We start from the raw sequence: 44,258 nt of genomic DNA, 5'->3' as shown, positions 1-44,258 counted from the left end.
GTAGGTCCCTACGACACGGCCGCGCCGCCTGCGCTGCGTGCCGGTGTCAGTGCGCTCCGGTACCGGTCAGGGAGCGGACCTCGAGCTCGGCGTACTTCGCCTTGTCGGGCTCTTCCTTGGAGAGGATCGTGCCGAGCCAGCCGAGCAGGAAGCCCAGCGGGATCGAGATCAGGCCCGGGTTCTCCAGCGGGAACCAGTGGAAGTCCACGCCGGGGAACATCGAGGTCTCCTTGCCGGACACCACCGGCGAGAAGAGCACCAGGATCACCGACGAGGCGAGACCGCCGTAGATCGACCACAGGGCGCCCTGGGTGGTGAAGCGCTTCCAGAACAGGCTGTAGAGGATCGTCGGCAGGTTGGCGGAGGCCGCCACCGCGAAGGCGAGGGCGACCAGGCCGGCCACGTTCAGGTCGCGGGCCAGGGCGCCGAGTGCGATGGACACGATGCCGATCAGGACGGTGGCCCAGCGGGCCGCGCGGACCTCTTCCTTCTCGGTGGCCTTGCCCTTGCGGATGACGTTCGCGTAGATGTCGTGGGCGAACGACGAGGACGACGCCAGGGTCAGTCCGGCGACCACGGCCAGGATGGTGGCGAAGGCGACCGCCGAGATGACGGCGAGCAGGATCGCGCCGGCCGCCGAATCGACTCCGCCGATGTGCAGGGCGAGCAGCGGGGCGGCGGTGTTGCCCGCCGGGTTGGACTCCTTGATCTCCTCCGGCGAGATGAGCGCCGCGGCGCCGAAGCCGAGCGCGATCGTCATCAGGTAGAAGGCGCCGATGATGCCGATGGCCCAGTTGACCGACTTACGGGCGGCCTTGGCGGTCGGCACCGTGTAGAAGCGGATCAGGATGTGCGGCAGTCCGGCGGTGCCGAGGACGAGGGCGATGCCGAGCGAGATGAAGTCCAGCTTGGTGGTGTCCGTGACGCCGTACTTGAGGCCCGGCTCGAGGAACGCCTTGCCCGCGCCGCTCTTCTCGGCGGCGGAGCCGAGCAGATCGGAGATGTTGAAGTTGAACTTGAGGAGCACCAGGAAGGTGATCAGGAGGGTGCCGCCGATCAGCAGCACGGCCTTGACCATCTGCACCCAGGTGGTGCCCTTCATTCCGCCGATGGTCACGTACACGATCATCAGTACGCCGACCAGGGCGACGATGCCGATCTTCCCGCTCTCACTGGTGATGCCGAGCAGCAGCGAGACGAGCACGCCCGCGCCCGCCATCTGGGCGAGCAGGTAGAAGATCGAGACGACGATGGTGGAGGCACCGGCGGCGGTGCGCACGGGGCGCTGGCGCATCCGGTAGGCGAGGACGTCGCCCATGGTGAACCGGCCGGAGTTCCTGAGCGGTTCGGCCACCAGGAGCAGGGCCACCAGCCAGGCGACGAGGAAGCCGATCGAGTACAGGAAGCCGTCGTAGCCGAAGAGGGCGATGGCGCCCGCGATGCCGAGGAACGACGCGGCCGACATGTAGTCGCCGGAGATCGCGAGGCCGTTCTGGAATCCGGTGAACTGCCGCCCGCCGGCGTAGAAGTCGGCGGCGCTCTTGGTCTGCCGGCCGGCCCAGACGGTGATGAACAGGGTGGCGATCACGAAGGCCGCGAACAGCGAGATGATCAGCGGCCGGTGTTCGGTGGTCTCGGAGACGGCGAGCGTCTCGGAGGCCGCGAGCAGGACGTGCTGGCTCATGCGCCGGCCTCCATACGGGACTTGATCTCTTCGGCCCTGGGGTCGAGCTTGCTCGCGGCGTGCCGCGAGTAGAACCAGGCGATGAGGAACGTGGTGACGAACTGGGCGATGCCGAACACGAGGGCGACGTTGATGTTGCCGAAGAGCTGGGTGCCCATGAAATCGCCGGCGTAGTTCGAGAGCAGGACGTACAGCAGATACCAGAGGACGAATGCGACGGTCAGCGGGAAGGCGAACGACCGGTGTGCGCGGCGCAGTTCGCCGAACTCCTTGCTCTGCTGCTCCTCGATGAACGCTTCGGCCGACGGCATGACCGGAGTCTTCTCGGGTCCGCCGCCCTGCGACGGTGGTGGTGCATCGGTGGTCACGTCAGTCTCCTCGCGACACGGGGGTAGGTATGCGGGTGTGAATCGGGGGGCCGTACTGTGACGCTGATCACTTGGCCGGATGGCGATGCTAGGCGTACCTCGCGTGATCCAACAGGGGTTACGGCCTGCGTCTCTCCTTGAACGACGGCACGGCGGCCGGCACGATCCGGTTCAACGCACCGGGATTTGACGGGAAGTCGTTGCCGGTCGGGGACGTACGGCGCTAGTTTCAGCCTGCACTCGCACCATGTATCGCCCGGGCACGACCTGTGTTCGGGCGTTTCGTCTTGGCTGAACTGGATGAAGTGGAGACCCCATGACTCATCTGCGCTCCAGACGGCGGCGCCTGCTCGCGCCGCTGGGCCTGGCGCTCGCCGTCTCGGCGGCGACGCTCGGCGCAGTGCCGGGCGCGGCGGCCGCCGCCCCGCAGGAGGCCGCCGCGGAAGGCGACACCCTGTCGTACGTGGTGAACACCAGGACCGGCCATCACACGGTCGAGTCGGTGAAGAAGGCGATCGAGAAGTCGGACGGCAGCAGCGTCGTCGCGGCCTACGAGCGAATAGGCGTCATCGTGGCGCACTCGACGGACCCGGACTTCGCCGAGCGGATACGCGGCGTGCGGGGCGTGCAGACCGCGGGCGCGAGCCGTACGGCGCCGTTCGAGGCGGCCGATACGACCGAGTTGGGCGCCCCGGAGTACGTCGAGGCGCCGAAGGCGAGTGCCAAGGCCTCGAAGACCGACGCGGAGCCGCTCGAGGCGGACCAGTGGGACCTGCGGGCGATCGGCGCCGACAAGGCCGCGAAGATCAACCCGGGCAGCTCGAAGGTCACGGTCGGTGTGATCGACACCGGCGTCGACGACACCCACCCGGACCTCGCGCCGAACTTCTCCGCCTCGCAGTCGGCCAGTTGTGTGGGCGGCAAGGCGGACACCTCGCCGGGCGCCTGGCGCCCGCACAACGCGGAGCACTACCACGGCACGCACGTCGCCGGCGAGATCGCCGCCGCGCGCAACGGCGTGGGTGTGGCGGGAGTGGCCCCGGGCGTGCAGGTCGCGAGCATCAAGGTGGCCGACCCGCAGACCGAGCTGTTCTCCCCGGAGGCGGTCGTCTGTGCCTTCGTGTTCGCCGGTGACAAGGGCATCGACGTCACCAACAACAGCTACTACGTGGACCCGTGGATGTACAACTGCCTCGACGATCCCGACCAGAAGGCGATCGTCGACGCGGTGAACCGTGCGCAGCGCTACGCCACCCGCAAGGGCACGCTGCACGTGTCGTCGGCCGGCAACTCGAACCACGACCTCGCATCGGACGAGATCCTGGACGACTCGAGCCCGAACGACTCCACTCCGGTCGAGCGCACCATCGACCCGAGCGAATGCCTCGACATCCCGACGCAGCTCCCGGGTGTGGTAACGGTCTCCGCGACGGGTCCGACGGACGCCAAGTCGTACTACTCGACGTACGGCAAGGGGATCGTGGACGTCGCGGGTCCCGGCGGTGACGGCAATGTCCCTGCCGACACCCCGTCGAAGAACGGCCGGATCCTGTCGACCATGCCGGACGGCGAGTACGGCTATCTGCAGGGCACTTCGATGGCCGCCCCGCATGTCGCCGCGGTGGCGGCGCTCATCAAGAGCACGCACCCGAAGGCTGGCCCGGCCGCGCTGCAGGCACTGCTCAAGGTGCAGGCGGACAACCCGGGCTGCCCGTCCGAGCCGTACGACCCGGACGGTGACGGCACGGTGGACGCGGTCTGCGAGGGCGGCAAGCGCGTGAACGGCTTCTACGGCTTCGGCATCGTGGACGCCCTGGACGCGGTCCGCAGGTGACGCATCCCGGCAGCTGATGCANCTTCGGCATCGTGGACGCCCTGGACGCGGTCCGCAGGTGACGCATCCCGGCAGCTGATGCAGCGCCACCGAGGCCGCTCGGGTCGCCCCTGGTCGGGGGCGGCCCGAGCGGCCGAGAGTGGGAAATGTCGCGTCTTGGTCCCAGTAGCCCACCGAGGCTTGCTGGACCAGACCATTCCGGTCAAGATCGGTCAATGAGCGTTTCCCGGCCTCCCGTTGTGTCCACCGATCCTCCGAACGAGGTCGCGTTGACGGAGACACTGCGCAGGACCGCCGTGTGGCGTACGGCGATCGTCCTGGTCCTGATCCTGGTGGCCGCGATCCTGCCGATGTTCGGGCCTTCGCTCGCGCTCGAGGGCACCGGGGAGGCGGCCGCGCCGGGGCTCGGCGTGATCACCCTGCTGCGTACGACGATGTTCGCCGCGCTGTGCGTCCTGGTCGGAGAGCAGGCGGCCGCCTCGATGGCCCGCCGGATACGCGGTGCGCCGGACATCGCTCCGCGCAGCTGGGCGATGCCTGCCGCGTGTGCGGGCGCGGCGTCCGCACTGGGGCTCGCGCTGATCGTGGCCAACGGCAATCTGCTGCCCACCGGTCTGGACGACATCACCCTCGGAAGCCTCCACCAGACCACCGACGGGCGTCTCGCCCTGATCGAGATCAACGCATTCATCGCGGCCGCGCTCTGCGCCGGTTCGCAACGACCCGCCTGGGCCCGGCTGCCGCTGGCGGCCGTGGTGGCCGCCGAGGCACTGCGGGCCCATCCGGACGTCGGACCCGAGCACATGCCCCTGGTGGGCAGCGCTCTGACGCTCGTCCATCTGACGTGTGCCGCGATCTGGGCCGGAGGCCTGCTGCAGATCCTGCGCACGATGCGGGTGTGGCGCCCCTGGCCGATCGCCGCGGTCAATCTGCTCACCCGGTACGCGCGCGTGGCGGCCGTCATGTTTGCCGGCATCACCGCGTCGGGCATCTGCTCCACGCTGCGCAAGGTGCCGCTCGACTCGGTGTTCACCACGGCCTACGGGCGGGTGCTCGTCGCCAAGCTGCTCCTGGTGGCCGTGATCGCGGTGCTCGCGCTCGGCGCCCGCATCCGGATGCGCCGGAACACGGACCCGTGGCAGGCGGTGATGCCGGCCCGTGTCGAGGTGGTGCTGCTCGGTGTGGCCGTCGCGGTCTCCGCGCTGCTCACGGCCGTGCCGGCGCCGGTGTGGTGGGACCGTCCGCTCTGGGGCTGACGGCTCCGCGGCCGACGGCCCGGAGCACGCCGTGGGCCAGCAGGGCCTGCGCCGCGATGTAGGTGCTCATCACCCAGAAGTCGGGGCGCGGGAGTTGGGGCCAGTCGGCGATGCCGGTGGCGATGAGCGTGTCCGAGAGCAGGAACAGGGCACCGCCCACGCCCGCGGCGCGGCCGATCCGGGACGCTCGGAACGCCATCGCCGTGAGCAGCAGGCTGTAGCCGGCCACCGGGATCCGCAGCTCGGCGGGCAGCCCGTTCCACAGGGCCGCGACCGCCGCCACCAGGGCCACCGTGTACGCCGCCGCGAGCCACGCTCCACGCGCGCGTGGGGACCCGTACCGCGCGAACAGGAACAGATAGCAGATGTGGCCCGCGGCGAAGGAACCCATGCCGGCGAGGAACGCCGCGTCCGCGTCGAACAGCAGCAGTACGTCGCCGCCCCAGCCGAACAGTAGGGCCACGACGAGGAGTCGGGGTCCTCCTCGTACGGCCATGTGGGCGGCGAGCAGGACGAGCAGCAGGGGCTTGCAGACGACGTGACCCGGCTCCCAGCCCGCGAGGAGCGAGCCGAGGTCTCCCGCGGCCGCGACCGCGAAGGCGACCAGGAGGGCTCGTGCGACGCGGTCCGCGGCTCCCGGACGAACGGCCGGCTCGCCCGACTGCACGGGGGTCATGCCGCGCCCTCGGGGACGCCGTCCTTGCGGGTGGTGTCGGAGGGTTCGGCCGCGGCGGGCGGTGCGGGGGACCAGCCGGGCCCGCGGAAGAGCCGTCCGGCACGCTCGCGCCAGCTCTCGGCCGCCCTCAGGTCACGGGCGATGGACGCGTACTCGTGGGTGGCCACCCGCAGCGGGTTGTAGGTCTCGATGTTCTTCGTGAGGCCGAAGACGCAGGGCGTGGTCTCGGGCACGAAGGAACCGAAGAGCCGGTCCCAGACGATGAGGATGCCGCCGAAGTTCCGGTCCAGATAGCCGCCTTGGGAGGCGTGGTGGACGCGGTGATGGGACGGCGTGTTGAAGAGGAACTCGAAGGGCCGCGGCAGTTTGCCGATGCGCTCGGTGTGGATCCAGAACTGGTAGACGAGGTTGACCGACGAGCAGAAGGCCAGCGCCGCCGGGTGCACGCCGCAGGCGATGAGCGGCAGATAGAACGGCCAGACACTGAGCGAGGTCCAGGGTTGCCGCAGCGCCGTGGAGAGGTTGAACTTGCGGCTCGAATGGTGCACCACATGACAGGCCCACAGGATCCGGATCACATGGTGGCCGCGGTGCGACCAGTAGTAGAAGAAGTCCTGGGCCAGGAGCATCAGGGGGATGGTCCACCACAGCACCGGCACCCGCAGCGGCGTCAGTTCGTAGACCGCCGTGTAGATCGCCACGATGGGGACTTTCCACAGCAGGTCGAAGCCGAGGCTGCCGAGCCCCATGCCGATGCTGGTGGCGGCGTCCTTCGTCTCGTACCCGGCGGAGTCCTCGTCCGGGTGCAGCCGGTAGCTGACGATCTCGATGACCGTGAGCAGGACGAACGCGGGGATGGACCACAGCACGACATCGGGCAGATTCGGCGACATGCGAGCACCGTAAGCGCCCGGGAGCCGTACGAGAAGAGGTTGTTACTGCCAAGTATTACCGGCGGTACAGCCCTGTCCTCTGTAGAGGTCCCCCAATGGCCGGGGCCGGCGTCAGGCTCCGCCGCCGAGGAGGAAGCCGCCGCCCGTCACGATGATCTCGGCGATCACCAGGATGTTGCGGTGGACGCCGTACCGGATCTGCAGGTCCTGGGAGACGAACGCACGGCGGGCGCCCTGCCCCTCGTCGACGGTGCCGCGCGCTTCGGGGTCGCGGGCCAGCATGCCGATCGCCTGGTCGACGATGCCGCGCTGCGCCTCGGTCAGGGCGTTGTACTCGTCGCGGGCCTGTACGGACAGGAGGGGGTCCAGGGTGGGGGCTGCTGCGTTCATGGGGGCGATTCTCTCAGACGGCGGCGGCTCCGGTGCCGAGGTACGAACGGGGCGGCAGTGCCCACCACCCCCGCCCCGTCGGCAGCCGTCGGCCGGGCATGAACGGCCGCCCTGCGAGCGGGCGTTCGGACCGCGATGGCCGGAACCCCACGCTCCGGGGGCCGTTCGGGGGTGACCGCGGCCGGGCGGGGTCGGCACTGTCGGAGGCGGGCCGTATCCTCAGTGACCATGCTCGAAGACCGCCCGACAGCAGCCCCTTGGCCGGCCGCCTACCCCACCGGGTACGCGGTCGTCGACGTGGAGACCACCGGCCTGGCCCGCCACGACCGCATCGTGTCGGCGGCGGTGTATCAACTGGACGCCCGCGGCGAGGTCGAGGACCACTGGTACACCCTGGTCAATCCGCAGCGGGACCCGGGGCCGGTCTGGATACACGGCCTGACGAGCGCCGATCTGGCCGACGCCCCGCTCTTCGGCGAGATCACCGAGGAGTTCTCGGCCCGCCTCGCCGACCGCGTACTCGTCGCGCACAACGCGGTCTTCGACTGGTCCATGATCGCCCGCGAGTACGCGCGCGCGGAGCGCACCGCCCCGGTCCGCCAGCGTCTGTGCACCATCGCCCTGTCCAAGGAGCTCGGACTCCCGCTGCCCAACCACAAGCTGGAGACCCTCGCCGCACACTTCGGGGTCGTGCAGCAGCGCGCCCACCACGCGCTCGACGACGCCCGGGTGCTCGCCGAGGCCTTCCGGCCGAGCCTGCACGCCGCGGCAGGCGACGGTGTGCGGCTGCCGCTTCTGGAGTGCCGCCCGCTCACCGAGTGGAGTTCGAGTCCGGCCGCGCCGCACATCGGTCGGCAGTCCTCGTACGGGAGTTGGCGCCCGTCGAGGAAGCGGCCGGCCTGTCCGTACCCCAACCCCGGACGCTACGAAGCGGACAAACCACTCAAGCAGGGCATGCGGGTGGCGTTCTCGGGTGACACCTCGGTGGAGCGCGAGCTCCTCGAGGACCGGGCCGTCGAGGCCGGCCTGCACGTCGCCACCAGCGTCTCCCGCCTCACCAGCCTGCTGGTGACCAACGACCCGGAAGCCGGCACCTCCAAGACCGTCAAGGCCACGTCGTACGGCACCCCGATCGTGGACGAGGCGGCCTTCGGCCAGCTGCTGCGCGATGTCGCACCCGCGGACCAGGGCGCCCCGGCGGACAAGCAGCCGGCCCGGCCGTCAGACGGGTGATTGTCCGACCGCGCCCCGCATGCCGCCCGCACCGGGCCGCGCGTGCGGCCGACCCTGTGGCGCATGGCACGTTGTGAAGTCTGCGGAAACGACTACGGCATGTCCTTCGAGGTGCACGCGCAGGGCGCGGTGCACGTCTTCGACTGCTTCGCCTGCGCCATCCACCGGATGGCACCGATCTGCGAGCACTGCCGTGTCCAGGTCATCGGCCAGGGAGTGGAGGTGGAGGGGCGCTGGTACTGCGGTGCCCACTGCGCCCGCGCGGAGGGGAAGGTGGGCATCGTCGACAGAGTCTGAGTCCCGCGCGGCCCGCCCCGGCGAGTCGTGCCGGGCACCCCTCCCCGTGAGCACCCCATGGCCGAGTTGTACGGTCATGGGGTGTACCGCTTCCTGTTGTCCCGGCAGTGGGTGATCATCACCCTCGTCGCCCTCGTCCTCATCCCCGTGATGATCGAGCTGGGCTTCTGGCAGCTGCACCGTCACCAGAGCCGCGTCGCACAGAACTCGCTGATCGCGCAGAGCCTCGACGCGAAGCCCCAGCCCGTCGAGCGCCTGACCTCTCCCGGACACACCGTCCCGCGTGCCGACTACTGGCGTCCGGTGACCGCACGCGGCACCTTCGACACCGAGCACGAGGTCGTCGTACGCCGCCGGACCAATGCGGACGACCGGGTCGGCGCCCATGTCCTGACCCCGTTCGTCCTGGACAGCGGCCGAGTGCTGCTCGTCAACCGCGGCTGGGTGGAGGCCGCCAAGGACCAGCAGGCGTACCCGAAGGTCCCGCCGCCCCCGAAGGGCGAGACCACGCTCACCGGCCGGCTCAAGGCCGACGAGACCACCGACGCCAGCGGCATCAAGGACCTGGCCGGTCTGCCGCCCCGTCAGACCATGCTGATCAACAGCGAGCAGGCGGCCGAGGAGCTCGACCGTACGGTCCTCGGCGGGTACGTCGAGCTGATCGCCCCGAAACCGCAGGGTGGTTCGCCCGAACTCGTGCCCGAGCCCGACCACGACTCCATCGGCAACCACATGGCGTACGCCGTGCAGTGGTGGCTGTTCACCGCGGGCGTCCCGGTCGGCTGGGTCATCCTGGTACGCCGCGAGGCGCGCGACCGCAGCGAGCGGCCGGCCGAGGAAGAGCCCGAACCGGCGGCTGCCCCGGCCTGAGCGCGGCCCGTCCCACAGCACGGCAGCCGTCTCACAGGACAACCGGCCTCGCGGCCCGCGGGGCGGACACGGCAGGATGGGACCCATGGATCTTGGACTGAAAGACCGCGTGTACGTCGTCACCGGGGCCACCCGGGGCCTCGGCAACGCGACCGCCCGTGAACTGGTCGCCGACGGAGCCAAGGTGGTCATCAGCGGACGCGACGAACAGCGCGTCGCGGCCGCCGCCGCGGACCTCGGCGAGAGCGCCGTCGGTGTCGCCGCCGACAATGCCGACCCGGATGCCGCCGCCCGCCTCATCGAGACCGCCCGGAGCCGGTTCGGCCGGATCGACGGTGTGCTCATCAGCGTCGGCGGACCGGCGGCCGGCACGGCCGCGGACAACACCGACGAGCAGTGGCAGTCGGCCGTCGACTCGGTGTTCCTCGGCGCGATCCGGGTCGCCCGGGCCGCGGCGGCCGAGCTCGGCGAGGGCGGCGTGATCGGTTTCGTGCTCTCCGGCTCGGTGTACGAACCGATCGCCGGACTGACCATCTCGAACGCGCTGCGCCCCGGACTGGCCGGCTTCGCCAAGTCGCTCTCGGACGAGCTCGGTCCGCGCGGCATCCGCGTGGTCGGCGTACTGCCCGGCCGGATCGACACCGACCGGGTGCGCGAGCTGGACGGCCTCGCCCCCGACCCGGCGGCGAACCGCGCGGCCGCCGAGTCGCGGATCCCGCTGCGCCGTTACGGCACACCCGAGGAGTTCGGGCGTACGGCCGCCTTCCTGCTGTCGCCCGCCGCCTCGTATCTGACCGGGATCATGGTGCCGGTGGACGGCGGCGCGCGGCACGGGTTCTGAGCAGGACCGTGGGTGCCGCCGCCCGGCGCGGCGGCGGCACCGGACCACCGAAGTACCGGCCGCCCGGCATCAGTTGACGCGCTCGGCCCGGTGACGCACCGCGCGCATCCGGACCTCCGCGGGAAGTTCCGCGAGCCCCGCCGAGTCGCGGGCCCTGGCCACCGTCTCGGCTCCGATGTGATGCAGGGTGTCGGCCGGCTCCGCGTGCGCCTCCAGGAGCAGCCGGATGCGGGCCCGCGGCTCGCTGCGCCGGCCGGTCAGCGCGACCCTGGCGCGTGCCACGCCCTCGGCCGCCTCCGCGTCGCTCGCCAGTACGGACTCCATGGCCGGTCCCCGCAGCAGTGCGCCCTCACCGTCGCCGCTGTCGACCAGGACCTCGCGGAGCCGGCGGCGCCTTGCCTGGGCGAGCAGCCACCAGAGCAGCAGGATCACCAGGACCGCGAGGACGGCGAAGACCACGGGCCACCAGAAGCCCTCGTCCCGCCAGCGGGTACGGGCGCCGTCGCTGAGCAGCACAGCGCCCTGCCCGTCGTAGAACCACCAGGACGGCAGGCTCGCGCCGAGGCCGGTGGCGAGCACCGCGCCGCCGAACACGAGCAGCACCAGGCCCGCCAGGGCGAGCAGGATCCTGTTGAGCGGCTTCAGCACGGCTCAGCCCTTCTTTCCCGGGCGGGCGACCGACACCGCGAGGTTCAGACCGTGCGTCAGACCCAGCCGGCCGATGCCCTCGCCCACCGCGGTGTCCAGATCGGTGCGTACGTCGTCCAGTTCGCGGAAGTGCGAGACGGCCCGGACATCGACCTTGCGCCGGGTGACCTTGACCCGTACGGACTGCACTCCGGAGACCTGCATCGCACGGTCGCGCAGCACCAGGGCAGCGGCGTCCCGGTCCAGCCAGGCCCGTAGGCCGGAGTCCGCGCTCGCCATCGGCAGCAGGCCGCGGCGCCCCGGGGTGACGGCCAGGACGATCAGCCACAGGCCGATCGCGGCCGCGGCGGCCGCGCCGGCGAGGACGACCACATCGTCCAGGCGGCGCTCCGCCAACTCGTCGGCCAGGGTGCGCCGCCAGGCCATCGCGGGACGGTCCGCGCGCACCGCGGCGACGTCGTACAGGAGCAGTCCGGTCGCGCCGAGCGCGAGCAGCCCGAGCAGGGTCGCCGGGATGCGCCGGGTGGACCACAGACGGCGCCGTTCGCCCCCGTCCGCCGGCGTGAGAACCGGTGTGTACGAGGCGGCCGAGGCCGACTGGTCGAACTCCGGGCCCTCCTTCTCCAGGACGGGGAGCGGCCGGGTGCCGCCCGACGGCTTCTCGTGGGACTCGCTCATCGGGTCCTCCCCCGGTCCGCACCGCGCGAGTGTGCCGAATGGAGCCGCTCCACCGAGACGGTGACCTCGGGCACCTCCATCCCCGCCAACGCCTTTACCCGCTGGGCGACTCGGCGACGCACGGCTCCGCATTGCCGGCCGATGTCCCCGGGGTACTCCAGCTCGAGGCTGACCCTGACGCGGGCCGCGCCGTGCTGCACCGTCACGGTGGCGAGCGGGGCCTGGCCGCCCTCGGGCACGCCCGAAGTCAGCGCCTCGCGCGCCGCACGCGCGGCGATCTTGGCGACCACGCGGTCGGCGATCCGGGTCGACCCGCGTTCGGTGGGCGCGACCGTCGTGGCCGTCACTAGCGCCGCCGGTCGTCGCGCGTCCGGAAGAGGTCACCCGGCTCGAGGTCGCCGTCGGCGTAGCGACCGACCAGGAATCCGATCGCGCCGAGCGCGGCGACGAGCAGGAAGGCTCCGAACCCGCCGAAGTAGGCGGCGAACCCGAGGCCCATGCCGGCGATCAGACCGACCAGTGCCATGCTCATCGCGGTCTCCTCACGACGTGCGCGGGCCGCGGCGGGAGGCTCACTGGAGCCTGCCCTCTGGCTCGTCGTCGTCCTCCTCGTCGGGCAGCTTCACGTCGCCGACCGCGATGTTCACCTCGACCACCTCGAGGCCGGTCATGCGCTCCACGGCGGCGATCACGTTCTCCCGTACGGCACGGGCCACATCTCCGATGGAGACGCCGTAGTCGACGACGATCTCCAGGTCGAGGGCGGTCTGCACCTCGCCGACCTCGGCCTTGACTCCGCGGGTCACCGATTTGGTGCCGCCGGGCACCCGGTCGCGGACCGCGCCGAAGGTGCGTGAGATGCCGCTGCCCATGGCGTGCACGCCGACGACGTCACGCGCCGCGAGTCCCGCGATCTTCTCCACCACTCCGTCCGCGATCGTGGTGCGGCCGCGGGTCGCGGGGTCGCCGCCGCCTCGTTTGGTGGGGCCGCTGGTCCGGGCTCCGTCACCGGACGGGGTCTTGCCGCCCGGCTCGCTTCCGGTTGTGCCGCGTTGTGCTGTCTCCGACATGGCGTCGTTCCCTTCGGCGGGTTCCGCTCCTCAGCTCACCGTAAGCGCGTGTTCCCGATATCGCTCCGGGGATGCGGCAGGCTGGGGCAATGACGGTTGACCGATGGACCCTGGCGGTGCGGCAGCAGCTGGGCCTGGGTCGCCTCCTGCCACTGGGCGGTACCGCGGACGGCGCGTGGATCACCGAGCGCGCGGCGTCCCGCGTCCTGCGGGACGCCGCCTCCCGGGTACCCGGAGTACGACTCGAATCACTGCGCCTCGACACATCCGATACGGGAGCGGCGCCGGCGGTACCTGCGCCGCCGAGCGCCCTGGCGCCCGCACCCCTGCGCCTGGACGCGGACTTCACGGCAACGGCCGACGAGCCGCTGCCCGCGGCCGCGGAGCGTCTGCGTACGGCCCTGACCACTGCGGCGGACCGTCGCATCGGCCTCCTTCTGACGACCGCGGACCTACGGGTGACAGCCCTCGTCGACGAACTCCCGGCGGACCCCGACGCGGCCGACACCGCTGCGGAACCGGCGGCCGAGGGGATCCCGGAGGACGAGAACGGGGACGACGACGTGGCGAGGGTGGCTGCGGCGGTCCTCGCCGTACCGGGCGTCGCCGAGTTGACCGGCGTACTCGGCGGACGTGGCCGCGCGATCCACCTCACCGAACACTCGGACGGCGACACCTCGACCACGCTCCCCCGCCGCCATCTCCGCCTGGAACTGGCGACGACACCGGACCACCGCGCCCTCGACGTCGCCCTGGCAGTACGCCGGACAGCACCAGCCGCCCTACCGGACAACCCGACGACGGCAGTGATCATCACAGCGGTGAAATCCAGCCCGCCCGGCACTTGAGGACGAGGCCGCCAGGCCAAATCCAGCCCGTCCGGCGTTTGAAGACGAGGCCGCCAGGCCAAATCCAGCCCGTCCGGCGTTTGAAGACGAGGCCGCCAGGCCAAATCCAGCCCGTCCGGCGTTTGAGGACGAGGCCGCCAGGCCGATGCCTGGAAGCCGAACACCGCCCGACAGCGACGTCAGTCACCCAACCCGGCCAGATCCCGCAGCCGCCGCCCCTGCGCCGCCCGCTCCGCCCCCCGCTGGTCGTCGTACGACCGCCCCGCGGCCCCCTGCAAAAGAGCCTTGGTCTCAACCACCGCATCCCGCGCCGCCGCAACCACCGCCGCCACCAAGTCCCGCACAGCCGCGTCGAGTTCGGCGCCCGGCACCGCGAGATTCGCGAGCCCCGTACGGGTCGCCTCGTCCGCGTGCACAAACCGCCCGGTCGCACAGATCTCGAGCGCGCGCGCATAGCCGACCAGGGACACCAGCGGATGCGTACCGCCGAGGTCGGGCACCAGGCCGAGGCTGGTCTCGCGCATGGCGAACTGCACGTCGTCGGCGACGACGCGCAGATCACAGGCGAGTGCCAGCTGGAATCCCGCTCCGATGGCATGCCCCTGGACGGCCGCGACGGTCACGATGTCGCTGCGCCGCCACCAGGTGAACGCCTCCTGGTACTCGGCGATGGTCGCGTCGAGCTCGGCCTCCGGCCCGCGGGCCATGTCGAGGAACGACGGCTCCCCGTCGAATCCCTCGGGCGTGAAGGCCTGCCGGTCGAGACCGGCGGAGAACGACTTGCCCTCGCCGCGCAGCACCACGACCCGGACCGTGCCGGGCAGCAGGCGCCCCGCCTCGGCCAAGGCACGCCACAGAGCCGGGCTCTGGGCATTGCGCTTGGCGGAGTTGGTCAGCGTCACCGTCGCGACGGCGTCGTCGACTGTGAGACGGACACCGTCCCGGTCGAGGACGGCTGCGGATTCGGTGCTGGATCCGGTCTCGGACGAAACCATGGGTGCCTCCGGTGAACTGTGGCCACTAAGTGACCGCAGAGTAACCACCCGGCCGACCGTCCGGCCGACCGGGTGGCCACTCACCGGAGAGCGGTGAGCAGACCGCCTCAGGCGCCGGCGGTCTTCTTGCCCCGCGTCGCCCCGCCGCGTCCCCGCAGCGTGACACCGGATTCGCTGAGCATCCGGTGAACGAATCCGTAGGAACGGCCCGTCTCCTCGGCCAGCGCCCGGATGCTTGCACCGGAGTCGTACTTCTTCTTCAGGTCTGCCGCGAGCTTGTCGCGCGCGGCGCCGGTAACCCGGCTGCCCTTCTTCAGAGTCTCGGCCACCCGTGCCTCCTCATGGGAAGTGCGCTCTGGACTTCTCATGATCACCCCTCCTGCGCTTCCTGGCCACCCATTCGGCAAGGTCCGTACGCAGGGCCCTGGCCGCCCCCGGTCGGCGACCACGAGCGGAATCCCCGCCTCCGGCCGTCGGGCGGCCGTACCGCCGAACGGGTTCACGAGGGAACGTCCAGGTCAGAACCGGAAGCCGGGACGGCGGCCGGAGCCGTACGGGCGCGACGGTCTCAGCGGCGTACGGTCCGTCCCGGTACGAGGGCGTCTCACACAGATGAAGGATCACGCATCGGGCGAATGATCCATACGTAGTTGATCACGCCGCCGTGGCGCGGTCGGGGCCGCCGTCCGTCAGGCGAGCGCCACCAGATCCGCGTAGTCGGCGCCCCACAGGTCCTCGACCCCGTCGGGCAGCAGGATGATGCGCTCCGGCTGCAGCGCCTCCACCGCACCCTCGTCGTGGGTGACGAGGACGACCGCGCCCTGGTACGTGCGCAGCGCGCCGAGGATCTCCTCGCGGCTCGCCGGGTCGAGGTTGTTGGTGGGCTCGTCGAGCAGCAGGACGTTGGCCGAGGAGACGACCAGGGTGGCGAGCGCGAGCCGGGTCTTCTCGCCGCCGGAGAGGACGCCCGCGGGCTTGTCCACGTCGTCGCCGGAGAACAGGAAGGAACCCAGCGTCTTGCGCACGGCGACCAGGTCGAGATCGGGCGCCGCGGAGCGCATGTTCTCCAGGACGGTGCGGTCCGGGTCGAGGGTCTCGTGCTCCTGGGCGTAGTACCCGAGCTTGAGGCCGTGGCCCTCGACGACCTGGCCGGTGTCCGGCTTCTCGGCGCCGGCGAGCAGCCGGAGCAGTGTGGTCTTGCCCGCGCCGTTCAGGCCCAGGATGACGACGCGCGAGCCCTTGTCGATGGCCAGGTCGACGTCGGTGAAGATCTCGAGGGATCCGTACGACTTGGACAGGCCCTCCGCGGTCAGCGGCGTCTTGCCGCAGGGCGAGGGGTCGGGGAAGCGCAGCTTCGCCACCTTGTCGGACTGCCGGACCTCCTCGAGGCCGGAGAGCAGCCGCTCGGCGCGCTTGGCCATGTTCTGCGCGGCGACGGTCTTGGTGGCCTTGGCGCGCATCTTGTCGGCCTGCGTGTTGAGCGCGGCGGCCTTCTTCTCGGCGTTCTGCCGCTCGCGCTTGCGGCGCTTCTCGTCGGCCTCGCGCTGCTGCTGGTAGAGGCGCCAGCCCATGTTGTAGACGTCGATCTGCGAGCGGTTGGCGTCCAGGTAGAAGACCTTGTTGACCACGGTCTCGACGAGGTCGACGTCGTGGGAGATCACGATGAAGCCGCCGCGGTAGTTCCGCAGGTAGTCGCGGAGCCAGACGATCGAGTCCGCGTCGAGGTGGTTCGTCGGCTCGTCGAGCAGCAGGGTGTCGGCGTCCGAGAACAGGATCCTGGCCAGCTCGACGCGGCGGCGCTGACCACCGGAGAGCGTGTGCAGGGGCTGGCCGAGCACCCGGTCGGGCAGGCCGAGCGCGGCGGCGATGGTGGCGGCCTCGGCCTCGGCGGCGTATCCGCCCTTGGTGAGGAACTCCGTCTCCTGGCGCTCGTACTGGCGCAGGGCCTTCTCTCGGGTGGTGCCCTGGCCGTTCGCGATGCGCTGCTCGTTCTCCCGCATCTTGCGGATCAGTACGTCGAGGCCGCGGGCGGAGAGGATGCGGTCGCGGGCGAGCACCTCGAGGTCGCCGGTGCGCGGGTCCTGCGGCAGGTAGCCGACCTCGCCGGAGCGGCTGATGGTGCCGCCGGCCGGTACGCCCTCGCCGGCCAGGCACTTGGTGAGGGTGGTCTTGCCGGCGCCGTTGCGCCCCACCAGGCCGATGCGGTCGCCCTTGGCGATACGGAAGGAGGCGTTCTCGATGAGGATGCGGGCGCCGGCGCGCAGCTCGATGTTGGATGCGGTGATCACGGGGTTCCAGACTCCGGGGCAGAGGAAGAGGGCGGCGGACTGACGGTGGTCGGTGCCGGGGCCTGCCTGGAGGCGGCCCGCGCGGCACGGGCGGTCGGCGCCGCTAATGCACGAGGAGAATGGCCATGGGTCAACTCTACCGGGGGTGTGCAAGCACTTTTTCCGCGCTCCACGCGCGCGTGGAGCGCGATGCCCAGAGGGGCGCACGGGACCGCACGGCGTCCGTCCCGTCCCTCGATCGGACGCGCCACCCGCCCGGTCACGCCGGGGACGGACCAGTATGAAGTGGCCGATACGCGGCGGGAGCGGCACTCGCCTCTCTTGGACGGATCAGAGGGTGGTGCACCCGTGCAGTTCGACGACGACGCCCGTCTGGACACCTCGGAGGTCCAGGACGTCCGTGGCGGCGGGCGGATGCCCGGCGGAAAGGCGGTCGGCGGCGGGCTGGCCGGCATCGTGGTGCTGCTGCTCGGGCTCTTCCTCGGGGTGGGACCGGACAACCTCGGCCTGAGCTCGGGCAACGAGGAGCCGGGCACCTCGGCCTCGAGCGTGGCGCAGGTCCAACAGGAGTGCCGTACCGGTCAGGACGCCAACGCCCGTGCGGACTGCCGCACGGTGGCCGTCGTGAACAGCGTCCAGGACTACTGGAGCCGGGCCTTTCCCCGGCAGGGCTCGGGCTACTCGCCGGCACCGACGGTGTTCTTCACCAATCGGGTGGGCACGGCCTGCGGCTCGGCCACCTCGGCGGTCGGCCCCTTCTACTGCCCCGGTGACCGCAAGGTCTATCTGGACCTGGGCTTCTTCGACGAGCTGCGCAACACCTACGGATCCAGTGGCGGCCCCTTCGCGGGGGCGTACGTGGTGGCGCACGAGTACGGGCACCACATCCAGAATCTGGCGGGCACCCTGCGGCGCTCGCAGGACGGCAGGACCGGGCAGAACAGCAACGCGGTCCGGGTGGAACTGCAGGCCGACTGCTACGCCGGGGTGTGGGCGAAGCACGCGACGACCACGCCCGACGAGTCGACGGGCCGGCCGCTGATCCGCGAGCTGACCGACCAGGACATCCGGGACGGACTCGACGCGGCGGCCGCGGTCGGCGACGACCGGATCCAGGAACGCTTCCAGGGCAAGGTCACGCCCGAGTCCTGGACGCACGGATCGTCGGAGCAGCGTCAGCAGTGGTTCCACGAGGGGTTCCGCACCGGGGACATGGGGCGGTGCGACACGTTCCGGTGAGCGCCGCGTCCGGCGTCCCGCGACGGTCGCGTTCGGCGTCGCGGTGCGTTGTCGGACCCCGGTGCAAGACTGTGTGGCACGTCACATCCGTGGCGCCGACCGACGAAGGAGTGATCACCATGGCCGACTCCCCGAGCATCGTGCCGACCCTGCTCTACACCGACCCCAAGGCCGCGATCCAGCAGCTCACCGACGCCTTCGGCTTCACCCGCGCCGCGGTCTACGAGAACGACGACGGGGTGGTCGTACACGCCGAACTCACCTACGGGAACGGCATGGTGATGCTCGGCAGCAAGGGCCGCGGCGGGCCGTTCGACGAGGTCATGGCCGGCGCGGGCCCCGTCGGCGTCTACATCAAGGTGGACGACGTGGACGCTCATCACAAGCGGGCCGCCGAGCAGGGCGTGGAGATCCTCATGCCGCCGACGGACCAGGACTACGGCGCACGCGACTACATGACCCGGGACCTGGAGGGGAACATCTGGAGCTTCGGCGACTACGCACCACGGATCGAGCGCTGAGGCGAGCCGTCCGGCCTGGTGTCAGGCGCCGCCGGTGTGCACCTGGAAGGCCGCCCGGCGCACCGCCTTGGCGAGCGCGGGGTCGGGGTGGGCCGCGGCGAGTGCGACCAGGACCTGAACGGTGCGCGGGTGGCCCACCCGGCGTACCTCCTGCAGCAGCGCGGGCACCGTCCCCTGGGGCGCCGACTCCAGGTGGCGGACCAGGAGTTGGGCCTCGCCGTGGTCGGCGACGGCGGCCGCCGTGTCGACCCAGAGCCAGGTGGACTCCTCGCGGGTGAGCACGGCGTGGACGTCCTCGGGGTCGGCGCCCTCGTGCTCGGCGAGCCAGAGCAGGGCGTAGGGGCGCAGCGAGGCACGGTCGGCCGCGGCCCGCACCTCGCGCTCGGCCGGTGCGCCGACCACCCGCAGGGCTTCGAAGGCGAGGCCGCGCAGCAGGGCGTCGTCGCCGCGGGCGGCGTCGAGGAGTTCGGTGACCGCGCTGCCGACGGGACGGGCGGCGAGCCAGGCGCGATATTCGGCGCGGGCCGCCTTGGGGCGCAGGCGTGCGCAGCCGCGGAGCATCTCCTCGGCGGACTGCTCGATGTTCCCCGCGGGGCTCTGCGCGGCGACGATGATCTGCTCGAGCTTGACCCATACCGCCCAGCTGCCGAGCGGGGTGAGGGTGGCCTGGCTCTCGCCGAGCGTGAGGGCGCCGACGGCCGCGAGGCTGCACAGGGCCCAGTCGAGGAGCGGGGCGAGCAGGGAGGCCTCGGGTTCGTCGGCGGCGGCCTGCTCGGGGTGCGGTCCGAAGGGGATCTCGCAGCGCTCGGTGCGCAGTTCGACGACTCGCTGCTCGAGCAGGTCGAGCAGCTGCGGCATGGCGACGGGACCGTCCGAGAGCTGCAGCAGGGACAGCACCTGCGGCATCGCCTCGATGACTTCGGCGACCGCGGACGCGGGCTGCTCCTCGGGCGCCGGATGCACCAGGGACCAGGCGTCGAAGAGGGCCACCCAGCCGCGCAGTACGGCCGAGTCGTCGCGGTCCCAGGCGCGCAGGCGCCAGCCGGGGCGCGCGGTGCCGCCGTGCACCTCGACCAGACCGGCGAGCCGGGCGGTGTCCCAGTCGGCCCTGACCTGTTTCTCCGTCAGATCCAGTTCGGCCGCGGCCCGTTCGCAGGTCTCGTCGGAGAGGGTGCCGCCCTGTGCGGGTGGCTGGGAGGCGGTGGCCGCCGTGCGCGGTCCGGTGGGGCGGGTGCGTGTGGTGTCGGCCCAGCGGGCGATCCGGACGGCTCCGGCGAGCCCTTCGCGTGCCATCCGGGCGAGCACGGACCGGGCGGGGGTGCCCTCCGGAGGGCGTGGAGCGGGACGGCGGGTGCGGGGCACCGGGACCGCCCGCGAGGCATCGGCGAGGGGTCGTGGGCGGACCAGTCGGAGCCTGGAGTCGCGCGGGTTACGGGACGTCACGGGGGCAGTCTTCCCGGTCACGCCTCGAAAGCCCAAACGGAATTCAACCTTGCGGTTGTGACCCGCCGGCGCGAGCGGCCCGAAGCGGCCTCCCGACCGGGTGGAACGGAGCGGGGCGGGGGCTTTCGGCGCACCGGAACGAAGCGCTGCATCAGCGAGGTGCAGCGCTACATCAGCGGGGTGAGGAAGCGGCGCAGGGCTTCCTCGTACCGGCCGGGATCCGCGTTCCACATCGCGCCGTGCGGGGCGTCGAGCACCTCGTGCAGGGAGATCAGATCGGGCTGCCGGGCGGCGAGTTCGCGGGAGAGCCGGTAGGGGGCGAGGGTGTCCCCGGGTCCGTGGAAGATCAGCGTCGGTACGCGCAGGGTGGCGGGACCGAGAGCCTCGGCCGGCCCGTCGCTGTGCCGTCCGGTGCTGCCCTGGGCTGCGCGGACGGCGAGCGGCAGCAGCGCCGCGGGGGTGCGCCGGCCGGTGGCGAGGGCGCGCAGCGTCGCCTCCCAGTCCAGGACGGGCGAGTCGAGGACAAGCCCGCTGATGCGGTCGCGCAGTCCCGCGTGCGCGGCGGCGCGCAGCGCCATGGTGGCGCCGGTGGACCAGCCGTGCAGGACGATCCGCTCGGCGCCGTGACCGATCGCGTACCGGATGGCCGCGTCGACGTCGCGCCACTCGGATTCGCCGAGGTGGCTGAGGCCGTCCGGCCGCTTCGGGGCCCCCGGATCGCCGCGGTAGGCGAGGTCGAGCACCGGGAAGCGCTGACCGTGCAGGAAGTCGAGGACCACCATCGGGTGCTCGCGTGTGGTGCCGAGCCCGTGCAGGGTGAGGACCCAGGTGTCGCGGGCGCCGGGCACGAACCAGGCGGGCAGGACGCCGAGTTCGCCGGGGATCTCCACGTCGTGGTACTCGAGGCCGAGGGCCGTACGGGGATCGCCGGTGTGCACCTGCGGCGTCAGGCGCACCTTCGATCCGGGGAGCAGGGTGCCCCGGGTGACCTTCTCGAGCCGGCGCACCACGGTGTCCGCGGTGCCCGCGGCGTGCTCGACGACGGGGCCGACCACCGCGTGGCAGTCCTCCCCGATCAGTCCGTAGCGGCCGGAGCGCAGCGAGGCGAGTGACCGGGTGAGGGTGACCTGGCCGGCGGCGGTGGCGTGCACGGTGAGCCGCGGCTCGGTGGGCAGCGGTCGTGCGGAGGGATTGCGCAGGGCGGCATCACCGGCGAGGCGGCCGGCGGCGAGCAGGGCCGCGCCGGCGCCGAGGACTGCGGTGACGGCCGCGGCCGTGACTGTTGCGGGGCGCACCGCTCCAGTGTCGTGGCGGCGGGTCGGTGCGGCCAGTGGTGGGCGGGACATCGCGCACGGCGGGCCGTACGGCGCGGTGGATTCAGCGCTGCCCGTAGCCGCGCAGCTTCTGTCCGGCGTCGTTCAGCTGGGAGGGTGAGAGCAGGCTCGGGGTGTGGCCCGGCACCGAGGCGGCCGTGAGCCAGAGGCGGCACATCCACTCGAGCTGGGCGGTGCGGTCGTAGGCCTGGTCGAGCGTGTCCCCGTAGGTGACCGCTCCGTGGTTCTGCAGCAGACAGCCGGTCCGCTCCTGGAGGGCGCGCAGCATGCTCTCGGCCAGTTCCTCGCTGCCGTAGAGGGCGTACGGTGCGACGCGCACGGGTCCGCCGAGGTCGGCCGCCATGTAGTGGATGCCGGGGAGTTCGGGGACGAGGGTGGAGACCGCGGTGGCGTGCACCGCATGGGTGTGGACGACCGCGCCCGCGTCGGTGCTGCGGTGGATCGCCAGATGGAGCGGCACCTCGCTGGTGGGCTTCAGGCTGCCGAGTACCTGGTGGCCGTCGAGGTCGACCCCGACGGCGTCCGCGGGGCGGAGCCGGTCGTAGGGCACTCCGCTCGGGGTGACGAGCACGGTGTCACCGACCCGTACCGACACATTGCCCGAGGTGCCGACGACCAGGCCGTCGGCCGCTGTTCTGCGGGCGGTGGCGACCAGTTCGTCCCAGGCCCGCGCGATCGCCCCGTGGATCCGGGCGGGGGCGGGCGCCGGCGGTCGGCCGCCGCTCCCCTCGCCGCCGTCCCGGTCGTCCGTGTGCCACTCGTCCGTGTCGCCCATGCGGCGATCCTGCCAGGCCCCGGGAGCGGCCCGCCGCAAGGTGATCCACATCTCTTCGAGGGCCCCGCGCCGCAGCTCGGCCGGCTCGGTCGCGGACGCCCGGATCCCCGCCGATCCCGGCGCCCGGGCGGCCGGAACGGAATCCGAACGGAAGCGGAGGGCCGGGCCCTTACTTCGAGACACCACAGCGCCCGACCCAGTTCATCTTCCGTTCACTCGGGTTGCCTACGTTCGCCGAGCCACTGACGCCGAACGATTGCCTGGGTAAATGGAACACATCACGCTGCTGCTCGCGATTGTGATCGTGACAGCTCTCGTGTTCGATTTCACGAACGGTTTCCACGACACGGCCAACGCGATGGCGACGACCATCTCGACCGGCGCAATGAAGCCCAAGGCTGCGGTGGCCATGTCCGCCGTGCTGAACCTGGTCGGTGCCTTCCTCTCCGTGGAGGTCGCCAAGACGATCTCCAGCGGCCTGGTCCAAGAGGACGGAATCCAACCCGAAGTCATCTTCGCCGCCCTGGTGGGCGCGATCCTCTGGAATCTGCTGACCTGGCTGGTCGGCCTGCCCTCCTCCTCGTCGCACGCACTGATGGGCGGCCTGATCGGCGCCACGATCGCGTCGATCGGCGTGAGCGGTGTCAACGGCGGAGTCGTCGTCACCAAGGTCCTGATCCCCGCCCTCGCCGCCCCGCTGGTGGCCGGCATCGCGGCCTTCCTCGCCGCGCGGCTCACGTACAAGCTCGGCCGGAACGTCGGCGAGAAGTCCTCCGAGAAGGGCTACCGGGCCGGGCAGATCGCCTCCGCCGGTCTGGTCTCGCTCGCGCACGGCACCAATGACGCGCAGAAGACGATGGGCATCATCACCCTGGCCCTGGTCGCCGGCGGCGCACTCGCCCCCGGCTCGAACCCGCCGGTCTGGGTCATCGTCTCCGCGGGCCTCGCCATCGCACTCGGCACCTACCTCGGTGGCTGGCGCATCATCCGCACCATGGGCAAGGGCCTCACCGACCTGCAGCCGCAGCAGGGCTTCGCCGCCCAGACCAGCGCGGCCGCGGTCATCCTCGCCTCGTCGAACCTCGGCTTCTCGCTGTCCACCACGCACTCCTGCTCGGGTGCCGTGATGGGTGCGGGCCTCGGCCGCAAGGGCGGCGTGGTCCGCTGGTCGACCGCGACCCGGATGTTCATGGCCTGGGGTCTGACCCTGCCGGCCGCCGGACTGGTCGCCGCCGGTGCCGAGTTCGTGGCCCGGCAGGGCGACTGGGGCATCGCGGTGGTGGCCGTCTTCCTGATCGGCTCCTGCGCCGCGATCTGGTTCGTCTCGCGCCGCCAGGTCGTCGACCACAACAACGTCAACGAGCCGGAGGAGCCGGCCGCCGAGGAGCCCGCGGGCGTGGTCACCACGGCGATGGCCGCGGTCACCCCGCCGCCCGCCGGCGCCGCTTCCGAGGAGCCGGCCGTCGCGGCCGTCCCCGCACAGACGGGCCCCGTCCCGGAGTCCGCCCGGCAGGCAAAGGCGACGGTCTGAGTGCGGCCGGGCCGCAGGACCGCCTCAGGACCAGGTAAGGAATCAGCAGCATGAACATCGACTGGGCAGCACTCGGCTCCGTGTTCGGCGTCAGCCTCGTGGCCACCGTCGGGCTCGTCACCCTCTTCACCCTCGGCATCACCGGTCTCTCCAAGCAGGAGGCCGCCGCCGCGCAGGGCGGCTCGGCGGTCCTCGCGCGCACCGGCGCGTACGCCTGCTTCGCCCTGTGCGCGGCCGCGGTGGCGTACGGGATCTATCTGATCGTCGTCTGACCGGACCTCTCGCCGTATCACCGTCCGCCCCGCTCCCAGCCGCTACAGGTGGGACGCGGGGCGGTCGGCTGTGGGCCTCGGCACACTCTTCCGCCGCAGGTCAACGACGAGTTGACGGGCATTCGAGCCACGTGGTGAACTTCCCGAGCCATATACGGCGGCAGGAGAGGAAGCCGGTGCGAATCCGGCGCGGTCCCGCCACTGTCACCGGGGAGCTCTCCCCCACACCGGAAGTCACGGCCCGCAGCGGCGGGTTGGAAGGCCGGGGGAGCCGCGGATCCGGAAGCCAGGAGACTCACGTCGCCGTGTTCGTCGAACCAGGGCGCGGACCCTGAGTGAGGACACATCGCGATGCCGGGCTGCCCGTCTCCCGCTCCTTCCCGTACGCGTATCGAGCCACGCAGGCACGCACCCGCGGTACGACGAGGCGCAGCGGCGGTCTGAACTCGTGCGTGCCGATCGCATCTTCGCGTACGGCGCCACCGCGGGCCTCCTCGGTGACCTGCTGCTCGGCGATCCCCGCCGTGGGCATCCGGTCGCCGCGTTCGGGCGTGCGGCGGGTGCCGTCGAGCGTGTCCTGTGGCGCGACCACCGCGGCGCGGGAGCGCTGCACACCGTCGTGTGCGCCGGTGGAGCCGTCGCCGCGGCCGCTCTCGCCCAGCGTGCCGTACGCCGCTCCCCCGCCGCGTCCGTGGCGCTGACCGGGGCCGCCACCTGGGCCGTGGTCGGCGGTACGTCGCTCGCCAGGGAAGCCCGGGCGGTCGCCGCCGCCCTGCAGGCCGGTGACATCGAGGTGGCGCGTGAGCGGCTGCCTCATCTGTGCGGCCGTGACCCTGCCGCCCTCGACGGCGCCGGCATCGCGCGCGCGGTGGTCGAGTCCGTCGCCGAGAACACCTCCGACGCCGTCGTCGGCGCGCTGGTGTGGGGTTCGATGGCCTCGGTCCCGGGCCTGGTGGGCTTCCGTGCGGTGAACACGCTGGACGCGATGGTCGGCCACAGGTCGCCCAAGTACCGCCGTTACGGCTGGGCTTCGGCCCGTACGGACGATGTGGCCGGCTGGCCGGGTGCGCGGCTGACCGCCGCACTGGCGGTCCTCGCCGGAGGTGATCCGCGCGGAGCGGTACGGGCCTGGCGCGCGGACGCCTCGCGCCATCCGAGTCCCAATGCGGGTCCGGTGGAGGCCGCCTTCGCGGGTGCGCTCGGTGTACGGCTCGGCGGGACCCTGTCGTACGGCGGGCGGACCGAGCACCGGCCGGTACTCAACGCGGACGGGCGCGAGGTGGCGGTGGCCGATGTGGAGCGTGCGGTACGCCTGTCGCGCCGGGTCGGAGTGCTGGCCCTCGGTGTGTGCGCGGCCGGACGGCTGCTCGCGGGGCGCGGGTCGCGGGGCAAGCCGGCCAAGTCGTCCTCCTCGCGCGCGTGGAGGGGTGTTTCGGGATCCACGCGCGCGTGGCGGACGCCGGGCGGGGCGCCCGTCGACTCCCTGGGAGGACGGTCATGACGGGTGGCGGTCTGCTTGTCGCCGGGACGACGTCCGACGCGGGCAAGAGCGTGGTCACCGCGGGCATCTGCCGCTGGCTGGCCCGCAAGGGTGTCTCCGTCGCGCCGTTCAAGGCGCAGAACATGTCGCTGAATTCGTTCGTCACCCGGGAGGGCGCCGAGATCGGCCGGGCGCAGGCCATGCAGGCGCAGGCCGCCCGGGTGGAGCCGACCGCGCTGATGAACCCCGTGCTGCTCAAGCCCGGTTCGGACCGCAGCAGCCAGGTCGTCCTGCTGGGCAGGCCGGTCGGCGAGATGAGCGCCCGCGGCTTCTTCGGCGGACCGCAGGGGACATCGCAAGGGACATCGTCCGGGGAAGGACCTGCCGTCGGCCACCGGGAGGCACTGCTGGATACGGTCGTCGACTGCCTTACGGAGCTGCGGAGTTCGTACGACGCGGTGATCTGCGAGGGCGCCGGCAGCCCGGCGGAGATCAATCTGCGGCGCACCGACATCGTGAACATGGGCATCGCCCGCGCCGCCCGCTTCCCGGTCGTGGTGGTGGGCGACATCGACCGCGGCGGCGTCTTCGCCTCGTTCTTCGGCACGACCGCGCTGCTTTCCGCGGCGGACCAGGAGCTGGTGGCCGGCTATCTGGTGAACAAGTTCCGCGGGGACGTGTCGCTCCTCGAGCCGGGCTTGGACATGATGACCCGGCTCACCGGCCGCAGGACCTACGGGGTGCTGCCGTACGCGCACGGCCTCGGCATCGACGAGGAGGACGGCCTGCGGGTGTCGCTGCGCGGCACGGTGCGGGAGTCGGTGGTGGCGCCGCCGGCCGGTGAGGAGGTGCTGCGGATCGCGGTGTGCGCCGTCCCGCTGATGTCCAACTTCACCGATGTGGACGCGCTGGCCGCCGAACCGGGCGTGGTGGTCCGCTTCGTGGACCGCCCCGAGGAGTTGGCCGACGCCGACCTGGTCGTACTGCCCGGCACCCGCGGCACCGTGCGCGCCCTCGAGTGGCTGCGCGAGCGCGGTCTCGCGGACGCGGTCGCGCGCCGGGCCGCCGAGGGCCGTCCGGTGCTCGGCATCTGCGGCGGCTACCAGCTGCTCGGCGAGTGGATCGAGGACGAGGTCGAGTCCAGGGCCGGCACGGTCGAGGGTCTCGGACTGCTGCCGCTGCGGGTGCGGTTCGCGGTGGACAAGACGCTCGCACGGCCCGTCGGCACCGCGCTCGGCGAGCCCGTCGAGGGGTACGAGATCCATCACGGGGTCGCCGATGTGCGCGGCGGCGAGGCCTTTCTGACCGACGCCGCGGGGCGGCCGCTCGACGGCTGCCGGTCCGGGGCCGTGTGGGGCACCCACTGGCACGGTTCGCTCGAGTCCGACTCGTTCCGGCGGGCGTTCCTGCGCGAGATCGCGGTGGCCGCGGGCCGGCGCTTCGTACCGGCGCCCGACACGTCCTTCGGGCGGCTCCGCGAGGAACAGCTGGACCGGCTCGGCGATCTGATCGAGGAGCACGCGGACACCGCGGGGCTGCTTCGGCTCATCGAGTCCGGCGCGCCCGCCGGACTGCCGTTCGTCGCTCCGGGGGCGCCCCGGTGACCGTGCCGCCCGCGCCGCTTCTGCCGCTCGTACCGACCTTCCTGGGAGTGACCCCGTCATGAACACCCCCTATCCGTTCACCGCGATCGTCGGGCAGGACGATCTGCGGCTCGCGCTGCTGCTCAACGCGGTCAGCCCGGCCGTCGGCGGCGTCCTGGTGCGCGGTGAGAAGGGCACCGCCAAGAGCACGGCGGTGCGCGCGCTCACCGCCCTGCTGCCGGACGTGGACGTGGTGCCCGGGTGCCGCTTCTCCTGCGATCCGGCGGCGCCCGACCCGGGCTGCCCGGACGGGCCGCACGACGGGGCCGCGGGGGCGCCGCGGCCGGCCCGTACCGTCGAACTGCCGGTCGGCGCGTCCGAGGACCGGCTGGTCGGTTCGCTCGACATCGAACGGGCCCTTGCGGAGGGCGTGAAGGCCTTCGAGCCGGGCCTGCTCGCCGCGGCGAACCGCGGCATCCTCTACGTCGACGAGGTCAACCTGCTGCACGACCACCTGATCGACGTCCTGCTCGACGCCGCGGCCATGGGTGCCTCGTACGTCGAGCGCGAAGGAGTCTCGGTACGGCATGCGGCTCGCTTTCTGCTCGTCGGCACGATGAACCCCGAAGAGGGCGAGCTGCGGCCGCAGTTGCTGGACCGTTTCGGACTGACCGTCGAGGTGGCCGCGTCCCGCGATCCCGAGCTGCGGGTCGAGGTGGTGCGCAGGCGGCTCGCCTTCGAGGACGGGGCGGAGGCGTTCGCGGCGCGCTGGGGCGCCGATGAGGCGGAGCTGCGGGACCGGATCGTGTCGGCCCGTGCGCTGCTGCCGCGGGTACGGCTCGGGGACGGGGCGCTGCGGCAGATCGCGGCGACCTGTGCCGCGTTCGAGGTGGACGGGATGCGTGCGGACCTCGTGATGGCCCGTACCGCGACCGCGCTCGCCGCCTGGGCCGGCCGCACGGACGTCGACACCGAGGACGTGCGCCAGGCCGCGCTGCTCGCGCTGCCGCACCGCAGGCGCCGCAATCCGTTCGACGCGCCTGGCCTGGACGAGGAGTTGCTCGACGAGACGCTGCGCGAGCACACGGCGGACGACGAACCCGGCGAGGAGCCCGAGGCACCGGAGGACGACGGACCGGACGGGGACGGCGGACCGGGCGGCGGTGGCGGACAGCCGCCCGCCGACGACCCGCAGGGCCCACCGCCGGCCGACGGCACATCGGCCACCGAACCGGCGGCCCCGGATTCCGCGCCCGACCGCCCCGGTGACGCACCGCAGGCGGACACCTCTCCCGACTCCGGTACGGGAGAAGGCGGTTCGGCCCCGGGAGCAGCGGCGCCCGAGCAGGGCGCCGTCCCGGCCGGCGAGCCCTTCCGCGCGAAGCTCCTGAGCGTGCCCGGCACGGGTGCCGGTGCGGCGGGCCGCCGCTCACGGGCTCGTACGGAACACGGCCGCACCACCGGCGCGCGCAGACCGCAGGGCCGGCTCACCAAGCTGCACCTGTCCGCGACCCTGCAGGCGGCCGCCCCGCACCAGCGGGCCCGCGGCCGCACGGGTCGGGGACTGGTGGTCAGGGGTGACGACCTCAGGCAGGCGACGCGGGAGGGCCGCGAGGGCAATCTGGTGCTCTTCGTGGTGGACGCCTCCGGGTCGATGGCGGCCCGCAAGCGGATGGGTGCGGTCAAGGGCGCGGTGCTGTCGCTGCTGCTCGACGCCTATCAACGGCGGGACAAGGTGGGCCTGGTGACGTTCCGCGGCACCGGCGCCGAGGTCGTACTGCCGCCCACCTCCTCGGTCGACGCGGCGGCCGCGCGCCTGGAGTCGGTGCCCACCGGCGGGCGCACCCCGCTGGACGCCGGGCTGCTCAAGGCGCACGACGTGCTGCGGGTCGAGCGGCTGCGGGACCCCGCACGGCGCGCGCTGCAGGTGGTGGTCACGGACGGGCGGGCCACCGCGCCTGGCGTACGCGGATCGCAGGTGCCACGCGCGCGTGCGGGTACGCCGGCCGACCCGTGGGACCGGGCGCGCCGCGCGGCGCGCCTGCACGCCGCCGAGGGCACCGCCTCGGTGGTCGTGGACTGCGAGGCGGGGCCGGTGCGGCTCGGCCTCGCGGGGCTGCTCGCCCGGGAGTTGGGCGGCAGCGCGGTGACCCTCGACGAGCTGCGCGCGGAATCGATCACCGCGTTCGTGAAGGACGCGAGCGGAAACAGGAGGGCAGCCTGATGCCACAGGGAAAGCCTGCCGTCGTCCCCGACGACGGTCTCACCACGCGGCAGCGCCGCAACCGGCCGCTGGTGTTCGTGCACACGGGCACCGGCAAGGGCAAGTCGACGGCCGCGTTCGGCCTCGCCCTGCGGGCCTGGAACCAGGGCTGGCCGGTCGGGGTGTTCCAGTTCGTGAAGTCCGCCAAGTGGAAGGTCGGCGAGGAGCGTGCGCTGCGGGTGCTCGGCGACTCCGGCGAGGGCGGCACGGTCGCCTGGCACAAGATGGGCGAGGGCTGGTCGTGGGTGCAGCGCGACAGCCAGTTCAGCAACGAGGAGGCGGCCCGGGAGGGTTGGGAGCAGGTCAAGCGCGACCTGGCCGCCGAGACGTACCGGCTCTACGTCCTGGACGAGTTCGCGTACCCGATGCACTGGGGCTGGGTCGATCCCGAAGAGGTGGTGTCCGTGCTGCGGGATCGGCCCGGCACCCAGCACGTGGTCATCACCGGTCGCAACGCCCCCGCCCGACTGGTGGACTTCGCCGACCTGGTGACGGACATGACGAAGGTGAAGCACCCGATGGACGCGGGCCAGAAGGGCCAGCGGGGCATCGAATGGTGACTGTCGGCCCTGCGGCCGGCGCTTCCGTGCCGCGGCTGGTGATCGCGGCGCCCTCGTCGGGCGCCGGCAAGACGACCGTGGCGACGGGCCTGATGGCCGCCTTCACGGAGGCCGGGTACCGGGTCTCGCCGCACAAGGTCGGGCCGGACTACATCGACCCCGGCTATCACGCGCTCGCCACCGGCCGGCCGGGCCGCAACCTGGACGCGTACCTGTGCGGTACGGACCGGATGGCGCCGTTGTTCGCGCACGGCGCGCAGGGCTGCGACCTGGCCGTGATCGAGGGCGTGATGGGCCTGTTCGACGGGGCTTCGGGGCTCGGCGAACTGGCGTCGACCGCGCAGCTCGCAGCGCTGCTCAAGGCCCCCGTGGTGCTGGTCGTGGACGCCTCGTCGCAGTCCCGTTCGGTGGCGGCCCTGGTGCACGGTTTCGCCTCCTGGGACCCGACGGTGCGGATCGGCGGGGTGATCCTCAACAAGGTCGGCTCGGACCGGCACGAGGAGCTGCTCCGCGATGCGCTCGGCGGCAGCGGCGTGCCGGTGCTCGGCGTGCTGCGCCGGGCACCGCGGGTCCGTACGCCGTCCCGGCACCTGGGCCTGGTGCCGGTCGCCGAACGGGCGCCGGACGCCGTCGAGTCGGTACGGGCGACCACGGCACAGGTGCGTGACGGCTGCGATCTGGAGGCGCTGTACGCGCTGGCGCGCAGCGCGCCCCCGCTGCCGGCCGAGGCGTGGGATCCGTACGAGGCGCTCGGTACGTCGCCGTCCGGAACCGTCGGCGAGCGGCCGGTGGTGGCCGTCGCCGAGGGGCCTGCCTTCACTTTCTCGTACGCCGAGCACCGTGAACTGCTCACCGCCGCGGGCGCTGACGTGGTGCCCTTCGACCCGCTGTGCGACGAGGGACTGCCCGAGGGGGCCCGCGGTCTGGTGATCGGCGGCGGCTTCCCCGAGGTGTACGCCCCCGAGCTGTCCGCCAATGCGGCGCTCCGCCGGGCCGTGGGCGCCCTGGCGCGCACCGGCGCTCCGATCGCCGCGGAGTGCGCCGGACTTCTGTATCTCGCGCGCTCCCTGGACGGTGCGCCGATGTGCTCGGTGCTCGACGCCGAGGCCCGGATGACGGAACGGCTCACCCTCGGTTACCGGGACGCGGTGGCGGTGTCGGACAGTCCGCTCGCGGTGGCGGGCAGCCGGATCCGGGGGCACGAGTTCCACCGCACCGCCATCGTCCCGGGGGCGGGTGCGACTCCGGCCTGGGGGATGCACCGGCCGGAGCGGCGGTTGGAGGGGTTCGTGCAGGACGGCGTGCACGCCAGCTATCTGCACACCCACTGGGCCGCGAGCCCGGACATCGCCCGCCGGTTCGTGGAACGGTGCGCGGCGTGAGCGCGTACGAACGTCCCGGCGGTCACTCGGCGATGCCCACCACCAGCCACACGAAGCCCACGCCGGTGACCGTGCACAGCAGCGTGGGAGCCGTGGGGTGGTCGTGATGCGCCTCGGGGAGGATCTCGGCGGCGGCGAGATAGAGCAGCGCGCCGCCGAAGAACCCGAGATAGCTGCCGAGCAGTTCGACCGGCAGGGTGAACAGGAGCGTCGACGCGGCACCCACGACCGGTGCGGCCGCCGCGGCGAAGAGCATCGCGAGCGCCCGGCGGCGGGCGTTCCCGTACAGCCGGGTGAGGGTGTACGTGTTGAACCCGTCGGCGAAGTCGTGGGTGATCACGGCGAGGGCGACGGTGAGGCCCATGGTCTGGCCCGCCTGGAAGGCGGCTCCGATGGCGACGCCGTCCATCAGGCTGTGCACGACCATCGCCGCGGCGGCGGTCAGTCCCACCTGGGGCACCCGTTCGCCCGCCCCGTGCCCGTGCACGGGTCCGTCCGCACCATGACCCGCTTGGCGTACGGCGAGCAGCCGCTCCACACAGTGCGCGGTGAGGAATCCGCCGACGAAGAGCAGCAGTGCGCGCGGTACGCCGAGGAATTCCTCGCCCGCCGCCTCCAGTGCCTCGGGCAGCAGCTCGAGGCCGACGACCCCCAGCATCAGGCCGCCGGCCAGGCCGAGCACCAGGTGCCTGCGGTCGGTGACGCGCTGCGCCGCCAGGCCGCCGACGAGCGTCATCAGGAACGCGCCGAGCGCGACGAACACCACCATGGCCTCTTGCTAGTGGATCGAACTGCCCGATGCCCAGTCAGAATTCACCCGTAACCCGGGCCCCGTCCGTGTTCGCCGCTGCAGCGGAAGGAGCAGTCGAGTGATCGGCCTGATCGCCGGACCGGCCGCCACCGCACGCGCGCGTGCGGCGCGCCTCGCCGGGGCCTGGCCCGCCCGCACTCTCGTGTACGACGGCCCGTCGGGGGACGCGGTGGCACGGGCCTTCACCGAGTGCCGGCAGCTCGTCTGCTTCCTGCCTGCCGAGGAGGCGGTACGGGTGGCGGCCCCGCTGCTCGTGGCCGGCCCCGGAACCCCGGACCTGGTCTGCGTCGACGGCTCGGGCCACCATGCGATCCCCCTGGCATCGGCGAGAGCGGGCAGCGCGGCAGCTCTCGCCGCCGAGGTCGACGCGGCGCTCGGGTCCACCTCCCTCGGTCCGTCGTACGGGCGGCACGGCGCGGCGGACGCCGCCGGGCCGGCACTCGTCGTCGGGGTGGGGGCGCGCCGCGGCACGACCGTGGACGTGGTGCTGCGGCTGGTCATGAGCGCTCTCGAGGAGGCCGGACCGGCCCAGGGCGAGGTGGCCGAACTGGCCACCGTGGAAGGCAAGTCGACGGAACCCGGTCTGGTCGAGGCCGCCCGGAAGCTCGGCGTCCCCCTGGTGGCCCATCCGGCGGCCCGCCTCGCCGAGGTGGCCGTCCCGCATCCCTCCGCCGCGCCGCTCGACGCCACGGGTACGCCGTCCGTCGCGGAGGCCGCCGCGCTCGCCGACGGCGGCGAACTGCTCGTCCCCAAACGGAAGTCCGACGACACCCCCGCGACGGCCACCTGCGCGGTGGCCCGCCGCGCCACGGCCCCCGACGGCCGCCGCGCCGAAGAGGCGGCGGGCTCGGGCGCGACGGCGCATCCGGCCACGCGATCGCGCCCCCGCACCGCGATGCCATCCCCGGGATCGGCGCCCCACTCGTCGGCCGTCCCGGGACCAACCACGCGCACCGGCACGACGACCGCCCCAGGGGCTCCCGCGCACCCGCGCGCGGCCTCGGCCCCCGGTATTGCGGTCGATTCCGGCACTGCGACTGCCCCCGCATCGCCCCCGCTCTCCGGCACACCGTCCGCCCCCGACGGCGCGGCACCGGCGAACGGGGCGGACAGCGCCGTCGTCGACCCGCCGGGCGTGTCCGGCGGCGCCCTCTCCGGCATCGGGACCCTTCACTTCCCGGCGGTGGCGACGCCGCCCGGACCGCACGACCTGCGCCACCACGGTGACGCCGAGGTGCGGGACGCGGGTCTCATCGATCTCGCCGTCAACGTACGGACCGGTACGCCGCCGCCCTGGCTCCGGGACCGCATCGCCGGCTCGCTCGGCTCGCTGGCCGCCTACCCGGACGGCCGCCGCGCCCGTTCCGCGGTCGCGCGCCGGCACGGACTCCCGCCGGAGCGCGTCCTGTTGACGGCGGGGGCGGCCGAGGCCTTCGTGCTGCTGGCGCGGGCGCTGCGGCCCCGGCGTGCGGTGGTGGTGCATCCGCAGTTCACCGAGCCGGAGGCGGCGCTGCGTGATGCCGGGCACCGCGTCGAACGCCTGCTGCTCGATCCCGCGGACGGATTCCGGCTCGATCCGGGCGCGGTCCCCGAGGACGCGGACCTGGTCGTCGTGGGCAATCCGACCAACCCCACGTCGGTGTTGCACCCGGCCGGGACGCTGGCCGCGCTGGCCCGGCCGGGCCGCACCCTGGTCGTCGACGAGGCGTTCATGGACGCGGTGCCCGGTGAGCGGGAGGCGCTCGCCGGGCGCCAGGACCTGCCCGGCCTGGTCGTCCTGCGCAGCCTCACCAAGACCTGGGGCCTGGCGGGGCTGCGCATCGGCTATGTCCTCGCGGAGCCGGTCCTGCTGGCCGAGCTCGAACGGGCACAACCGCTGTGGCCGGTCTCGAGCCCGGCCCTCGCGGCGGCCGAGGCCTGCGTCGAACCGCACGCACTCCGGGAGGCCGAGCGGGCGGCCCGCCGGATCGCCGCCGACCGGACGCGACTGCTCGCCGGACTCGAGGAGTCGGCCGGGGTGCAGGTCGTCGCCCCGGCCGAGGCTCCGTTCGTCCTGATCCGCCTCGCCCGGGCGGATCGGGTGCGTGAGCGGCTGCGTGCGGGCGGATTCGCGGTGCGCCGCGGCGACACCTTCCCCGGCCTCGGCCCCGACTGGCTGCGCCTCGCGGTCCGCGACCCCGGTACGACGGAACGCTTCCTCGGCGCCCTGCGGGAAGCGCTGACGAGGCGCTGACCAGGCACTGACCGCCGGCGCCCGAACCGGTCACGGCCGCCGCTACGGCTGCGCGACGATGTCCGGCTTCAGCGGCGCAAGCGCCTCGGCGATGGACGCGACCGTGGCACCGTCCACCCCGGCCTGCTCCAGCGCCCCGGCCAGGTGCCCGATGACCCGGTCGAAGTCCTCGGAGCGGACGCCGAGCCCGCTGTGCGCCTGCCGCATCGCCCGCCCGCTGTACGGCTTGCCGGACCCGAGCGCCTGGCCCACGAACGCACGCTGGTGCCGTTTGAGTCCGGCGAGGTCGGAATCGGCGAAGTAGCCGGCCAACTGCGGGTCGGCCAGGACCCGTTCGTAGAACTGATCCACTACGCCGGCGACCGCGGCCTCGCCACCGATCCGCTGATAGATCGTCACAGACTCCATGCGTCCCGACCGTAGCGGCGGAACCCCGCATTCAGAACACGCGTACGAAACCGGTGCCCCGGCCGGCTCGCGGGGCTCAGTGCGGCCGGCGCCGCCGCGCCACCGCGACCGCCCCGCCGCCCAGCGCGAGCAGCACCACGCCGGCGCCCGCCACATACGGAGTGCTGGAGCTGCCGCCGGTGTCGGCGAGGTCGGCCCGGTCCGGCTCCCGCGCCGACTGGGGCTTCACGCCTTCGCCGTCGTCCGCATCGTGCGCGTCCTTGCCCGCGGTCTGCTTGCGGGGCCCGGCGGGCTTCTCCCCCCGGCCCACCGGTTCGCGGTGCTGTGCGGACGGCGTCTCGCAGGTGGCGCCGGCGAGCGTCACGGTGCCGTCGACCTCGGCGACGTTGAGCTTCAGCGGGTTGAGCGACACCTCGAGCTCGAGCGCCGCGGCCGCGGCCGTACGCGAGGTGGTGTGCGTCTTGGACAGTTCGAGACGGACCTCGCCGATGCCGGGCACCTCGACCCGGGTCGGGCCGCCGGCCGACAGGGTGACCTTCTTGCCGAGCACGTTCACCGAGCCCAGCAGACCGGCCTCGGCGGCCGGCCGCTCCCCTGCCTTGCAGACGGCCTTCGAGCTGACCTGGCCGAGCTCGACGAGCGGCACTCCGGGCAGTCCCGGCACATTCACCCGGGCGCGGGCGAGCTCGGTGCGGCCCTCGGCGACGCCGCCCTCGACGGTGGCCTTCGCGGTGGCCACATCCGCCCGCAGCACGCTGAACGGCTTGCCCGCGCCGACTCCGTCGAGCCGGGCGGTCAGGGCGGTCTTCTCGGCGCTGTGCGGTGCGCTGACCTCGTTCAGGGAGGTGCGCAGCGGGACCTGTACGGACTTGTCGAGCAGCGAGACGTCGAGTCCGGTACGGAGCACGACCGCGCCCGCCCTGCCCTCGTCGCCGCCCGTGGCATGGGCGGGTACGGCACCGGCCAGGGCCGCGGGACCGGCGGCCAGGACGGTCGCGACGCCGGCTGCGGACAGCCTGCGTGCGGGCATGCGGAAGGTATGGCTGAACAAGGTGGAACCCCCACGGGAGACATGGCCGGGGCGGCGCCACGCTGGGACGGCGTGCGGTGCCCGCGGCTTCGGTACGGGAATCCTCACGTACGGAGAGTGAACTGGTGTCTCCATGGCGTGAGTTCACCCCTACGGGGCGTTTCCGTCCGGACGTTCGAGAGTCACCGTCGAGGCTGGGGCACTCAGCCGAGGCGGGGCACTCAGCGCACGACCGCGCCGTTCATCACGATCCCGCGCGGGGCTGCCAGCGCACGTACGTCGGCGCGCGGATCGCTGTCGTAGACCACGAAGTCCGCTGGCGCGCCCTCGCCGAGCCCTGGGCGTCCGAGCCACTCCCGCGCGGCCCAGGTGGTCGCGGAGAGCGCCTCCAGGGGCGGGATGCCGGCCCGGGTCAGCTCGACGACCTCCGCCGCCGCGAGGCCGTGCGCGAGCGCGCCGCCGGCGTCGGTGCCGACGAAGACGGGGATCCCCGCGTCGTGGGCGGAGCGCACGGTGTCGTAGCGGCGCGCGTGCAGCCGGCGCATGTGGTCGGCCCAGCGCGGGTACTTCTCCTGGCCGCCGTCCGCGAGGCCGGGGAAGGTCGCGATGTTGACGAGCGTGGGGACGATGGCCACCCCGCGCTCGGCGAACAGCGGGATCGTCTCGTCGGTGAGTCCGGTGGCGTGCTCGATGCAGTCGATGCCGGCCTCGACCAGGTCGGTGAGCGAGTCCTCGGCGAAGCAGTGCGCGGTGACCCGGGCGCCGAGCCGGTGCGCCTCGGCGATCGCGGCCTGCACGGCGCCGCGCGGCCAGCAGGCCGAGAGGTCGCCGGTGCCGCGGTCGATCCAGTCACCGACGAGCTTGACCCAGCCGTCGCCCCGCCGCGCCTCCTGGGCGACGTACGCGACGAGGTCCTCGGGCTCGATCTCGTGGGCGTAGTTGCGGATGTAGCGCCGGGTGCGGGCGATGTGCCGGCCGGCCCTGATGATCCTCGGCAGGTCGTCGCGGTCGTCGATCCACCGGGTGTCGGAGGGTGAGCCGGCGTCCCTGAGCAGCAGCGTCCCGGCGTCCCGGTCGGTGAGCGCCTGCTTCTCCGCCACGTCCGCGGGGACGGCACCGTGCGCGTCGAGGCCGACGTGGCAGTGGGCGTCGACCAGGCCCGGCAGCACCCACCCCTGCAGGGTGCGGACGTCACGGGCGGTGGCCGGCCGCTGGTAGGTGATCCGCCCGCCGACCACCCACAACTCGTCGGCGACGTCATCGGGCCCCACGAGCACCCGCCCCTTCACATGCAGCACCGCACGATCACTCATGCCCTGCAGCGTAGGGGGCGCCGGGGACGTCCTGTGCCCCCTGAACCCACTCGATACGCTCGATGCGGCAGCCGGACCACAGACCCCGCCGGATGTCCCCGGCCGCCGCCCGCCGCGACACGACGTCTCCGCAGAAGAGAGCTTCACCGTGACCCATCCCTTCCTCGACCTGCCCCCGCTGAGCGCCGCGCACTTCGCCTCCATCGAGGACCGGGTGGCCCGACTGTTGCGCACCGATCAGGACGTCCTGATCACCCAGGGTGAGGCGCTGCTCCCCCTGGAGGGCTGCATCCGCTCGGTGGCCCGGCCGGGCTGCACCGCCCTGAACGTGATCACCGGGCCGTACGGCCAGACCTTCGGCAACTGGCTGCGCGACTGCGGCGCGCAGGTCGTCGACCTGGCCGTCCCGTTCCACACCGCGGTGACCGCGGAACAGGTGGGCAATGCACTGGCCGAGCACCCGGAGATCGACTTCGTCTCGCTGGTGCACGCCGAGGCGGCCACCGGCAACACCAACCCGGTGGCCTCCATCGGCGAGGTGGTCCGCGCGCACGGGGCCCTGTTCATGCTGGACGCGGTGGCGTCGGTGGCTGCCGAGCCGCTGCTCCCGGACGCCTGGGGCGTGGACCTGTGTGTGATCGGTGCGCAGAAGGCGATGGGCGGTCCGGCCGGTGTGTCCGCGGTGTCGGTCAGCGAACGGGCCTGGGAGCGCATCGAGGCGAACCCGCAGGCGCCGCGCCGCTCGTACCTCTCGCTGCTCGACTGGAAGCAGCGCTGGATCGACGGCGGCCGGAAGGCGCTCCTGCACGCTCCGGCGCAGCTGGAGATGCTGGCGCTCGAGGCCTGTGTGGAGCGGATCGAGTCCGAGGGTCCGGACGCCGTGATGGCCCGGCACGCGACGGCCGCGCGGGCGACCCGTGCCGGTGCGGTGGCGCTGGGCGGTGGCCTCGCCCCGTATGTGCACGAGGCCCGGGATGCGGCGCCGGTGGCGACCACGCTGCGGGTGCCGGCCGAGGTGGACGCCGCCGAGCTGGTCGCGCGGGCTCTCGCGGCGGATCCGGTGCTGCCGCTGGTGGCCGGCGGCGGCGCGCTCGCCAAGGAGATGGTCCGGGTGAACCACTACGGGCCCGACGCGACCCGCGGCGTGGTGCACGCGAGCCTCGCCGCCCTGGGCGCCGCACTCGGCGAAAGCGGAATCGGAGTCGATCTCGAGGCGGCTCGCAGCGCCGTGACCGGCGCCTGGGAGTAGGCCGAATTCGGGCCTCGGCAGTTGCCCGGGGCCCACTACTCGACTAGCTTTTCATGAATACGGGAAGCCGCCTTTCACGCGCAGCTTCCCGTATTCTTCTGCCCCGTTTCCCCGGGCCTAAACACCGAGTTTTCGAGATCATCAAACCTCGTAATTCGGACGCATCTCGCGGGAGTTACGAGCTTGTGACCGAATCCACAACGTGACCGGTTCGCCCCGTAATTCCCGTACAGACAGGGACATTTCGCCGCCTGGCCGCGCGCTCGCGCACCCCCGCGCGATAACATATCGCCGACGTTTGCGTAACCCCTGGCCGCGATGCAATTTCGATTTTCGGTGGGTAAATTCAATCTGCATGACCGCCGCACAAGCAGACCTTGCACGTGCCCGAAGCGATTTCCCCGATCACCGCGATAATCCCGCGAACTCGAGGAAGTTGCGGCTCGAACGCCCGGAGGTGAAGGACGGGGCCGCTTGCTGGAGGATCGCGCGCGATTCGAAGACCCTGGACCTCAACTCCTCGTACAGCTATCTCCTGTGGTGCCGTGACTTCGCCGGCACCAGCGTGGTGGCCCGGCTCGACGACGGCGGCGCCGACGCCGAGCCGGTCGGCTTCATCACCGGCTACATCCGCCCCGAGCGACCCCGCACCCTGCTGATCTGGCAGGTGGCCGTGGACGAGTCGCAGCGCGGCCGCGGACTGGCCGGCGCCATGCTCGACGAGCTGACCTCCCGGGTCGCGCACCGCGACGGGCTGACCACCCTGGAGACCACGATCTCCCCGGACAACAAGGCTTCCCAGCGCCTGTTCACCTCCTTCGCCGAGCGCCACGGTGCGTCCGTGGACCGCGAGGTGCTCTTCGCCGCGGACCAGTTCCCCGACGGCGGCCACGAGCCCGAGGTGCTGTACCACATCGGCCCGCTCTCCTTCTGAGCCGCGCCGACCCGGCCGCCCGGCCGAACCCCCAGAACCGACCGACCCGGACCCCCACGCCAACATCTCCCAGGAGGAGATCGCTGTGACCATCACCCAGCCGGACCTGAGTGTCTTCGAGACCCTGGAGTCGGAGGTGCGCAGCTACTGCCGCGGTTGGCCCACCGTCTTCGACCGGGCGCAGGGCAGCCGCATGTACGACGAGGACGGCCACGAGTACCTCGACTTCTTCGCGGGCGCCGGCTCGCTGAACTACGGGCACAACAACCCCGTCCTCAAGCGCGCACTGATCGACTACATCGAGCGCGACGGTGTCACCCACGGTCTCGACATGTCGACGACCGCGAAACGCGCCTTCCTCGAGTCGTTCCAGAACACGATCCTGCGCCCGCGTGACCTGCCGTACAAGGTCATGTTCCCGGGCCCGACGGGCACCAACGCCGTCGAGGCCGCGCTGAAGCTGGCGCGCAAGGTCAAGGGCCGCGAGTCCATCGTGTCCTTCACCAACGCCTTCCACGGCATGTCGCTCGGCTCGCTCGCCGTGACCGGCAACGCCTTCAAGCGGGCCGGCGCCGGCATCCCGCTCGTGCACGGCACCCCGATGCCGTTCGACAACTACCTCGACGGGCAGACCCCGGACTTCATCTGGTTCGAGAGCCTCCTGGAGAACTCCGGCTCGGGCCTCAACAAACCCGCGGCCGTGATCGTCGAGACCGTGCAGGGCGAGGGCGGCATCAACGTGGCCCGCGCCGAGTGGCTTCGTCAGCTCGCCGACGTGTGCAAGCGCTGGGACATGCTCCTGATCGTCGACGACATCCAGATGGGCTGCGGCCGTACCGGCGGCTTCTTCTCCTTCGAGGAGGCCGGCATCGTCCCGGACATCGTCACCGTCTCGAAGTCGATCAGCGGTTACGGCCTGCCGTTCGCGCTGACCCTCTTCAAGCCGGAGCTCGACGTGTGGGAGCCCGGTGAGCACAACGGCACGTTCCGTGGCAACAACCCGGCCTTCGTGACCGCGGCCGCCGCGCTCGACGCCTACTGGGCCGACGGCCAGATGGAGAAGCAGACCCTGGCCCGCGGCGAGCAGATCGAGGCCGCGCTCAAGGCGATCCGCGCGGAGCACCCGGAGGCCACCAAGGAGTACCGCGGCCGTGGCCTGGTCTGGGGCCTGGAGTTCCACGACAAGGACCGCGCGGGCAAGGTCGCGAAGCGCGCCTTCGAGCTCGGCCTGCTGATCGAGACCTCGGGTCCCGAGAGCGAGGTCGTCAAGATGCTGCCGGCGCTCACCATCACGCCGGAGGAGCTCGACGAGGGTCTGCGCACGCTCGCCCGCGCCGTACGAGAGACCGCCTGACACCTACGCACGAGAGACAAGTCGCGCGTACCGTAGGAGAAAAGGAACAACTCACCGTGATCGTCCGTTCGTTCAAGGACATTGAAGGCACCGACCGGCACGTGAAGTCCGCGTCCGGCACCTGGGAGAGCAAGCGCATCGTGCTCGCCAAGGAGCGCGTGGGATTCTCGGTCCACGAGACCATCCTGTACGCGGGCACCGAGACCGACATGTGGTACGCGAACCACATCGAGGCGGTCGTGTGCACCAAGGGCGAGGCCGAGCTCACCGACCGTGAGACGGGCAAGAAGTACACGATCACGCCGGGCACGATGTACCTGCTCGACGGGCACGAGAAGCACACCATGCGGATCAAGGAGGACTTCCACTGCATCTGTGTCTTCAACCCGCCGGTGACCGGCCGTGAGGACCACGACGAGAACGGCGTGTACCCGCTCCTGACGGAGCCGGAGCCGGAGACCGTCTGACGTCCGGCAGCACGACGGGCGGACAGCTGCCCGGCAGGACAACTACATGGCCCACAGCCGCGCGGGGCGCCGCGGCCGTGGGGCCCACCTGAGACTCCCGGCCCGTCCTCCCTCACGAGGGGGGACGGGCGGGGTACATCCCGAACAGGGCCGTACGAGAGGAGAGGCAGGCAACACCATGACCACCGCACCCGAGCGCACCGCCGACCTGTACCCGACCCGAGGCACCACCGAGGTGCTCACCGAGCGCCAGGACCCCGTCGTGTGGTCCGAGCCGGGTACCGAGGGGCCGTTCGCGGCCGCGGAGCTGTCGGCGTTCGACAGGGACGGCTTCATCCAGGTCGACGAGCTGGTCCCTGAGGACGAAGTGAGCATCTACCAGGCGGAGCTGGACCGCCTGACCCAGGACCCCGCGATGCGCGCCGACGAGCGCTCCATCGTGGAGCCCCGCTCGCAGGAAATCCGTTCCCTCTTCGAGGTGCACAAGATCAGCGAGGTCTTCGCCAAGCTGGCGGCCGACCCGCGCGTCGTAGGCCGGGCCCGGCAGATTCTGGGTTCCGACGTCTACATCCATCAGTCCCGGATCAATGTGAAGCCCGGATTCGGCGCCTCCGGCTTCTACTGGCACTCCGATTTCGAGACGTGGCACGCGGAGGACGGGCTCGCGAACATGCGCACCGTGTCCGTGTCCATCGCGCTCACCCGGAACTACGCGTACAACGGCAGCCTGCTCCTCATGCCGGGGTCGCACCGCACGTTCCTCGGCTGCGAGGGCGCCACGCCGAAGGACAACTACAAGCGTTCCCTGCAGATGCAGGACGCCGGTATTCCGTCCGACGAGGCGCTGATCAAGCTCTCGGACAAGTACGGGATCTCCCAGTGGGTCGGCGAGGCCGGCTCGGCCGTGCTGTTCGACTGCAACACCATGCACGGCAGCGGGGACAACATCACGCCTTTCCCGCGGAGCAATGTCTTCTTCGTGTTCAACAGCGTCGAGAACACTGCCGTGGAGCCGTTCGCGGCTCCGATCCGGCGCCCCGAGTACATCGGTGCCACGGACTTCACCCCGGTGCGGTGAAGCCTTCGCGGTAGGCCTGTGATGTGGCGTTCGGCCCGGTTCCCCACGAGGGAGCCGGGCCAACCGTCGTCCGGGGCGCGGCCGTTCAGCGGGACAGTGCGTCGAGCAGCCGGTCCACGTCCGCTTCCGTGTCGTACAGGTGGAACGAGGCCCGCAGGGCGCCCGCGCGGTTCGAGACCTCGATGCCCGCGGCGCTCAACTCCCCTTGGCGCCGGCCCAGTTCGGGCACCGAGACGATCGCGGATCCGGGGGCCGGCACCGGGCTGCGGCCGAGTGCGGCGAGTCCCTCGCGGAACCGGTCGGCGAGCGCCACGTCGTGGGCACGGATCGCCTGCACACCGATGCGTTCGACCAGGTCGAGCGAGTGACGGGCACCGGCGTAGCTGAACAGGCTGGGGCTGATGTCGAACCGCCGCGCGGAGTGGGCCAGTTCCTCTACCGGTCCGTAGCAGCTGTCCCACGGGCGCTCGCCCGCCACCCAGCCGGCGAACACCGGAGTGAGTGCACCGAGGTCGTCGGGCACGGTCAGGAAGGCGACGCCGCGCGGGCACAGCAGCCATTTGAAGCCCACGGACACCGTGTAGTCGGCGGCGCCGGCGTCCAGGGGCAGCCAGCCGGCGGACTGTGAGACGTCGACGAGGGTGCGCGCGCCGTGCGTACGGGCCGCCTCGCCGATCGCCGTGACGTCGGCGATCCGGCCGTCCGCGGACTGCACGGCGCTGTAGGCGACGAGCGCCGTGCCGGGGCGTACGGCGTGGGCGAGCTCGTCCAGCGGAACGGTCCGCAGCTTGAGGTCGGCACGGATGTGGAACGGCGTGACCAGGGAGCTGAAGTCCCCCTCGGCGAGGACGACTTCGGCTCCGGCCGGCAGCGAGGCGGCAATCAGACCCGCGTACACCGCCACCGAGGCGCCGGCCGCGACCCGGCGCGCGGGCACCCCGGCGATCCGGGCGAACGCCGCCCGGCTCGCCTCGACGTCGGCGAACATGTCGGTCGGCGCGCCGGCCGCGGCCGCGGCGACGGCCTCCTGCATCGCCTGCACGCCGGCCTTCGGGATCAGGCCGGTGCTGGCGGTGTTGAGATAGGTCGACCGCGGCGCGAAGGCGTCGGCGGTGCGGCTCTCCAGGAAAGTCTCCATGCCTCCACTGTGCGTCCCGGCCCACCCCTCGTCCATGGCGAATTTCTGCGTGGTGCACCCAAGCACTGCTTATGCATCGGCCTTGACCTGGGGTGTTGCGGCCGGCGGGCGCGGGATCCGGTCAGCGGGCCGTGCCGGCGTCCGACGCCGAGGGCACCTCGCAGCCGTCGGGGCCGCAGGCCTGCGCCGTGCCGTCCGCGGCGCCGACCGTGCGCAGCGGCGTCCGCTCGCCCCAGGCCTGCTCGAGCGCCTGGGTGAAGACCTCGGCGGGCTGCCCGCCGGAGACTCCGTAGGCGCGGTCGAGGACGAAGAACGGCACGCCGGTGGCGCCGAGTTGGGCCGCCTCCCGCTCGTCGGCGCGCACCTCGTCGGCGTAGGCGCTCTCGTCGGCGAGCACCGAGCGGGCCTCGGCCTCGTCGAGTCCGGCCTCGACGGCGAGGGCGACGAGCACCTCGGGGTCGTGGACGGAACGCTCCTCGGCGAAGTTCGCGCGATAGGCGAGGTCGAGGAGCTGCTCCTGGCGGCCGCGGGCCTTGGCGAGGTGGAGCAGCCGGTGGATGTCGAAGGTGTTGCCGTGGTCGCGGCCCTCGGTGCGATAGCCGAGGCCCTCCGCTCGGGCGTTGGAGGCGACGTGCTCCTCCATGGCGCGGGCCTCTTCGGGGGTGCGCCCGTATTTCCGCGCGAGCATGTCGAGCACCAGGCCGGTCTCGCCCTTGGGGTGGGTCGGGTCGAGCTCGAAGGAGCGGTGCACCACCTCGACCCCGTCGCGATGGGCGAAGGCCGCGAGGCCCTGCTCGAAGCGGGCCTTGCCTATGTAGCACCAGGGGCAGGCGATGTCGCTCCAGATCTCGACGCGCATGACTTTCTCTCCGGACTCGTCGGGGTGCAGGGGTCTCCTGCGCCCTGATCCAACGCGGTCCGGCGGATGCGCATTCCCGTACGAGCCCCCTACGAGCCCCCTACGAGCCCCGGCCGGGCCCCGTACGGCGGG

General features: G+C 72.2%; 44 protein-coding genes and 1 riboswitch. Of the genes, 22 read left to right on the top strand and 22 right to left on the bottom strand.

Annotated features, from left to right (window positions below):
* Positions 1 to 46 precede the first annotated feature (46 nt).
* The gene (locus tag DY218_RS01655; RefSeq protein WP_128554061.1) at positions 47 to 1,684 is read right to left on the bottom strand and encodes a solute symporter family protein; all 1,638 of its coding nucleotides are present in this window, start codon (positions 1,682 to 1,684) and stop codon (positions 47 to 49) included.
* Positions 1,681 to 2,052 carry a DUF485 domain-containing protein gene (locus DY218_RS01650; RefSeq protein ID WP_128554060.1) on the bottom strand — a complete coding sequence of 124 codons (372 nt, stop codon included), beginning with the start codon at positions 2,050 to 2,052 and terminating at the stop codon, positions 1,681 to 1,683. Before DY218_RS01650 ends, DY218_RS01655 begins: the two co-directional genes overlap by 4 nt.
* 316 nt (positions 2,053 to 2,368) lie before the next feature.
* Here DY218_RS01650 and DY218_RS01645 point away from each other — a divergent pair, with 316 nt between their 5' ends.
* Both DY218_RS01645 and DY218_RS01640 read left to right on the top strand, forming a co-directional pair.
* A complete protein-coding gene (locus DY218_RS01645; RefSeq protein ID WP_128554059.1) occupies positions 2,369 to 3,886 on the top strand; it encodes a S8 family peptidase in 1,518 nt (505 codons plus the stop codon).
* 215 nt (positions 3,887 to 4,101) lie between these two features.
* The gene (locus DY218_RS01640) at positions 4,102 to 5,142 is read left to right on the top strand and encodes a CopD family protein (RefSeq protein WP_128554058.1); all 1,041 of its coding nucleotides are present in this window, start codon (positions 4,102 to 4,104) and stop codon (positions 5,140 to 5,142) included.
* Here the strand turns inward: DY218_RS01640 and DY218_RS01635 are convergent.
* From DY218_RS01635 to DY218_RS01625, 3 genes are all read right to left on the bottom strand, one after another.
* A complete protein-coding gene (locus DY218_RS01635; protein ID WP_128554057.1) occupies positions 5,093 to 5,818 on the bottom strand; it encodes a lysoplasmalogenase in 726 nt (241 codons plus the stop codon). The two genes, DY218_RS01640 and DY218_RS01635, sit on opposite strands and share 50 nt — an antisense overlap.
* On the bottom strand, positions 5,815 to 6,711 hold the full coding sequence (locus tag DY218_RS01630) for a sterol desaturase family protein (RefSeq protein ID WP_128554056.1): 897 nt from the start codon (positions 6,709 to 6,711) through the stop codon (positions 5,815 to 5,817). The genes DY218_RS01635 and DY218_RS01630 overlap by 4 nt, the downstream gene beginning before the upstream one ends.
* Before the next feature lie 111 nt (positions 6,712 to 6,822).
* The gene (locus tag DY218_RS01625) at positions 6,823 to 7,101 is read right to left on the bottom strand and encodes a hypothetical protein (RefSeq protein ID WP_128554055.1); all 279 of its coding nucleotides are present in this window, start codon (positions 7,099 to 7,101) and stop codon (positions 6,823 to 6,825) included.
* Positions 7,102 to 7,329: 228 nt separating this feature from the next.
* On the opposite strand from DY218_RS01625, the gene DY218_RS01620 reads away from it, so the two are divergent.
* The 4 genes from DY218_RS01620 to DY218_RS01605 all read left to right on the top strand — a co-directional run bounded on the left by DY218_RS01620 (position 7,330) and on the right by DY218_RS01605 (position 10,342).
* The gene (locus DY218_RS01620; protein ID WP_128554054.1) at positions 7,330 to 8,334 is read left to right on the top strand and encodes a DEDDh family exonuclease; all 1,005 of its coding nucleotides are present in this window, start codon (positions 7,330 to 7,332) and stop codon (positions 8,332 to 8,334) included.
* A gap of 63 nt (positions 8,335 to 8,397) precedes the next feature.
* Positions 8,398 to 8,631, top strand: a complete 234-nt coding sequence (locus tag DY218_RS01615) for a hypothetical protein (protein WP_128554053.1) — start codon at positions 8,398 to 8,400, stop codon at positions 8,629 to 8,631.
* Positions 8,632 to 8,712: 81 nt separating this feature from the next.
* On the top strand, positions 8,713 to 9,501 hold the full coding sequence (locus DY218_RS01610; RefSeq protein WP_128554063.1) for an SURF1 family cytochrome oxidase biogenesis protein: 789 nt from the start codon (positions 8,713 to 8,715) through the stop codon (positions 9,499 to 9,501).
* A gap of 85 nt (positions 9,502 to 9,586) precedes the next feature.
* Positions 9,587 to 10,342 carry an SDR family oxidoreductase gene (locus tag DY218_RS01605; protein ID WP_128554052.1) on the top strand — a complete coding sequence of 252 codons (756 nt, stop codon included), beginning with the start codon at positions 9,587 to 9,589 and terminating at the stop codon, positions 10,340 to 10,342.
* A 69-nt stretch (positions 10,343 to 10,411) separates the two neighbouring features.
* Here the strand turns inward: DY218_RS01605 and amaP are convergent, their stop codons facing one another.
* Genes amaP through DY218_RS01580 form a run of 5 tightly spaced genes read right to left on the bottom strand, consistent with a single transcriptional unit; the run spans position 10,412 to position 12,738 of the window.
* A complete protein-coding gene (amaP, locus tag DY218_RS01600; protein ID WP_128554051.1) occupies positions 10,412 to 10,990 on the bottom strand; it encodes an alkaline shock response membrane anchor protein AmaP in 579 nt (192 codons plus the stop codon).
* Positions 10,991 to 10,993: 3 nt separating this feature from the next.
* The gene (locus tag DY218_RS01595) at positions 10,994 to 11,668 is read right to left on the bottom strand and encodes a DUF6286 domain-containing protein (RefSeq protein ID WP_128554050.1); all 675 of its coding nucleotides are present in this window, start codon (positions 11,666 to 11,668) and stop codon (positions 10,994 to 10,996) included.
* The gene (locus tag DY218_RS01590; RefSeq protein ID WP_128554049.1) at positions 11,665 to 12,015 is read right to left on the bottom strand and encodes an Asp23/Gls24 family envelope stress response protein; all 351 of its coding nucleotides are present in this window, start codon (positions 12,013 to 12,015) and stop codon (positions 11,665 to 11,667) included. The genes DY218_RS01595 and DY218_RS01590 overlap by 4 nt, the downstream gene beginning before the upstream one ends.
* On the bottom strand, positions 12,015 to 12,200 hold the full coding sequence (locus DY218_RS01585; protein ID WP_128554048.1) for a hypothetical protein: 186 nt from the start codon (positions 12,198 to 12,200) through the stop codon (positions 12,015 to 12,017). The genes DY218_RS01590 and DY218_RS01585 overlap by 1 nt, the downstream gene beginning before the upstream one ends.
* A 40-nt stretch (positions 12,201 to 12,240) precedes the next feature.
* Complete coding sequence (locus DY218_RS01580; RefSeq protein WP_128554047.1) at positions 12,241 to 12,738, bottom strand: Asp23/Gls24 family envelope stress response protein; 498 nt, start codon at positions 12,736 to 12,738, stop codon at positions 12,241 to 12,243.
* 89 nt (positions 12,739 to 12,827) lie between these two features.
* On the opposite strand from DY218_RS01580, the gene DY218_RS01575 reads away from it, so the two are divergent.
* Complete coding sequence (locus DY218_RS01575) at positions 12,828 to 13,586, top strand: nucleopolyhedrovirus P10 family protein (RefSeq protein ID WP_128554046.1); 759 nt, start codon at positions 12,828 to 12,830, stop codon at positions 13,584 to 13,586.
* Positions 13,587 to 13,765: 179 nt separating this feature from the next.
* Here DY218_RS01575 and DY218_RS01570 read toward each other — a convergent pair whose 3' ends face one another.
* The 3 genes from DY218_RS01570 to DY218_RS01560 all read right to left on the bottom strand — a co-directional run bounded on the left by DY218_RS01570 (position 13,766) and on the right by DY218_RS01560 (position 16,869).
* Positions 13,766 to 14,581, bottom strand: coding sequence for an enoyl-CoA hydratase/isomerase family protein (locus DY218_RS01570; RefSeq protein ID WP_128554045.1), 816 nt, complete (start codon positions 14,579 to 14,581; stop codon positions 13,766 to 13,768).
* 107 nt (positions 14,582 to 14,688) lie between these two features.
* Positions 14,689 to 14,910, bottom strand: a complete 222-nt coding sequence (locus DY218_RS01565; protein ID WP_199566586.1) for a helix-turn-helix domain-containing protein — start codon at positions 14,908 to 14,910, stop codon at positions 14,689 to 14,691.
* A gap of 360 nt (positions 14,911 to 15,270) precedes the next feature.
* Positions 15,271 to 16,869, bottom strand: a complete 1,599-nt coding sequence (locus tag DY218_RS01560; RefSeq protein ID WP_128554043.1) for an ABC-F family ATP-binding cassette domain-containing protein — start codon at positions 16,867 to 16,869, stop codon at positions 15,271 to 15,273.
* 348 nt (positions 16,870 to 17,217) lie between these two features.
* Here DY218_RS01560 and ypfJ point away from each other — a divergent pair, with 348 nt between their 5' ends.
* Complete coding sequence (ypfJ, locus tag DY218_RS01555; RefSeq protein ID WP_128554042.1) at positions 17,218 to 18,108, top strand: KPN_02809 family neutral zinc metallopeptidase; 891 nt, start codon at positions 17,218 to 17,220, stop codon at positions 18,106 to 18,108.
* Between the two features lie 119 nt (positions 18,109 to 18,227).
* The gene (locus DY218_RS01550) at positions 18,228 to 18,629 is read left to right on the top strand and encodes a VOC family protein (protein ID WP_128554041.1); all 402 of its coding nucleotides are present in this window, start codon (positions 18,228 to 18,230) and stop codon (positions 18,627 to 18,629) included.
* 21 nt (positions 18,630 to 18,650) lie between these two features.
* Here DY218_RS01550 and DY218_RS01545 read toward each other — a convergent pair whose 3' ends face one another.
* The 3 genes from DY218_RS01545 to DY218_RS01535 form a co-directional block, all read right to left on the bottom strand.
* Positions 18,651 to 20,072 (bottom strand): hypothetical protein, encoded by a 1,422-nt coding sequence (locus DY218_RS01545; protein WP_199566585.1) that lies wholly within the window; start codon positions 20,070 to 20,072, stop codon positions 18,651 to 18,653.
* Between the two features lie 167 nt (positions 20,073 to 20,239).
* Complete coding sequence (locus DY218_RS01540; RefSeq protein ID WP_128554040.1) at positions 20,240 to 21,367, bottom strand: alpha/beta hydrolase; 1,128 nt, start codon at positions 21,365 to 21,367, stop codon at positions 20,240 to 20,242.
* An 82-nt stretch (positions 21,368 to 21,449) separates the two neighbouring features.
* Positions 21,450 to 22,181, bottom strand: coding sequence for a class II aldolase/adducin family protein (locus tag DY218_RS01535; protein WP_128554039.1), 732 nt, complete (start codon positions 22,179 to 22,181; stop codon positions 21,450 to 21,452).
* Positions 22,182 to 22,449: 268 nt separating this feature from the next.
* On the opposite strand from DY218_RS01535, the gene DY218_RS01530 reads away from it, so the two are divergent.
* The 7 genes from DY218_RS01530 to DY218_RS01500 all read left to right on the top strand — a co-directional run bounded on the left by DY218_RS01530 (position 22,450) and on the right by DY218_RS01500 (position 31,252).
* Entirely contained in the window at positions 22,450 to 23,712 is a 1,263-nt protein-coding gene (locus DY218_RS01530) for an inorganic phosphate transporter (protein WP_128554038.1), read from the top strand.
* A 50-nt stretch (positions 23,713 to 23,762) separates the two neighbouring features.
* On the top strand, positions 23,763 to 23,984 hold the full coding sequence (locus DY218_RS01525) for a hypothetical protein (RefSeq protein ID WP_128554037.1): 222 nt from the start codon (positions 23,763 to 23,765) through the stop codon (positions 23,982 to 23,984).
* A 120-nt stretch (positions 23,985 to 24,104) separates the two neighbouring features.
* Positions 24,105 to 24,301, top strand: a riboswitch (cobalamin riboswitch).
* Positions 24,302 to 24,432: 131 nt separating this feature from the next.
* Entirely contained in the window at positions 24,433 to 25,485 is a 1,053-nt protein-coding gene (locus tag DY218_RS01520) for a cobalamin biosynthesis protein (protein WP_128554036.1), read from the top strand.
* Positions 25,482 to 27,068: a cobyric acid synthase gene (locus DY218_RS01515; protein WP_128554035.1), complete on the top strand. Its 1,587-nt coding sequence runs from the start codon at positions 25,482 to 25,484 to the stop codon at positions 27,066 to 27,068. Before DY218_RS01520 ends, DY218_RS01515 begins: the two co-directional genes overlap by 4 nt.
* A 58-nt stretch (positions 27,069 to 27,126) precedes the next feature.
* Entirely contained in the window at positions 27,127 to 29,271 is a 2,145-nt protein-coding gene (locus tag DY218_RS01510) for a putative cobaltochelatase (RefSeq protein ID WP_128554034.1), read from the top strand.
* Entirely contained in the window at positions 29,271 to 29,870 is a 600-nt protein-coding gene (gene cobO / locus DY218_RS01505) for a cob(I)yrinic acid a,c-diamide adenosyltransferase (protein ID WP_128554033.1), read from the top strand. Before DY218_RS01510 ends, cobO begins: the two co-directional genes overlap by 1 nt.
* A complete protein-coding gene (locus DY218_RS01500) occupies positions 29,864 to 31,252 on the top strand; it encodes a cobyrinate a,c-diamide synthase (protein ID WP_128554032.1) in 1,389 nt (462 codons plus the stop codon). The genes cobO and DY218_RS01500 overlap by 7 nt, the downstream gene beginning before the upstream one ends.
* 22 nt (positions 31,253 to 31,274) lie before the next feature.
* Here the strand turns inward: DY218_RS01500 and DY218_RS01495 are convergent, their stop codons facing one another.
* Positions 31,275 to 32,021, bottom strand: coding sequence for a ZIP family metal transporter (locus DY218_RS01495; protein WP_128554031.1), 747 nt, complete (start codon positions 32,019 to 32,021; stop codon positions 31,275 to 31,277).
* A 100-nt stretch (positions 32,022 to 32,121) separates the two neighbouring features.
* On the opposite strand from DY218_RS01495, the gene cobC reads away from it, so the two are divergent.
* The gene (gene cobC / locus DY218_RS01490; protein WP_128554030.1) at positions 32,122 to 34,296 is read left to right on the top strand and encodes an Rv2231c family pyridoxal phosphate-dependent protein CobC; all 2,175 of its coding nucleotides are present in this window, start codon (positions 32,122 to 32,124) and stop codon (positions 34,294 to 34,296) included.
* Between the two features lie 42 nt (positions 34,297 to 34,338).
* Here cobC and DY218_RS01485 read toward each other — a convergent pair whose 3' ends face one another.
* The 3 genes from DY218_RS01485 to DY218_RS01475 form a co-directional block, all read right to left on the bottom strand.
* A complete protein-coding gene (locus DY218_RS01485) occupies positions 34,339 to 34,704 on the bottom strand; it encodes a group I truncated hemoglobin (RefSeq protein ID WP_128554029.1) in 366 nt (121 codons plus the stop codon).
* Between the two features lie 76 nt (positions 34,705 to 34,780).
* Positions 34,781 to 35,734, bottom strand: coding sequence for an SCO1860 family LAETG-anchored protein (locus DY218_RS01480; protein ID WP_325051949.1), 954 nt, complete (start codon positions 35,732 to 35,734; stop codon positions 34,781 to 34,783).
* Positions 35,735 to 35,955: 221 nt separating this feature from the next.
* The gene (locus DY218_RS01475; protein WP_128554027.1) at positions 35,956 to 37,047 is read right to left on the bottom strand and encodes an amidohydrolase family protein; all 1,092 of its coding nucleotides are present in this window, start codon (positions 37,045 to 37,047) and stop codon (positions 35,956 to 35,958) included.
* Positions 37,048 to 37,195: 148 nt separating this feature from the next.
* Between DY218_RS01475 and DY218_RS01470 the strand changes: the two genes are divergently transcribed.
* From DY218_RS01470 to thpD, 5 genes are all read left to right on the top strand, one after another.
* A complete protein-coding gene (locus DY218_RS01470) occupies positions 37,196 to 38,296 on the top strand; it encodes a pyridoxal-phosphate-dependent aminotransferase family protein (RefSeq protein ID WP_128554026.1) in 1,101 nt (366 codons plus the stop codon).
* A gap of 355 nt (positions 38,297 to 38,651) precedes the next feature.
* Entirely contained in the window at positions 38,652 to 39,230 is a 579-nt protein-coding gene (ectA, locus tag DY218_RS01465; protein ID WP_128554025.1) for a diaminobutyrate acetyltransferase, read from the top strand.
* An 85-nt stretch (positions 39,231 to 39,315) separates the two neighbouring features.
* Positions 39,316 to 40,584 carry a diaminobutyrate--2-oxoglutarate transaminase gene (gene ectB / locus DY218_RS01460; protein ID WP_128554024.1) on the top strand — a complete coding sequence of 423 codons (1,269 nt, stop codon included), beginning with the start codon at positions 39,316 to 39,318 and terminating at the stop codon, positions 40,582 to 40,584.
* 56 nt (positions 40,585 to 40,640) lie between these two features.
* Positions 40,641 to 41,051: an ectoine synthase gene (locus DY218_RS01455; protein ID WP_128554023.1), complete on the top strand. Its 411-nt coding sequence runs from the start codon at positions 40,641 to 40,643 to the stop codon at positions 41,049 to 41,051.
* Between the two features lie 178 nt (positions 41,052 to 41,229).
* Complete coding sequence (gene thpD / locus DY218_RS01450; RefSeq protein ID WP_128554022.1) at positions 41,230 to 42,129, top strand: ectoine hydroxylase; 900 nt, start codon at positions 41,230 to 41,232, stop codon at positions 42,127 to 42,129.
* 85 nt (positions 42,130 to 42,214) lie between these two features.
* Here the strand turns inward: thpD and DY218_RS01445 are convergent, their stop codons facing one another.
* Positions 42,215 to 43,267, bottom strand: coding sequence for an aminotransferase class V-fold PLP-dependent enzyme (locus DY218_RS01445; RefSeq protein ID WP_128554021.1), 1,053 nt, complete (start codon positions 43,265 to 43,267; stop codon positions 42,215 to 42,217).
* Between the two features lie 121 nt (positions 43,268 to 43,388).
* A complete protein-coding gene (locus tag DY218_RS01440) occupies positions 43,389 to 44,126 on the bottom strand; it encodes a DsbA family oxidoreductase (protein ID WP_128554020.1) in 738 nt (245 codons plus the stop codon).
* Positions 44,127 to 44,258: the final 132 nt, after the last annotated feature.

The organism is Streptomyces triticagri (assembly GCF_003429565.1).
GTDB classification, from domain to species: domain Bacteria; phylum Actinomycetota; class Actinomycetes; order Streptomycetales; family Streptomycetaceae; genus Streptomyces; species Streptomyces triticagri.
This window is presented reverse-complemented; position numbering and strand designations above follow the sequence as displayed.

Bases quoted from the DNA above. Each gene is read 5' to 3' on its own strand.
- DY218_RS01655 (WP_128554061.1), bottom strand. From the start codon at position 1,684: ATGAGCCAGCACGTCCTGCTCGCGGCCTCCGAGACGCTCGCCGTCTCC.
- DY218_RS01645 (WP_128554059.1), top strand. From the start codon at position 2,369: ATGACTCATCTGCGCTCCAGACGGCGGCGCCTGCTCGCGCCGCTGGGC.
- DY218_RS01640 (WP_128554058.1), top strand. From the start codon at position 4,102: ATGAGCGTTTCCCGGCCTCCCGTTGTGTCCACCGATCCTCCGAACGAG.
- DY218_RS01635 (WP_128554057.1), bottom strand. From the start codon at position 5,818: ATGACCCCCGTGCAGTCGGGCGAGCCGGCCGTTCGTCCGGGAGCCGCG.
- DY218_RS01630 (WP_128554056.1), bottom strand. From the start codon at position 6,711: ATGTCGCCGAATCTGCCCGATGTCGTGCTGTGGTCCATCCCCGCGTTC.
- DY218_RS01625 (WP_128554055.1), bottom strand. From the start codon at position 7,101: ATGAACGCAGCAGCCCCCACCCTGGACCCCCTCCTGTCCGTACAGGCC.
- DY218_RS01620 (WP_128554054.1), top strand. From the start codon at position 7,330: ATGCTCGAAGACCGCCCGACAGCAGCCCCTTGGCCGGCCGCCTACCCC.
- DY218_RS01615 (WP_128554053.1), top strand. From the start codon at position 8,398: ATGGCACGTTGTGAAGTCTGCGGAAACGACTACGGCATGTCCTTCGAG.
- DY218_RS01605 (WP_128554052.1), top strand. From the start codon at position 9,587: ATGGATCTTGGACTGAAAGACCGCGTGTACGTCGTCACCGGGGCCACC.
- DY218_RS01595 (WP_128554050.1), bottom strand. From the start codon at position 11,668: ATGAGCGAGTCCCACGAGAAGCCGTCGGGCGGCACCCGGCCGCTCCCC.
- DY218_RS01585 (WP_128554048.1), bottom strand. From the start codon at position 12,200: ATGAGCATGGCACTGGTCGGTCTGATCGCCGGCATGGGCCTCGGGTTC.
- DY218_RS01580 (WP_128554047.1), bottom strand. From the start codon at position 12,738: ATGTCGGAGACAGCACAACGCGGCACAACCGGAAGCGAGCCGGGCGGC.
- DY218_RS01575 (WP_128554046.1), top strand. From the start codon at position 12,828: ATGACGGTTGACCGATGGACCCTGGCGGTGCGGCAGCAGCTGGGCCTG.
- DY218_RS01570 (WP_128554045.1), bottom strand. From the start codon at position 14,581: ATGGTTTCGTCCGAGACCGGATCCAGCACCGAATCCGCAGCCGTCCTC.
- DY218_RS01550 (WP_128554041.1), top strand. From the start codon at position 18,228: ATGGCCGACTCCCCGAGCATCGTGCCGACCCTGCTCTACACCGACCCC.
- DY218_RS01535 (WP_128554039.1), bottom strand. From the start codon at position 22,181: ATGGGCGACACGGACGAGTGGCACACGGACGACCGGGACGGCGGCGAG.
- DY218_RS01530 (WP_128554038.1), top strand. From the start codon at position 22,450: ATGGAACACATCACGCTGCTGCTCGCGATTGTGATCGTGACAGCTCTC.
- DY218_RS01525 (WP_128554037.1), top strand. From the start codon at position 23,763: ATGAACATCGACTGGGCAGCACTCGGCTCCGTGTTCGGCGTCAGCCTC.
- DY218_RS01515 (WP_128554035.1), top strand. From the start codon at position 25,482: ATGACGGGTGGCGGTCTGCTTGTCGCCGGGACGACGTCCGACGCGGGC.
- DY218_RS01510 (WP_128554034.1), top strand. From the start codon at position 27,127: ATGAACACCCCCTATCCGTTCACCGCGATCGTCGGGCAGGACGATCTG.
- cobO (WP_128554033.1), top strand. From the start codon at position 29,271: ATGCCACAGGGAAAGCCTGCCGTCGTCCCCGACGACGGTCTCACCACG.
- DY218_RS01500 (WP_128554032.1), top strand. From the start codon at position 29,864: ATGGTGACTGTCGGCCCTGCGGCCGGCGCTTCCGTGCCGCGGCTGGTG.
- DY218_RS01495 (WP_128554031.1), bottom strand. From the start codon at position 32,021: ATGGTGGTGTTCGTCGCGCTCGGCGCGTTCCTGATGACGCTCGTCGGC.
- DY218_RS01485 (WP_128554029.1), bottom strand. From the start codon at position 34,704: ATGGAGTCTGTGACGATCTATCAGCGGATCGGTGGCGAGGCCGCGGTC.
- DY218_RS01480 (WP_325051949.1), bottom strand. From the start codon at position 35,734: ATGCCCGCACGCAGGCTGTCCGCAGCCGGCGTCGCGACCGTCCTGGCC.
- DY218_RS01475 (WP_128554027.1), bottom strand. From the start codon at position 37,047: ATGAGTGATCGTGCGGTGCTGCATGTGAAGGGGCGGGTGCTCGTGGGG.
- ectA (WP_128554025.1), top strand. From the start codon at position 38,652: ATGACCGCCGCACAAGCAGACCTTGCACGTGCCCGAAGCGATTTCCCC.
- thpD (WP_128554022.1), top strand. From the start codon at position 41,230: ATGACCACCGCACCCGAGCGCACCGCCGACCTGTACCCGACCCGAGGC.
- DY218_RS01445 (WP_128554021.1), bottom strand. From the start codon at position 43,267: ATGGAGACTTTCCTGGAGAGCCGCACCGCCGACGCCTTCGCGCCGCGG.
- DY218_RS01440 (WP_128554020.1), bottom strand. From the start codon at position 44,126: ATGCGCGTCGAGATCTGGAGCGACATCGCCTGCCCCTGGTGCTACATA.